Genomic DNA, 57,671 nt, shown 5'->3' with positions numbered 1-57,671 from the left:
GATTTTGAGCATCGCGTCATGGAGCAGCTCATCCAAGGCGTCGCCGATTTTCTCCATCGTCGGCGTCGGCGCCCCGGTGAAGGAGTCCGTCTTGTAGACGCCGGGATTGCTCTCTACGATTTTCCACCCCTTCAGCTCCTGCGGCGTACGCAGGAGCTTGTTTTTGATGTCGTAAGACGTTAGGTCGGAGGTGCCGCTGTTAATCCGGGCGATCGATTCGCTGAGCAGATTCGGGACCGAAGGAAGCGACAGGCTCAGCAGATACTTTTGGGGATCGGCCAGGCCTCCCGGCACGTCGCTCTCCCGAAGCGTCGGCTTGCCGTCGACGTAGCCGTAGTCGTATCCCTCGGCGATGCCCCACCGGTACGGGGAGCCGGGAGGCGGATCCACGAAGTTGTCGTAGACGAAGTTCATGTAGTTGAAGAAAATCTCGGGATTCTCCATGTCCGCATTGATGGCGATAGCGCCGAATTCCGAAGGCGTGCCGCGCGTTCCGGACAAGCCTTCGGGCCCTACCGGAATCGGGTAAGCGTCGAAGCTCGCGTCCGGCACGTTCTTGGTCACGTTCCCGAGCGGCCAGCCGGCCGCCCACAGCGGCGCCACGATCATGCCGATCTTGCCTTGCGCCCACGCTTCCGCCGCCTGGATCTCGCCTACGATCTCGGCGTCCTTCGGCACGTAGCCCAGCTCCATCCAGCGCTTCAGCGTCGTCAGCCCCTCCCATATGCTCGGCTGCACCGAGCCGTACGACAGCTTCCCGTCCGCGCCCTCGTTCCAAATGTCCGGCAGGGCCCCGTAAGCCCCGAACACGAAGCCCGCATCCGACATCCATGAGAAGAACGAATTCTTCAGACTGATGCTGAGCCCGTAAGTATCGTCTATTCCGTTGCCGTCCGGGTCCTCGCGGACGAACGCCTCCATGATGCGTTCCATCTCCTCGAGGGTGGAGGGCGCCTTCAGGCCAAGCTTGTCGAGCCAATCCTGGCGAATGTACAGCACCTCGTTCGAGTTCATCTTGCCGTCGAGAATCGGCACGGCCATCCTTTTGCCGTTGACGGTATATCGGTCCCATGCTTCGGGCGCCTGCGCCATGGCCGCCTTCCACTTCGGCGAAGCATACAGCTCGAACAGCGGGCCGACGTCGCGGAAGGCTCCAGAGCGCAGCAACGGGTACAGGTTCTGGCCTCCCTTGAACGAGACGATGTCGGGTAACGGCTGCCCGGTCGCGATCGAGGTATTCAGCTTGTTGATGTAGACGTCCTCGTCCCCGGTCGTGGTCCACAGGTAATTCACGCGAATGCCGAGCTTATCCTCCAGGATCCGGCTCAGCACGTTGTTCTGCAAGTCCTCGCCGTTCTTGAACTCGATGTCCGGGTAGAGATGCCCGACGGTCGTCAGGACGGCAGCCGGCTCATACTTCCCATCGACGAAGGCAGGAGGCTGTCCGACGGGCTCGGGCGTCTCCTGCGGGGCGGACGAATGGTCCGACTGGTCTTGCCAGTAGATGAAGGAGAAAGTCATGACGACGATAAAAAAGAGGACCGCGAGGCCGAACATCCCCGTCTGCTTCAGCCATTTCCAGCCTTTCATGCTCCCGTTCCCTCCCGTTCGGCGGCGATGTTCCAACGCAGCGTTACCTTAAGTCCGCCAAGCTCTCCGTTCCCCAGTTCCATCTCGGCGTCCGGACCGAGCAGCGCGTTCAGCCGCTCGTAGACGTTGTGCAACGCCCAGGCGGTATTCTCGTCGGCGCCGTAGTAAATGGCGTTGCGGAGCGGGGCGAGCCTTCCGGGCTCGATGCCGCTGCCGTTGTCCGACACGCTGACCTCGCAATAATCCCCGTCGACATGGCCGGAGATCCGGATGTCCCCGACCTTCCGCAGCGGCTCGATGCCGTGCAGGATGGCGTTCTCGGCGAGCGGCTGCAGCAGCAGCCGAGGCACCTGCAGGTCGAGCAGCCGCTCTTCCACGTCGACGGAGAAGACGAAGCGGTCCATCTGAAGGCTCTGGATCGTCAGGTACAGCCGAACGAGCTCGAGCTCCTCCCGCAGCGTCGTGAACGTATTCTCGAACTTGATGGACTGCCGGAAGTAGCGGCTCAGGCTCATCGACATGTCGATGACGGCCTGCTTCTCGTCGAGCTCGGCCATGCTCTTGATGAACGCGAGCGAGTTGTACAGGAAGTGCGGCTGGATCTGGGAGTGCAGTTGCCTGAGCTTCGCCTCCTTGGAACGGATCTGCTCCATGTACACCTTCTCGATCAATTCCTTGATCTCCCTAGACATCTCGTTGAAGCGGTCGAACAGGTAGGCGAACTCGTCGTTGCTCTCCTGGCGCAGCGTGATCGTATAATGGCCGGACGTGATCTTCTTGACGCCCCAGATCAGCTTGCGGATCGGAATCTGCACGTCCCGGTAGAGCAGCAGGGCGAGCAGGATGCTGAACAGAAGCAGGAAGACGCTGGAAAAGTAATAGAGGCGCTGATTGGCGTAGATCGGATTCAGCACTTCGTCGATCGGCGTGTAGTCCGCGACGTACCAGTCCTTGAAGTTGCCCAGCGCGGAGAAGTTGACCAGGTATTGCTCCCCGTCGAGCTTGATAAGCCGGTTACCGCTCCCCTGATCCCCGACCTCTAGCCGAGGGGGCAATTCGCGAAGGAAAGGGAGCTTGGCCGTGTCGCTCGCCAGCACGTCGCCGGCCGAGGAGAACAGGAAAGGACCGTTCTCGTTCGTGCCTTTGGCGCGGTCCAAGTAGTCGAGCACGTTCTTGATGTCGATCCGGGCCTTGACGACATAGGAGACCTCTTCCGGATCGAAGCGGAAGGTGTACGGGTGCGCCAGATAATACGTCATAGACACGCCGTCTCCGTTCGCCTCGTACTGCCAGAACGGGCGGAAGTGGGCTTCCAGATCAAGATCGCTCAGCTTGGAGGCCGAGGACGGCGAGGAGAAGGCGGCGCCGTCATCCGCGTAGATCACCGTGAATTCGGCGTTCCAATTGTTCAGGGCATGCAGCAGGTTCAGCTTGTCCGACACCCGCAGCTTCAGCTTGTTAAGCTCGAAGTCCCCTTCCAGAAAGGAAGGGGTCGCCAGCAGCCTCACGTCCTTGTCGAGCACGAGAAAATCGCTGAAGGACGATATTTTGGATAGGTTATTGTCGATGTCGCCGGCCAGGAAGGTCAGCTCGTTCAGCTTCACGCGCTGAATCTCCTGCTTGATGAGCCGCACGCTGGAGCGATTGGTCAAGGAATACAGCAGCAGCGTGGAGACGAGCAGAAGGCAGATGACGAGCACGATTTTCGTAAATATCGTTAGCTTCATGCGAAGGCCCCGTTCGGTCAGAAGGATTTGTGGCGGTAATCTTGAGGCGTCAGGCCGTAATGTTCTTTGAACAGCTTAATAAAGTACTGCGGCTTGTGGTAGCCGATCGCCGACGCGACGTCGCTGACCTTGAGCTCCGGCCGCTCGAGGAGCAATTCGCGGGCTCGCTGCATGCGCGTCCGGTACAGGTAATCGCTGAGGTTCTCGCCCGTCTTGCTCTTGAACAGGGAGGACAGGTACGCCGGATGCAGGCCGACATGGTCCGCCGCCGATTGGAGCGTAGCGTCCGCCAGCCGGTCCGCGATAAACTGCTGAACCTTGCGGATGATCGCCGCCTGCTCGTTGTTCCATTCGCTCTTGGTCAGCTCCTGAAGCTGCTCGAGCGCGTGCTGAACCCAGTCCTGGAGCTGGCGCATATGGCGGAACCGGTTGGCATCGCCGAGCTTGTCCGGCTCGGAAGGGATGACGTCATGCAGGCTGAGCCCGTTCTTGTGGGCAAAGAAGCTGAACGCGCCCATCGCATGATGGTAAAGCTCGAGCAGCGTCTCCCGCGTCTCCATCCGTTTGTCCGCTACCTCCTGGAAGACGGCGTCCCACTTCGCGCGGATCGCTTCCCACTGGCCGATCTCGAACAGCTGGATGAACGTGGGCGACTCGTACAGGCTGTGGACGCGGTAGGGCATCTCGGCCGCGGCGGCGTCCTGCAGGCGGATGAACAGATCCGTGCCGCCTCCGAGCTGGCGGGCGAATACGGACAGCGAGTCCCGGTACATTCCGCGCAGGCCGTGCGACAGGTCCTGCCAATGGCTTACGACGACCGAGATGCTGCTCTTGAGAAAATGCCTGACGTGCTGCTGCAGCCTCGAGGCCAGAAGCTCGAGCGACTGCTGCCGGGCAAGCTCGGGCTGCTGCTCCTGCGCTAGCCACGTATCGTCCCGGGCCTTAAGCACGAACACCTCGTATTCGTAAGGATCGCGGCCGTGCCAGACGTGGAACAGATCCGAGAAGGTCTCCTCCGAGATATTCGCGACGGCGGAGGCGAGCAGCGACTGGTCCCGCCAGTTCAACTCCTCCGCGGACGATTCGATGCGAAGGAGGCACATCGCGACCGAGTCCCCCGGACGGAACGGCAGCTGGTAATAAGCCAGCTTCTCCTCGAGCAGTTCGGGAGACGGCTTGCGCCCCTGCAGCAGATCCATAAGCAGCTTCTCGCGGAACAGCGGCATGTGCTCGCGGATCACGTTCATGGCCCTCTGCTGCTTGCCGCGTTCGTCCCACTCGAGGCGGAGGGCTTCCGTCAACCGGCGCAGCATGCCGGCCAGCTCCTCATGGTCGACCGGCTTGAGCAGATAGCCGTCGACGTGCTGCCGGATCGCCTCCTGCGCGTAATCCCATTCCCCGAAGCCGGACAGCAGAATGCTTTTGAAGTGCTTGTCGTACTTCTTCAATTGGCGGATCAGCTCGAGGCCGGAGATGCCGGGCATGCGGATATCGGTGAGGAGGATATCGACGGGGTAGCTCTTGCAGAATTCGAGCGCCTCCTCGCCGGAGAACGCCTTGTGCACCTTGCCGATGCCCAGCTCCCGCCACGGCATGTTGCGGTCGAGACTGTCCACGAGATGAGAGTGGTCGTCGACGATTAGCAGCTCGTACATGCGGTTCCTCCCATCGGCATTCGACTTCCTGCGGAAGCGGCGGCTTTCCGTTGCCCGGATCGGCGCCGCTTCCGTTTCTTTCATTATCGGGCAAAGCCCGGCCTTGTCAATCGGCGGCGGAGTCCGCCAGCAGAGCGGCCTTATAGTCGCCCATATCGACGACCGCGCCCTTATTAAGCCTCGACTCCTCGGCGGCGAACGCCATCAGATGGCTCTCCAGCGAGGTTTGAGCGGAGGTAAGGGTCCGGCTGTGATTGCCTTCCCGCAGGTCGGACAGGAACCGGCGCATGATGCCCTCGTCGCCGCCCTGATGTCCGGATGCGCCGCTCGGCGTGGCGATGACGCTGCGGGTTCCTCCGGCGAACTCGAACAGATCGATTTCCTCCTTAAGCAGATCGCCCCGGATCTCTCCCTTGGTTCCCATGATCTGCACGATGCGGTTGATGTCGCGGGTAAAGCCGCACATGCTGAACATCGCCGTCGCGCCGCCGGCGAACTCCATATTGACGACCTGATGATCGACGACGTTGTTGTCCGTCCGGTAGACGCATCGCCCGTAGGGGCCGTGCAGAACGGCGTCCATCCGGTTCGCCTCCGTCGGCGGGGTGGCGATCAGCGCGGCGAAGCCGTTCTCTTCGAGCGTCTGCATGTAGAAGCGGGGCGCCGAGTAGGGACAGGTCGCCTCGACGGCGCAGCCGTCCGTGCACCGCTCGGTCGAGCCGGCCGGCGCCTCGCCGATATGAAAGTGCTTCAGGGAGCCGAACGAGCTGATCCGCGTGCATTCGGCATCGACCAGCCAGCGGATCAAGTCCATGTCGTGGCAGGACTTGGCCAGGATCATCGGGCTGGACAGCTTGTCGTTGCGCCAGTTGCCTCTAACGAAGCTGTGCGCGTAGTGAAGGTAACCGACGTTCTCGTTATGCTGGATCGACACGACCTCGCCGATCGCCCCGTCCGCCAGCAATCTCTTAAGGCGCTGCCAGAAGGCGGAATAGCGGGAGACGTGGCAGATGGAGAGCAAGAGACCCGCACGATCGGCCGCCTCCGCCATCCTTACGCATTCGAGAGGATCGTTCGACATCGGCTTTTCCAGCAGCACATGGTAGCCGCGCTCGAGGGCGGCCATCGTCGGCTCGAAGTGCATTCGGTCCTGGGTGCAGATAAGGACGGCGTCGCACAGCTTCGGCTGCCCGAGCAGATCCTCCCAGGAGTCGTACAGCTGCGATTCGGCCAAGCCTAATTGCGCCGCGGCCTCGGCCCGCCGCGCCGCGTCCGGCTCGGCGACCGCGACGAACTCGGCCTCGTGCGGATGCGAGCGCACGTAGGGCGCGTAGGCGAGCAGTCCGCGGGCGCCGGCGCCGATTAGGGCAAGCTTTATTTTTCTCATGGTCCGAGCTCCTTCTATTCGATTTTGCGATACCACGGAAGACGCGAGAGGGGGGCCTGAACGTCAAGCGCGACAGGCCCTTCGACGACGCTTCCGTCGTCGCCCCGCCATCTTCCCTCGGGGAAATGAACGAGTCTAGCCGTCTGCCCCTTGGCGACGACCGGCGCGACGAGCAGGTTCGAGCCGAGCAGGAACTGGTCCTGCACGAGCGAGTAGCCTTGGCCGGGATATTCGAACTCCAGGCTGCGCAGCATCGGCAGGCCATCGGTCGCCGCTTGGCGAGCGAGCTCCAGCAGCTCGGGGCCGAGCTCGGCGCGCAGCCTCACGGCGTCCAGGCACCAGGCCAGTTCGTCGCCGCTCAGTACGCGCCACGGGGCCATGGAGAACTGCATGACCGGGAACAGCGCGGCGCACTGGGCGAACCGGACGAACAGCTCGCTGTCGAAGCGGAAGTCCGGGGAGTTGATGTCGCCGTCCATGCCGCCGCCGATCATGTCCGGGCAGTTGAACGCGTACCCGAGCAGTCCTTGCGCGATGGCGTTCGGAATCAGGCCGCCGAGCCCCCCTGCGTCCCAGGTATGCGTCTTGTCCCGCTGGCGCTGGATGAGCGCTTGCCCGCCGAGCTTCCAGCACATGCGCAGCTCGACGAGCGGATAGCCGAGACCGAGGGAAGCGTAGGCCTCGCAGTCCTCGAGCAGCTTCAACGGGCGCGACCAGGCTACGGGCCGCGTCGTGTCCGGCGCGCCCGGCAGGATCGGCTCGCCGGCATCGAGCTTGAAGCCGTCGACGCCGTAGTCCGCCATCAGCCGGTCCATCTGCCGCCGGAACCACGCCGCGCCTTCTTCCTTCGTATAGTCCACGACGGCGCTGTAGCCGTTCCACCACTGGCGGAGCACCGGCGAGCCGTCCTCGCCTTTCATGAGCAGATCGCCCCCGCGCAGCTCCTTGAAGACCGTGCTGTCCGCGCTCGCGTAGGGACACATCCACAGCATCACCTTGAAGCCCATGCCGTGCAGCGTCTCGATCATCGCCCGGGGATCGGGGAACCGGTGCTTGTCGAAGTCCCACATCCCGTAGTCCTTCATCCAATTGTCGTCGATGATCAGAATGCCCGGCGGCAGCCCGTTCGCGAGAATCGATTCGGCGTAGCGGACGATCTTGTCCTGCGTAGGCTCGTAGAACATCTCGACCCAGGTGCAGTATTGCGGCGCCGTGAAGGCGAGCGGGTCGGGGATTAGGCCGGACGGCGGAAAATGTTCCCGGCTGGCATGAAGGTACGCGCCCCGCAGCGAGCCGTGTCCTTCCTCGAGGACGACTTCGCCGGCTCGGTCCGAGACGGACAGCCCTTCCTCGTCCGCGCGGAAGGCGAACGGTTCTTCGCTCCAGATATATCTTCCTTGGTTGGATAGCAGAAGCGGGGATGCCTGGTTGTCGTCCGTCACGCGCAGATCTCTCGAATGCGCTCTCTGGCCGAACGGCATGGCGCTGCCTTCGTTGATCGCGCCTCCCCACCAATATTCGCCGGGCAGCCGGGCGATGGACATGTCGGTCATGGCTGAATTCTCCTTTTCGTATCTTGATCCGGTTCTCATTATGAAGACAACGCCGGCGCCTGGAAAGAGGATCTTAAGAATGGGGTTTCAATCTTAAATTTGGGGCATTTCAACCCGCGAACGGCGTGATTTATGATGAGAGCGTCAAGAGCTCACGACGACCCACGGCGGAGAAATCGCGCAGTTTTTCCGTGCTACAGCCGCCCCGGCCAACGGGCGGAACGCTTCGTCATCGTCTTCATTTACAAGAATAGTCGAGGGGGATTTTACGATGATCATGAGAAAAAAATCGGCGACAACGGCAGTCGGAGCGCTGCTCGCCGCTTCGCTGGCTCTGACCGGCTGCGGCGGCAATTCGAACGACGGGAACGACGCGAACGGCGGCGCTTCAAGCCCGGAGGCCAGCAAGGCGGCAGGGGGCGATAGCCAGAAGAGCGTGACGATCTCCTACACGATCTGGGACAAGAACCAGCAGCCGGCCATGGAGGCGATCGCCGATGCTTTCACCAAGCAGAACCCGAACATCAAGGTGAAGGTCGACGTCATTCCTTGGGGCGACTACTGGACCAAGATGTCCGCGGCCGCGCCGGCAGGCACGCTGCCCGACGTCTTCTGGATGCACGGCGGCCAGTTCATCAAGTACGCGAGCGGCCAGTTCCTCGAGCCGATCACGGACAAGGTGCAGGCGGGCGAGATCGATCTGAACAACTACGCCGCCAACCTAGGCTCGATCTACACGCTCGACGGCCAGAACTACGGCATTCCGAAGGACTTCGACACGATCGGCCTGGCCTACAACAAGGAGCTGTTCGATCAGGCGGGCATTCCGTATCCGGACGACACGTGGGATTACGCCAAGCTGGCCGAAGTCGCGAAGCAGCTCAGCCAGCCGGATAAGGGCATCTACGGCTTCGGCGCCAAGCTGGATACCCAAGCCGGTTATTGGAACGATATCCTGGCGAACGGCGGCCACATCATCAGCGACGACATGACCAAGTCCGGCTACGATGAGCCGGCTACGATCGAGGCGCTCCAGGCCCGCTACCAGATGATTCTCGACAAGGCTTCTCCGACTCACCAGCAGATGACGGACACGGACGCGGTCGAGATGTTCAAGTCGGGCAAGCTCGCGATGATCTTCGACGGCTCGTGGGACAACGGCAACCTGGCCAGCAGCGAGATCATTCAAGGCAAGTACGACTGGGCTCCGCTGCCGAAGGGCAAGGTTAAGCGCGGCAACATCATCAACGGCCTCGGCAACGTGATGTCCGCCAAGGGCAAGCACAAGGAAGAGTCGTGGCAGTTCCTGAAGTTCCTCGGATCGAAGGAGGCGGCCGATATCACCGCTCAGATGGGCGCGGCGATTCCGGCGTTCAACGGCACGCAGGACGCTTGGGTGAAGTCCAAGCCGGAGCTGAACCTGCAGGTGTTCATCGACCAAGCGGCGGACGCGACGCCGTACCCGAGCGGCTCGAAGTCGTATCCGGTCTGGTTCGCGAAGGAGAGCGAGATCATGTCCCAGGCATGGGGCGGCGCGATCTCGGTCGAGGAAGGCGCCAAGAAAGTGGCGGAGATGATGAATCAGGCGATCGCGGACGCGAAGTAAGCGCCGCCCTCGAAGCCAAATCGTTGAAGGCGATCCCGTTAGCCGGGTCGCCTTCGGCAATTATGAGGTGAAAGCAATGAATTCGAAAAGCAGATACGCATGGGCCTATATGATGATCGCCCCGACCTTGATCGGGACGTTGGTGTTCTGGTTCTATCCGGCCGTTTACTCGATCTACCTAGGCTTCCTGAAATCCGAAAACTTCGGTCTCGTCAATCATTGGGTCGGCTGGGCCAACTACGAGAGATTGTTCAAGGACGCGGAGTTCTGGCAAAACCTTCGCAATACGATGCTGTACGTCGTGCTGTTCGTGCCGACGACGATCGTGCTTTCCACGTTTTTCGCGGTCCTTCTGAACGCGAAGATCAAGGGCCGGTCCGTCTACCGGGTCATCTACTTTCTGCCGCAGGTCACGATGGCGGCAGCAGCCGCCATGGTGTGGGTCATTATCTTCGCGCAGGATTACGGGCTGCTGAATTCCGTGCTCGGCACCCATGTCGCGTGGATCTCGGACAAGCGATTCGCCATGTACGCCCTCGTCGCGGTCGGCGTATGGGGGGCGATCGGCTTCAACATGCTGCTGATTCTCGCCGGACTCCAAGGGATTCCGCGTCCGCTGTACGAGGCGGCCGAGCTCGACGGCGCCGTCGGCTTCCGCAAGTTCCGCTCGATCACGCTGCCGCTGCTCACTCCGACGCTGTTTTTTACTTCCATCGTGCTGGTCATCGGCGCCACGCAAATTTTCGACAGCATCTACCTGATCATCGGCAAGACGAACGTCGCGCTGCCCTCCGTGCGCTCTCTCGTATACGCCTATTACCAGAATTCGTTTATCTACTACGATCAGAACTATGGCGCGGCGATCGTCAACGTTCTGCTGCTCATCAACCTGATCCTGACGGGCTTCCAGTTCCTGATGCAAAAAAAATGGGTGGTTTACGACTGAGGAGGTTACGAAAATGGGCGGCGCTGCCTCTGCAAAGCAAAGAAGCAACTTTATCATTCACTTGATTCTCATCGCGGGAGCCGTCATCATGGTTCTCCCGTTCATCTGGATGATCCTCACGTCCTTCAAGACGACGACGGAGGCGACCCAGATTCCGATTAAAATATTCCCCGCCGAGCCGAGCTTCCGGGCTTACGCGGACGCGATCAAGCAGTCTTCCTTCCTGCACTACTACGCGAACACGCTCATGGCGGCGTTCATGAAGACGGTGTTCCCCGTCATTTTCAGCGCGATGGCCGCCTTCGCGTTCGCTCGCATCCGATTTCCGGGGAGCGGACTGTGCTTCTTCCTGATCATCTCGGTCATGATGGTTCCTAACCCGGTGTTCTACACTCCGCAATACCTGATGATGAGCAATCTCGGACTCGTCAATACGGTGACCGCGCTCTGGATCGCCTCGCTCGTGAGCCCGTTCGCCACCTTCTTGCTGCGGCAGTTTTTCCTCGGCATCTCCAAGGAGCTGGAGGAGGCGGCCGTGCTGGACGGGTGCAATCCGTTCCAGATTTTCCGCCATATCATGCTGCCGCTCGTGAGCTCGGCGCTCGTCGCGGTCGTCATCATCCAACTGCTCTGGTCGTGGAACGAGCTGCAATGGCCTCTCATCATCAACAGCTCGCCCGAGAAGCTGACGCTGTCGGCGGGACTCGCGACGCTCGTGTCCATGTTCGGCACCGATTATCCGGTATTGATGGCCGGCGCGTTCATGGCCGTCGTTCCGATGCTCGTTCTGTTCTTTATTTTCCAACGGCGGTTTATCGAGGGCGTCGCCTTCAGCGCCAGCAAGGGCTGATCGGACGGCGCTCGTAGACGCGAATCGCGAATCAGGAGACGGAGGGATCTATGGTGAGGAAAAAAGGAAAGAGGTGGACGGCGGCGCTGCTATCGGCTGCGCTTGCGCTGTCCGCGGCTCCGGTGGTTAGCCAGCCGGACCGCGCGTACGCGGAGACGGGAGAGACCGTCTCCGCGGTCATCGACAGCTTCGACGGCTATGCGGACGATGCCGCCATGCAGGCAGCGTGGGCGCGATGGCAGGACGTGCCGGACGCTCAGCAGCAGACCGATTACGTGACGCGGACGCTGGACGCGCGCGGCGGCAGCGGCGGAAGCGCGGGCATGAAGATCGATACGGTCATGGACGGCGCGGGCTGGGCGAACTTGTCCCGAAGCATTCCGGAGGACAGCCGCGATTGGTCGGGCTATGACGGCGTGACCTTCTGGATTCGCCACGATTCCGGCAGCGCCGATCCGCTCGGCCTCGCGGTCGATCTGACGTCGGCCGGCGCTTATGGCATGTACAGCCTGAAGAGCGGCGGAACGGCGCTGCTGTCCGACGGACAGGGCGGCTGGACGGAGACGGCCTATTCGGGCAACGTGCTATCTATCCCCGACGGGTTTACGGGCGCGGTCCGCATCCCATTCGGCGAGTTCGCCCAGGCGGCGTGGCAGTGCGACTCCTGCAGCGCGCCGCTTGCGGATACGAGCGAGATGGTCGGCATCCAGTTCGGGTTCAATCCCGCAGACGATAATGAAAGCGCATTCACCGTAGACGACATCGGATTGTACCGCGCCGAACGGACGCTGGACGACTTCGGCGGCTACGCGGACGACGCGGCGCTGATCTCGACCTGGAACCGTTGGCAGGATGTGCCGGACGCGGAGCAGCAAAGCGACTACGTGAGGCGTTCGGTGGATCCGGAGGGCGGCAGAGGCGGCACTGCGGGCATGAAAATCGAGACGGTCAAGGCCGGCGCGGGCTGGGCGAACGTGTCCCGAAGCATCCCGGAGGGCAGCCGCGACTGGTCGGACTACGACGGCGTGACGTTCTGGATCCGTCACGAATCCGGCGACGCCAAGGCGCTCAGCCTCTCGATCGACTTGACGTCGGATGGCGCGTACGGCATGCACAGCTTGCGGAGCAGCGGTATCGCGCTGCTGTCCGACGGACAGGGCGGCTGGACGGAGACCGCCTATTCGGGCGGAATGCTGCAGGTCCCCGACGGGTTTGCGGGCGCGGTCCGCCTCCCGTTCGGCGAGTTCGCCCAGGCGGCGTGGCAATGCGACTCCTGCAGCGCGCCGCTTACGGATACGAGCGGGATGGTCGGCTTCCAGTTCGGTTTCAGTCCCGCCGACTATGGCGCGAGCGTATTCACGGTGGACGATATCGGACTCTACGCGATTCATTCGCGCGCGGGCGCCTCCGGCATGGGCGACGGCGGACGGGACTTTCGAGCTGAAGTACGAGCAGGCGCCGATCGACAATCCGCTTAAGGGCTTCCTGCCGTTCTTGGACGGAGGGGATCCGAACGACGGAGCGTGGCGCACCGAGCTGGACCAGATGCCGTACAGCATGGAATACTTCTATATCCCGCTGAACGACGTGATGACGGGAGAGAACCGGTTCGACTGGACGAAACTGGAGGACAATCTCGACGTCATCGCGTCGAGAGGACATCAGTCCGTCTTGCGGTTTTATCTGGATTATCCGAACCGGCCGACCGGCATTCCGCAATACTTGCTTGACGCGGGTCTGGCGACGCATTCCTACGCGGACTACGACAACGGAGCGAAGGCGACGAGCGTTTCGCCCGATTACGACGATCCGCGTCTCGTGAAGGCGCTGGACGATTTCATCGCCGCGTTCGGCGAGCGCTATGACGGCGATCCGCGGATCGGCTTCATCATGGTAGGTTTGATCGGGTTCTGGGGAGAGTGGCATACCTATCCTCACGCCGAAGGAGCGGACAACTGGATGCCGTCGGAAGCGAACCAGAAGCGGGTGCTGGAGGACATGGACGAAGCGTTCGACGAGACGAAGCTGGTCGTCCGCAATCCGATCTCGAGCGGCGAGCTGCAGACCAAGGCGTTCGACATCGGCTACCACGACGACTCCTTCGCTTACGAGACTCTGCCCGTCAGCGAAGGCGGGGAGAGCTGGCACTTCTGGGGGCGCGTGATCAACGCGAACGATACGGCGTTCTGGCAGACGAGGCCGATGGGCGGCGAGATGCGGCCGGAGATCCAGATCGCGATGTGGGATCGGGATCCGCCCGGGACGAGCGACGGAGAAGATTACTATAAGTCGCTCAAGTACACGCACGCCTCGTGGCTGATCGACCATGCCGTCTTCAAGACGCCGATGAGCGGACAGCCGCTCGAGCGGGCGCGGGAAGGCTCGCGCAGCCTCGGTTACGAATATTACGTGCCGGCCGCTTATCTGGACGGCTCGTCCGGCAAGGTGAAGGTTGGCGTCGAGATCGAGAATCGCGGGGTTGCTCCGTTCTATTACGATTGGAAGGTAGAGCTGGCCGTGCGCGACGGCGCGGGCATTCAGACCGTCTTGAGCCCGGACTGGAAGATCTCCGGAGTGCTTCCGAACGATCCGGACGCGGGCATCGTTAACAACAAGCTGCTCGAGGCCGAGGACGCGCCGACGCTGACGAACGGCGACTACGAGGTGCTGCTGCGGGTCGTCAATCCGCTGTCCGCCGCGCACGATAATGCCGTTCGCTTCCGCTTCGCGAACGAGGAACAGGGCGCTGACGGTTGGCTGTTGCTCGGGTCCGTCAAGGTGACGAACGGCAAGGAGCCCTCGCCCGGCGTCGTCACCGGACCGGATACGTCGTCCGGCGGATCGACGGGCGTCGTTCCCGGCGCTGACGGACGAGTAAGCGTCGCCGAAGACGGCACGGTCCCGTTGGCCGCGTTCAAGGCAGCCGTCGATGCCGGGGTTGGCGCGGCCGATGCGGAGCATCGCGTCATCCTGCAGGTCGCCGCGGGCGCGGACGCCGATGCGGTCGTTTTGTCCGCCGAGACGCTCGCCTATGCGAAGGAGTGGATGCCGGACGGCGTTCTCGACGTGAGGACGACGGAGGCGTCTTACGAGCTGCCGCTCGGCGCCATTGATCTGGCAGCGTTGGCGAAGAAACTGGATACGCGGACGGGCGACCTCTCTCTGGTCATTGAGGTTCGTGTCGAGCTGTCCAATGCACAGCTTGAAGCGGCAGCCGCCCGGCAAGGGTTGAAGCTTGTCGGCATCGTCGTCGACTTCAAGGTGCTGGCGCGAGCGGACGGCCGCGAGGCGGAGGTGACGGACTTCGGAGGTGCTTACGTCACCCGTACGATTCGCCTGCCGTCCGCCGTCGATGCTGCACGCGCGACGGGCGTGGCGCTTGATCCGGCGACAGGCGCGCTGGTATTCGTCCCGACCGTGTTCGAGGTCGAAGGGGAAGTGGTCAAGGCCGTGCTGAAGCGCATGGGCAACAGCCTATATGCCGTCGCGTCCGGCTCGAAGTCATTCGACGATGTGAACGGAAGCTCGGCTAAGGCGGACATCGAGTCGCTCGCCGCGAAGCAGATCGTTCAGGGCCGAACGGAGAGGCTGTATGCGCCGGAAGCGCCCGTGTCCCGCGCCGAGTTCGTCGCGCTGCTCGTTCGCTCGCTGGGACTTCCGGCTGCCGAGCCTGCGGGAGCGTTCGCGGACGTGCGGGAGGGCGCCTGGTACGCTTCGGCCGTCGAAGCCGCTGCGCGCGTAGGTCTAGTACGCGGCGCCGGCGACGGCAAGTTCAGGCCCGCGGATGTCGTTACGCGTGAGGAAGCGGCCGTCTTGCTGGCCGGCGCGGCCCGGATCGCCGGCATGAGTATTGGCGCAACGCAGGCGGGCTTGTCTGCTAATTCGGACGGGGACGACGTGCATTCGTGGGCGCGCGAGGCGCTGTCCGCCGCTCTGGTGTCCGGCCTGCTTAAGCCGAAGACCGCGAACCGGCTGTCTCCGGGCGAGGAGCTGACCCGGGAGCAAGCGGCCGTGTCGCTGACGGCGTTCCTCCGGCAGGCCGGCTTCATCGGTTAAGTCGAGGGAGAATCCGGCGCGGGTCGCGAGTCCGCGCCGGAGAGGGGGTGAGGAGCAAGAGCGGCGAGCAGGCTCGCCGAACGCATCCGTCATTTTATCCCACGCGAAGAGGAGTGAACGAGGTAATGTCGAACGCAAGACTCGCAAAACCCGGATTGGTCCTGACCGTCTTAGTCCTGATCGGAACGATGCTGCTCATCAACTTCAAGGTCCCGCCCGCCTCCGCCTCCGGCGAATGGCAGACCCAGACGTACGACCCGAACAAACCGGGGCTGGAGCTGAACCCGCTAAAGGGGTTTATGCCTTTCTCCAAGCTGCCCTCGGACTCGGTCGACCCCAACAACGATTTTCCTCACAGTCTGGAATGGTTCTATATCTCGCTTCGCGACCTGATGACCGGCTGGAACACGTATAATTGGGCTCCGCTGGACGCTTATCTGAACGATATCGCGAGCCGGGGCAACCAGGCGGTCTTCCGCGTTTATGTCGATTACCCCGGTCGCGCGACCGGCATTCCCCAGTTTCTGATCGACGGAGGCCTGACGACCCGGGACTACGATCAGAACGGCAACCACGACGGCTCGACGCACAGCCTGGCTCCCGACTGGAACGACGCTAATCTGAACCTGGCGCTGCGCCAGTTCGTCGCCGCGCTCGGCGCAAGGTACGACGGAGATCCGCGGATCGGCTTCGTGACGGCGGGCCTGTACGGCTTCTGGGGAGAGTGGCATACATGGCCGTACGACGCCGCTCCGAACGATTGGCAGATGAACCAGACGAATAGAGACGCGCTGTTGACGGCGTTCAAGGACGCGTTCGACACGACGCATGTGCTTGCCCGTTACCCCTATTCCGCCAGCACGTCGACGTTGAAGAACGCCTTCGGCTACCATGACGATTCCTTCTCGTACGCGACGCTGTTCGATACGGATTGGGACTTCTGGAATCTCGTCACGCAGAACGGCCTGCAGAACGTCTGGCAGACGCATCCCATCGGGGGCGAGTTCTATCCTCCGCTTCAGCAGGATACGAGCTTCTGGCAGCATTGGCCGAACCAGAACGGCCAAGACTTCCAAACCTCCGTCGAGACGACGCATGCTTCCTGGCTCATGTACGACCGGGTGTACAAGTCTTCGCTCCCGGACGACACCGCTTCGGCGAACGCGCTGCGGGCGCACAAGATGCTGGGTTATACCCTTTACAACTCCGCCGTGCAGCTGGCCGACTCGCCGGCTTCCTCGCTGCAGGTCAACGTCAAGCTGCAGAACAAGGGCGTGGCCCCGTTCTACTACAATTGGCCGGTCGAGTTCGGCGTACTGAGCTCTTCCGACACTTGGGTCAAGTCGCTCGGAACGGCAAGCTGGAATTTGAAAAGCGTGCAGCCCGGCGGTACGGATTACGATTTCTCATACAGCGCGAACCACAATCTACCCGCCGGCGACTATAAGTTGGTCATGCGAGTCGTTAACCCGCTCTCGGGGGGCAAAACGCTTCGTTTCGCGAACACTCGGCAGGATGCGAACCGCGACGGCTGGCTGACGCTGTCCGGATTCCATGTGTCCGCGACAGCGACGACGTCGACGACGCTCCCCGATCCGCCTTTAACGCCGGGGCCGGGCACGGAGCCGACCGGCACGACCTCTTATGAGGCGGAAGCGGCGGCCAACACGCTCGCGGGCTCGGCGGCCGTCGCGAGCTGCGCGACCTGCTCCGGAGGGAGCAAGGTCGGCTATATCGGCAACGGGAGCGGCACGTTGCGGTTCAACGGGATCGCGGCGCCTTCCGCAGGCGATTATACGGTGACGATCCATTACCTGAACGGAGAAGCTACCCGCTCGGCCGTGCTCAGCGCGAACGCCGGGGCGGGCGCTTCGGTCAGCTTCCCGAGCTCAGGCGGCTGGACGACGGTCGCTTCGCTGAATACGACGGTGCATCTGCAGGCGGGAGCCAACACGCTTCTGTTGTCCCAGCCGACCGGCTATGCGCCGGACATCGACCGCATCGTCGTGAGCGCAAGTCCCGTAGGCGCGGGGGATACGCAGGCTCCTACGGCGCCTGCGAGCTTAGCGGCGAGCTCCGTTACGAGCGCGAGCGTCACGCTTTCGTGGACGGCGTCCGCGGACAACGTCGGCGTCGTCGGGTACGACGTCTACCGCGGCTCGACGCTGGCCGCGAGCTCGACCGGCACGACCGCGACGGTGAGCGGACTGTCCGCCGGCACGGCGTACTCGTTCACCGTCAAAGCCCGCGACGCGGCCGGCAACGTGTCGGCGGCCAGCGCGCCGCTGTCCGTGACGACGAGCGGGAGCGGCGGAGTGACGCCTCTCGTCTTCGACAACTACGACAACCCTTCCCAGTACAACACGCTGCACACGAACGATATGGGAGGCAGCTACTGGGGAGACGGCAGCTCCTCGAGCGACGGATCAAGCGTGACGCTCAGCGGCGTCAGTTGGTGGGACGCCACGTTCAGCGCCTCCGAGACGAACGTCGACCTGTCCGCCTACACTCACCTTGTATACGTTGTAAAGAGCAGCACGAACGGCGCGTCGTTCAGCGTCACGATGTGGGATGCCGGGGGAGCGAAGGGGACGAAGACCGTCGCCGCGACGGCCGCCTATCAGACGATCCGCATCCCGCTAATCGACTTCGCGGGCTTCGACAAGGCGACGGCCAGAAAGTTCAAGCATAGCTCGTTCACGGGCAACTTTACGATCGACGAAATCCGGTTCGAGTAGAGGAGTTTCTATTAAATAATCCAGTATTTAATCAATAGCCACCGGCTTAGCCGGTGGCTTCGGGCCGTTAATACAGTATTCGTCGGACAATGCATGTCCACATAACATTGCGGAGATCGTCTCGAATGAGACTATCTGCGGATTAGCCTAGAAAATCTACATATCCCGTACGACTGAATGGCGAACGTAGAGACGAAATTGCATGCAAAAAAAAAGCCGACACCTGCCGAAAAATGCAGGTGCCGGCTTTTTCCTATGCCAACCGAATCTTGAAATCCTCATAGCCAAACTCGCGTACGACTCGGCAATCTCCGTCTTTGCCTTGAATCGCAATGGCGGGAAGAGCCATGCCGTTGAAGGTGTTGGTCTTCACCATGGAGTAGATCGCCATGTCGCCGAACACGAGACGGTCGCCGCACCGAAGCGGCCGATCGAACGAATAATCCCCGATCACGTCGCCCGTCAGGCACGTTTGGCCTGCCAGGCGATAAGTATGCGCCTTCTCACCCGGCTCGCCGCTCTCCATAACCGGAGGCCGATACGGCATTTCCAGCACGTCCGGCATATGGCAAGTCGCCGAGGTGTCCAGAATCGCGATGTCGATGCCGTTCTTATGAAGATCCAGCACGGAGGCGATCAAGTAGCCCGCGTTGAGCGCAACGGCTTCTCCAGGCTCTAAGTACACCTCAAGGCCGTATTTGTCCTGCATTCTCTTGATGCAGGCTTCGAGCCTCGGGATATCGTAATCGTCTCTCGTGATATGATGGCCGCCGCCGAAATTAATCCATTCCATCTGAGGCAGCCACTCCCCGAACCTCGCCTCCACGGCATTCAGCGTGGTCTCCAGGTCGTCGGAGTTCTGCTGGCAGAGGGTATGGAAGTGCAGGCCGGTTACGCCATCCAGCAATTCCGGACGGAAATCCCCTTGCTTGACCCCGAAGCGGGAGCCGGGAGAACAAGGATCGTAAATCTCATGCCCCACTTGCGTCGAGCATTCCGGATTGATGCGCAGGCCTACTTTTCTGCCGGCTTGGAGTGCCCGATCTTTATACCTCTCCAGTTGGGAGAAGGAATTAAAAATAACATGATCGCAGATGGAGAGAATCTCGTCGATCTCGTCTTCCCGATAGGCCGGGGCAAAGACGTGAGTCTCCTTGCCCATCTCTTCGTGGCCTAGCCTGGCTTCATATAATCCGCTTGCGGTCGTTCCGCTCAAGTATTCTCCAATAAGGGGGTATAGGGTTGTCATGGAGAATGCTTTCTGCGCCAAAACAATCTTGGCTCCCGTTCGCTGCATGACGCCGCTTAGGATCTTCAGATTCTTCTCGATGAGAGCCTCATCGACGACGTAGCAAGGCGTAGGCAGCTGGTCGAAGCGCATCTGCTTAGCGAACCAGAGCCGGTTGTTGCTTAGGAGCTTCTTCTCCGTCGTCAACCAGTACAGGATTGAAATTTTCTACCCATGGAAGTCCCCATTTGTTCAACTCTTCCATGAACGGATCCGGATCGAATTCTTCGACGTTGTAGACGCCCGGCTTGTTCCATTTGCCCGTCAGAACCATAGCCGCGCCGATCATGGCAGGAACGCCGGTCGTGTAGGAGATCGCTTGGGAGCCGACTTCCTTGTAGCACTCCTGGTGGTCGCAGACATTGTACACGTAGTACGAAACCGGCTTGCCGTCTTTCTTGCCTTGGAAAATGCATCCGATGTTCGTCTTGCCGACGGTGCGAGGTCCGAGCGAAGCCGGATCCGGCAGGACGGCCTTCAGGAATTGAAGCGGAATGATCTGCTTGCCTTCGAACTCGATCGGCTCGATGGAAGTCATTCCTACGTTCTCCAATGCCTTGAGGTGAGTCAGGTAGCTTTGGCCGAAGGTCATGAAGAAGCGGATGCGCTTGAGCCCCGGAATGTTCTGGGCAAGGGATTCCAGCTCCTCGTGGTACAGCAGGTACATATCCTTCTGGCCGACTTCGGCGAAGTCGTAAACGCGCTTGATCTCCATCGGCTTCGTTTCGATCCATTCGCCGTTCTCCCAGTATCGGCCGTTGGCGGATACTTCGCGGATGTTGATCTCCGGGTTGAAGTTCGTCGCGAACGGATAGCCGTGATCGCCGCCGTTGCAGTCCAGAATGTCGATGTATTCGATCTCGTCGAAGTAGTGCTTGAGGGCATAAGCCGAGAACACGCCCGTAACGCCCGGGTCGAAGCCGCTGCCGAGAAGGGCGGTGATGCCGGCTTTCTCGAAGCGCTCGCGGTATTCCCACTGCCACTTGTATTCGAACTTGGCGGTATCTTCCGGCTCATAGTTGGCGGTGTCCATGTAATGGGTCTTCGTCGCGAGGCAAGCGTCCATGATCGTCAGATCCTGGTACGGGAGAGCCAGGTTCATGACGATATCCGGCTTGAACTCATTGATCAGGGCAATAAGCTCGTCCACGTTGTCGGCATCGACCTGAGCGGTCGAAATCTTCGTTTTGCCCCCGTCGAGCTTCGCCTTCAGATCGTCGCACTTGGATTTGGTACGGCTCGCGATACAGATTTCCTCGAAGACCTCACTGTTTTGAACACATTTGTGGACGGCTACGGAAGCCACTCCACCGGCACCGATAATAAGCGCTTTTCCCATTTTCTCGCTCTCCCTTGCTCATGGATTGTTGTTGGGTTCGGATGCTCGCCATTCGCTTTATTCGCACAAAAAAACAAGCGTAAAAAACGCATCATCGCGTAATCACACTTGTTTAGATAATCAGGAATATTAAATGCCGCCGCAAAACGGGGCATAGCTCGCTAAGGAAGCCGCTTAATATTCAAAATATATCGGTGACGTATCAGAGTCTATATAGCAAATAATCGCCTTTAATACTCTTATTGATCGTTTCACAAGTTGATGTGCGATGCTATGCATCGGTCGAATAGCAACCAAACTTATAAAATTTGAGCTTTTAACTCAATCAATAAGGCAACTCGACGTTGCCAATCGGCATTTGACCCGGCTGTCCGTATGGCCTTAACTTCCTTGCGGATGTGGTCAAAAAATTATCTGCTTGGAAAGACTCCCGTATATTTTGAATAACTGCTTTCCAAATAACGCAATACTCATAATATCACAAACTCTAAATTTATCAACAAAAAGAATTTAACAGCTCGAAATATTTTTAGCCGGCCCCTCAGTTCCCGCTGCTTTCGTAACGACGGAGCCCGATCCGCAGCAGCAGCAGCGCGATTCCGAAGACGTATGCCGCCGCCAGCGGGCTTAGCCAGCCGTATGCCGCCCAGTCCTCCTTGCCGAACAGCACCGCCGCCGGAACGAAGCTGACGAACGCGAACGGGACGCCGAGCGCCAGGAACAATTGCAGCCCGAGCGAATAGATCGTGATCGGATATTTCGCGAATTCGCCCATGTTATGGACCATGATGGGAAAAGCGTTGCCGCTCGTGCGAATCCAGAAAGCGGAGCAGTTCGCGGCCAGGTTGATCCCTATCCGGACCGCAAGCGCGGACGCGAGCACGACGAGCGCAGATAGAACGGAAGTTATGCTCCAATCGATGTCCACATGATACAGCGACATGCCGATGATGGCGCCGCCGATCGCGATGTTGCCTATTCCGTTCATCCCGATGCCGGTGCAGAAGATCTGCAGCACGATCGGCATCGGCCGCACGAGGTAGCGGTCCAGCTCCCCCATGTTCACGAGCCGCAGCATGCGCCACGTCCCTTCGAAGAACAGCGAGCCGACCCCTTCCGAGAAGTAAATCATGGCGTACATAAAGGCCACCTCCCAGAAGCCCCAGCCCTGGATGACCGGAATTCGCGAGAAGACGACCCACAGGAACAGGAAGCCGACGATCTGCGTGAAGGCGGCCGCTCCTATCATGACGTAGAAATCCGACGAATATTCGAGAATCGCCTTGAGCTGCTGGCCGAACAATCTCCGATAGAGAAACAGAATGCGCCGAGGCGTGTTGCGAACCGATAGCGTAGTCCTTGTCATGGTTAACCCCCGTGTATCGTGATCTGACGGACCGCCCAGCCCCACATCGACCGGCCGAGCAGCCAGAGCGCCGCGATCCAGAACCATTGCACCGCGATGAGAAGGATGGCCTCCCGCGTGTCGCTCATGCCGAGGAAGATCGTCGTCGGCGTGTTCACGATGCCTTGGAAGGGGAGGGCCATAGCGACGTTCCTGAGCCAATCCGGGAAGAAGGCGAACGGGACGAGAGCGCCCGACAGCAGGTTGGTGACGGCCATTCGCGCCCAGATGACGCCGAAGCCGCTGGTCGTATAGAAGCAGATCAGCGCCGTGCAATAGACGATTCCGAACTTGACGAGAATGGAAGAGAGCATGCTGATCGCGAACAGGATTCCGCTAACGCCGTCCACCGGCATCGGGATCCCGAACGCCGCGATCGCCAGGACGCTGATCAGCACGGCGCTGAGCAGTCCCTCCAGCACGCAGGAGCCGAGCGATTCGGCCAGCCGGGCCTTCTGGAAGTTAAGCGGCTTCAGCAGGTCCATCGCGACGGTGCCGTCCATCACCTTGTTCGTGATGCCGGATTCCGAGTAATAGCTCAGCATCGAATTCGCGAAGAAGGTGACGAGCAGGTAGGATTTCATCTGGTTCCAATCGAACCCGGCGAGCTCGCTCTGGCCGTCGTAGATAGCTCTCCATAAGAAGTAGGTAGCGAGAAGCGCGATGAAGCTGCCGAGAAAATTAAGCACGAACGACAATCGGTAAGAGAGGGTGTTCTGCATGGAACAGACGGCGAGCGAGACGTATTTCTTCATGGCTCCCTACGCCTCCCGAGATGCGGCGACGGGCGACTCCGCCGCGAGCTCCAGGTCGAGGCTGCCCTCGTATACCCGCCGGATGATGCTCTCGATGTTCGGCTCGTCGATATGAAAATCCGCGACGTCGGCCTGCGAGATGATCCGCTTGACGATCTCGCTGGCGGTGATCCGGAAGCGGTCGAAGCGGATGGCCAATCGGTAGGGCCCGGTTCTATCCATTCCTACCTCCGGCAGATCGGAGAAGAGCAGCGAAGGCTCCGCGAGCTCGGAGCCGAGCTGCAGATGAATCGTGCGTTCCCGCGCGAAGGCGTCCTTGACCGCCTGAAGGCTGCCGTCGTAGATGATTCGGCCATGGTCGATGATGACGAGACGCTCGCACAGATCCTCGATGTCTCCCAGGTCGTGCGTCGTCAGAAGCAAGGTCGTCCCCTTGTCCCGGTTCATCTGCTTGATGAACGAGCGGATCTTCTGCTTGACGGAGACGTCGAGGCCGATCGTCGGCTCGTCCAGGTAGACGATCTTCGGATCGTGGAGCAGCGCCGCCGCGAGATCGGCCCGCATCCGTTGGCCGAGCGACAGCTTGCGCGCGGACAAGTGAATGAACTCCTCCATGCCGAGCAACTCGACGAAGGCGTCGAGGTTCCGCCGGAAGGCGTCCTCCGGAACCTGATAAATATCCTTCAGCAGGTTCAGCGATTCGCGAACCGGGATGTCCCACCAGAGCTGCGTGCGCTGGCCGAACACGGCGCCGATCCGCACGGCGTTCTCCATTCGCTGCTTGTGCGGCACGAAGCCGTCTACCCGCAGCTCGCCGGAGGTCGGCACGAGCACTCCGCTGAGCATCTTGATCGTCGTCGATTTGCCCGCGCCGTTCGGTCCGACGTAGGCGACCGTCTCTCCCTCGCGAATCGTCAAGTCGATGCCGTCCACCGCATGCTTGTCTACGTATCTCTGCGTGAACAGGTGCTTGACCGCTCCCCTCAGCCCCGGCTCCTTGACCGCCTGCCGGAAGACTTTGCGGAGCCCTTTTGCTTCAATCAAACTCATGCGTCAACGACCCCTTAGGATGTAATTTGTTGGAAAACAATGATATTAAGAAAATATTATAGGGGATTATTACCAAACGAACTACCGAAGAAAATCGATCACAATTCAGTGGAAAATCGATGGTAGCGGTTAGCGGCCGTGGAATTTGCAGAAAAGGGTTCGTTTCGCGGTTTACAACGTAACAGTGTTATGTTACATTGTTCTCATCAAGGAGCGTGATGACGATGTCGGAGAAGGAGCTCATCTCGAAGAAAGAGCTGCTGGAGATGACGGGAATCTCCTACGGTCAGCTGTATCGCTGGAAGCGCAAGCAGCTGATTCCCGAAGAGTGGTTCATTCGCAAGTCTACGTTTACCGGGCAAGAGACCTTTTTTCCGAAGGAGCTCATTCTGCCCCGCATCGATAAAATCGTCAACATGAAAGACGATCTGTCCCTCGACGAGCTGGCGGATAAATTGTCCCCGTTCGTGTTCGACCATCCGATGCGCAAAGACGAGTTAATGAAACGTAACATTGTTTCGAGAGTTGTGATGAATCGATTCGGCGAGAAGGATCCGGACAACACGGTGTATTCGTTCGAGCAGATCCTGGCGTTCTATACGGTCGATCAGCTTCTGCTCTCGGGAGCGATGAGCCTGGACGAAGGCGAGCTGCTGCTTCAGACGCTGAAGGAGCACGGGGAGAAGTTCGAGGGCAGGGCGTGCGAGCTCGTCTTCATCCGCAAGATGGGGGTTCCGGTGTTCGCTCTCGCGGCTTCCCCGGCGGAGATGTACTTCGAGAGCGGAACGAAGGTCGTCGCCAAGGCGGCGCTGACGGATTATATCGAGCAGCTTAAGCTAAAGCTGGCTTAATGGAGGGGAACGGACATGGAACGAAAGGCGACCTATCCGGATTTGAAGATCAACGGGGTCGGGCAGGCTTCGGGCGGAACCTATCGCGAGGTGCGCATCGACGGCGTCAGCCGGCTGAAGGGGGACATCGAATGCGAGAAGCTGAGGCTTAACGGGATGGCTACCGCGCAGGGAACGATTCGGGCCCGGGAGCTGGAATGCGACGGGAAGCTGAATGCGGTCCGCCTGCTGGAGGCAGGCAACGCGGTCTTGAACGGAATGATTAAAGTCAAGGGAGAGTTCCGCGGGGAGAAGGTCGAGCTGAACGGCTATATCGTCGTGCAAGGCGACCTGTCGGCGGAGAGCTTCCACGGCAGAGGCTGCGTCGAGGTCGGAGGGTTGCTGAACGCCGGCGAAGTGAACCTGACGGCCGAAGGCCGCTGCACGGCCAGGGAGATCGGCGGGGAGAGCATCCGGATCCGCAGGGGAACGGGCGGCAGCAGATGGAGGACGATGTGGAGCTGGGCGATCCCGAAGCTGACGGCGATCACGGAGGCGGACACGATCGAAGGAGACCGAATCGATCTCGAGCATACGACGGCTTCGGTGGTGAGAGGCTCCGTCGTCCATGTCGGCAAGGGCTGCAAGATCGGCCGGGTCGAGTATACGGGAGAGCTGAACGTGCACCCGGATGCCAGAGTCGAGAATCCGGTTAAAGTTTAAGGAAAGCGAGAGGAGAGGAGGAGATGGCAGTGTCGGTTCCGGCAAAACAAGGGAATTTGAGGCTGGTCGGAGAGTCGGTGATGAACGGAGGTTCGTTCGGCAGGGTCTCCATCGTCGGAGAGGGCAAGCTGATCGGCCGCACGGAGTGCGACAGCTTCGGCTGCACCGGGAACTCGGTCGTGGAAGGCGACCTGGTCGCGAAGAAGGTGCGGGTCATGGGAGAACTTAAGGTCGATGGCGATCTAAAGAGCCGCGAGGCCAAGGTGACCGGGGAAATCCAAGTGAAAGGGAGCGCTCAAGGCGATTCTTTGAACGTGCCCGGAGGTTCGTTCTCCGTCGAAGGCGATTGCGAATTCGAGGAGATGACCGTCAAAGGAATGATTCGGGCGGGAGGGCTGCTCAGCGCCGACCGGATGGAGCTTCGGCTGTTCGGAGGGTCTTCGGCATCGGAGATCGGCGGCGGCCATATTCTTATCAAGCAGAGCAAAGCGATGAAGCTCAAGAAGATGTTCGCCGCCCATCCCAATGAAGTGATTAAGGCGGGAACGATCGAGGGGGACGTCATCGAGCTGGAGAATACCATGGCGGACGTCGTGCGCGGCAATCGGGTATCGATCGGTCTCGGCTGCGAGATCGGAAGGGTGGAATATCGCGGCGAGCTGAAGCTGGACCGGAGAGCTAAGGTCGGAGAGCAAATCCGCATCCAATAAGTAAAATAAATCCATAGAAGAAACGGGAGTGGAGAGCAAGTGGCAACGGCCAACGGCAATCGAATCGGCTTTATCCTGGCGGGTCTCATGCTGGGGATCTTCGTGGCGGCCATCGACAACACGATCGTCGGCACTTCGATGGCGACGATCGTCTCGGACCTGGGAGGCTACGAGAAGATCGTCTGGGTCACGTCCGCGTATCTCGTCACGGAGATGGCGGGGATGCCGATCTTCGGCAAGCTGTCCGACATGTACGGGCGCAAACGGTTTTTTGTCTTCGGCATCGCGATGTTCCTGCTCGGCTCGATCCTGTGCGGAACGGCGCACAGCATCGTCGAGCTCAGCATTTATCGGGCGATTCAGGGAATCGGCGGCGGAGCGCTCATGCCGATCGCCTTCACGATTCTGTTCGACGTCGTCCCCTTGGAGAAGCGGGGCAGCATGTCGGGGATCTTCGGGGCGGTGTTCGGCACCTCCAGCCTGATCGGTCCGCTGCTCGGAGCTTATATCACGGATCACATCGATTGGCGCTGGATTTTCTACATCAACGTCCCGATCGGCATCGTCGCTTTGGCGTTTATCCTTATTTACTATAAAGAATCTCCGATTCATGAGAAGCAGCGGATCGATTGGTGGGGGGCTTCGACCCTCGTGGGCGCCGTCGTCTGCCTGATGTTCGCGCTTGAATTCGGCGGCCAGGAGTACGCTTGGAATTCCTCCGTCATCCTGTCGCTGTTCGCGGGAGCCGCGGTGCTCGTCGCCGTCTTCCTCTTCGCGGAGACGAAGGCCAGGGACCCGATCATCTCGTACGCCATGTTCCGCAAGCGGCTGTTCGCCTCGAGCACGCTGGCCGGCTTGTTCTACGGCGCCGCCTTCATAACGTTCGCCATGTACATTCCGATTTTTGTCCAAGGGGTAAACGGAGGCTCCGCGACGAATTCGGGCCTTATCCTGCTGCCTCTGACGCTTGGATCGGTCGTCTCGGCGCAGATCGGAGCGGTCTTGTCGATGAAGACCTCTTACCGCAATGTCATGATCGTCTCCGCTTTGATCCTGACGCTGGGAGCCTATCTGCTCTCCACGATCACGCCGGATACGACGCGCTTCATGCTCGTGCTGTACCTCGTCATCACCGGCGTCGGCGTCGGCTTCTCGTTCTCGGTGCTCGGCATGTCGAGCATGCACAGCTTCGACGAGAGGCAGCGCGGCTCGGCCAGTGCGACGATGTCGTTCGTCCGCTCGCTGGGCATGACCGTCGGTTTGACCGTGTTCGGCATTCTGCAGCGGAACACGCTCACGTCGAAGCTGAGCGAATCGTTCGCGGAAGGCGGCGGAGGCGCGCCGGCAGGCGAATCGCTCGGCGATCTTCGAGAGTCGCTGACTCCCGAGAAGCGGGCGCAGATTCCGCCGGACGTGCTGGATAAGATCATCGACGCGATGTCCTCTTCGATCACGCATATGTTCCTGTGGGCGCTCGTTCCGGCCGTGCTGGCTCTTGTCGTCGTCTGCTTCATGGGCAAGGCGAAGCTGGACATTCCGGCGAAAGCGAAATAACGGCCGTTCATATTCAGTTCATCTTTCGCTTTTAAGCTGGTTTCCGTTAGGAGATCGGTTTCCAATAAACGGGATTCGCCGGCATTCTCCTAAACGAAATGAGTTTGGGGTGTTCAACGACAATGGTTCTAGCCAAAAGCAATAACAAAGCTCTCGTGCTCGTCGGCCTGCTTATCGGGCTGATCTTCGCGGAGCTCGACGAGACCGTCGTCTCGACGGCGATGCCGACGATTATCCGCGACCTGCACGGCTTGTCGCTATATGGATGGGTGGCCGGCATCTACATGCTGGCGATGACGATGTTCATGCCGATTCTCGGCAAGCTGGCCGACTTGTACGGCCGCAAGAGGGTTTATCTAACTTCCATCGCTTTGTTCATCGGCGGCTCCATCATAGGAGGTCTTGCCGTTTCGATGCCGATGCTTCTCGTCGGCCGGGGAATCCAGGGGATCGGCGCCGGCGGCCTCATGCCGCTTGCCATGGTCATCCTGGGCGACACGTATCCGCTCGAGCAGCGCGCCAAGATTCAGGCGGCGATCGGCCCGGTCATGTTCCTGCCGCAGCTGCTCGGTCCGACCGTCGGCGGTTATATCGTCGACCATATCAGCTGGCATTGGGTGTTCCTGATCAATATTCCGGTCGGCCTGCTCGCCGCCTTGATCATCGGGATCGGCTTGCGGGAGACGAAAGGGGAAGAGAAGCGGTCGATCGACTGGGCCGGCGCGTTCGTAATGATGCTGGGCTTGCTCTCGCTTCTGCTTGCGCCGGTGCTGGTCGATACCCAAGGCCTTGCCTGGTCGTCTCCGTGGGTCATCGGATTATTCGTCCTGTCTGCGCTGCTGTTCGCCTTGCTCGTTCGAATCGAAAGAAGGGCGAAGGAGCCTCTTATTCCGCTCCATTTATTCAAGAATCGGACGGTCGTCGTGCTGTCGTTGTTCGTTCTCGTCTTGATGATGGGCCTCATGGGCGGCATCTCGTCGTTCCCGTTCTTCGCCCAGAACGTCATGGGGCTGACGCCGACCGGTTCGGGATACCTCAATCTGGCGTTCATGGCCGGGGCGATTCCGATCAGCATCCTGATCGGCTTCCTGATCACCCGGGTCCCTTACCGCACGCTGTTCATCGTCTCGTTTATCCTGCCGATCGTCGGCATGTATCTGCTGACGCAGATCGGCGTCGGGACGACCGTCCTGTACATTATCATTACCTTCGTCATCATGGGCGTCGGAATGGGCGCTCTGTTCGGAGGAGACAATCTGATCGTGCAGGAATCCGTCGACAAGAAGGATAGCGGGATCGCGCTCTCGACCGTCCAGCTGTTCCAGTCCATCGGAGTTACCATCGGCATGAGCGTGTTCGGCAGCCTGCTCGCGAAGAATATCAAGAGCGGCGTCATGGGGCTGAGCGACCAGCTTCCGGAAGGCGCGGCGGATACGATCGCGAAGGGAGACATTCCCCAGGGGCTGGCCCCGGACTTGATCGAGAAGGTGCAGGTCGCGTTCTCGGACGCCTTCCAGAACATCTTCACGATCGGTCTCGGCTTCGCGGTTGCGGCTTTCGTCATCGTCTGGTTCCTGAAGAAGGAAGTGCTGTCCAAGAAGGACGAGAACTCAGGCGGTGGCCAGGAAGCGGCGGCGGGAACGGCACCGCAATTGAATTCATAAGCGCCAAGCCCGAACGAACCGCCTAATCGCGGTTCGTTTTCCCTTTCCTGCGGGACATTGTGCTATAATGAAAATTGCCATTTTTCTAGGGAAGGGAACTTCAGACGATGAGCCAAACGTTGCGCGAAGAATTGAAACAAGAGGTGGCCAAGCGCCGCACCTTCGCGATTATTTCTCACCCCGACGCGGGGAAAACGACTTTGACCGAGAAGCTGCTCCTGTACGGAGGAGCCATCCATATCGCCGGATCCGTCAAGGCGCGCAAAGCGGCCCGCCACGCGACGAGCGACTGGATGGAGATCGAGAAGCAGCGCGGTATCTCGGTTACGTCTTCGGTCATGCAATTCGAATATGCCGGCAAGCACGTGAACATCCTCGATACGCCGGGTCACCAAGACTTCTCGGAGGACACGTACCGGACGCTGACGGCCGCGGACAGCGCCGTGATGCTGATCGACGTCGCCAAGGGCGTCGAGGCGCAGACGATCAAGCTGTTCCAGGTGTGCGCGAAGCGCGGCATTCCGATCTTTACCTTCATTAATAAGCTGGACCGCGAAGGCCAGAACCCGTTCGACCTGCTCGAGGAGATCGAGCGCGTGCTCGGCATCCGTTCGGTGCCGATGAACTGGCCGATCGGCATGGGACGCGAGCTCTCCGGCGTGTACGACCGGATGAAGAACCAGGTCGAGCTGTTCCAAGGCAACGATCATTCGTCGATCGAGGTTCGTAAGGTCGAAGGCTACGACGATCCGCGTATCCGCGAGATGGCGGGCGACTACCTGGCCGATCAGCTGGCGCAGGATCTCGAGCTGCTCGACGTCGCGGGCGATCCGTTCGACTACGAGAAAGTGCTGCAAGGCCAGCTCACGCCGGTATTCTTCGGCAGCGCGGTCAACAACTTCGGCGTGCAGACGTTCCTCGAGAACTTCCTGCAGCTCGCTCCGGAGCCGACCTCCCGCAAGAGCACGAACGGTCCGGTGGATCCGGATCAGGAGAAGTTCTCCGGCTACATCTTCAAGATCCAAGCGAACATGAATCCGGCGCACCGCGACCGCCTGGCGTTCCTGCGCATCTGCTCCGGCAAGTTCCAGCGCGGCATGAGCGTCCGCCACGTTCGCGCGGGCAAGGAGATCAAGCTGGCGCAGCCGCAGCAGTTCCTCGCGCAGGACCGCGAGATCATCGACACCGCCTATCCGGGCGACATTATCGGCTTGTTCGACCCGGGGATTTTCCGCATCGGCGACTCCTTGAGCGAGGGCAGCAACATCGTGTTCGACGAGCTGCCGACGTTCTCTCCCGAGATTTTCTCCAAGGTGTCGGTCAAGAACGCGCTGAAGCAGAAGCAGTACCTCAAGGGGCTGGATCAGCTGACGGAAGAAGGCATGGTCCAGGTATTCCGCTCGGCAGGCATTTTCGAAGATACGTATCTCGGCGTCGTAGGCCAGCTGCAGTTCGACGTGTTCGAGTACCGGATGAAGAACGAATACGGCGTCGACATCCAGCTAGCGCGCACGACGTTCCAGTTCGCCCGTTGGATCGTGGCCGACAAGGTCGACCCGGCAAAGTTCCGCATTAACTCGACGCTCGTCAAGGACAAGAACGACAACTACGTCGCGCTGTTCGAGAACGAGTACGCGATGCGCACGGCGATGGAGAGAATGCCGGAGGTTCAGTTCCTGGAGACGGCTCCTTAAGGGCTAAGGATCAAGCGCTCCCGTTCGTCTGAGGGATCAGGCGGCGGGAGTTTTTTTTGCATTGTAAAGCTAGGTTTGGGCTATGTAAAATAGGAGGATATGGAAAGGGGAGAGGCGAGATGAACAAACGGTTGATCGTTCGCGGCGGCAGCGTCGTACTGCCCGGGGAAGTACTGGAAGCGGATATTATTCTCTCAGACGGACGAATAAACGAGATTGCGGCTTCGGGCAGCGCGGCGGCGTTATCCCCGGAAGACGAGGTCGTCGATGCCGAGGGAGCCTGGGTGCTTCCCGGGCTGATCGACCTGCATTGCGATGCGATCGAGAAGGAGGTCGAGCCTCGTCCGAACACGCTTTTCCCGTTCGATATGGCGTTTGTCCAGTATGAGCGCAAGCTGGCGCTGCACGGAATCACGACGATGTACCACTCTCTGTCTCTCGGAGTCGGCCTAAGCCTGAGAGGGGAGCATCTGACTTCCGAGCTGATCGCGCATATCCTGCGAAGCAGGCGGGAGCGGGCAATGATTCGCCATCGCGTTCACCTCCGTTATGAGGTGTCCCATCTGACCGGTATGCCGCTGGCCCGAAGGCTGATCGAGGACGGGAGCATCGACTATTTATCGTTTATGGACCATGCGCCGGGCATCGGCCAGTATCATCGTCCCGGTGCGTTCGAGCGGTATGTGATGAAAAATCAGGGCGTCGACATCCACGAGGCCGCCGCGATCGTCGAGGAGCTGCAGGAGAGACGAAGCCGGATCGATTGGGAGGAGCTTCGGGCGCTTGCCGGGCATGCTAGGGAGAGGGGAATCGCGATCGCTTCGCATGACGACGATTCGGCGGGGCAGGTGGACCATTCCCGTTCCTTCCATGCGGGCGTCGTCGAGTTCCCGCTTAATCTGGAGACGGCTCAATACGCGACGAAGCAAGGCTTGCAGGTGTGCGTAGGGGCGCCGAACATCGTACGCGGAGGCTCGCACGACAAGAACATGTCCGCGCTGGACGCGATCCGGGCGGAGGCGGCGGGCATCATCTGCTCCGACTACCACCCGGCTTCGCTTCTGCAGTCTATCTTTATCCTGGAGCAAGAGGGCATCCCGCTGCCGCAAGCCGCGGCGATGGCTTCGCTGAATCCGGCACGCGCGATGGGAATCGATGCGAAGGTCGGCTCGATCGAAGCCGGCAAACTGGCGGATCTGCTGATCGTGCGCAAGGTGCAGGGCTGTCCGGTCGTGGAGCGAACGCTCGTCGGCGGCATGGTCGTTCAGCAGACGTTCGATTATCGGTAGGCGGATGGGGCGCGGCTGAACTGCTGTAAACCGAAAAATTCGGGTTACAGGGGTTGTGCGTTGCGGAGAAAAAGCTGTAACCCGAAAAATTCGGGTTACAGGGTCGTGCGTCGCAGAAAAAGAGCTGTAACCCGAAAAATTCGGGTTACAGGGGTCGTGCGCGGCGTAGAAAGAGCCGTAACCCGAAAAAATCGGGTTACAGGGCTCTCGAGACGCAAAAAAGGAGCTGAACTTTGCCGGGGGCAGAGCCAGATTAGGAAGAAGACTTCTGAAGCTCGCCGTGCAGCGCTTCTACCATGCGCTGTTGATCTTCGGGAGCACTGTGCTGCCAAATAATTTCGAATAAAACGCCAAGTCCCGGCAAGGTTACCTCCGCGTTGCCGATCGAATCCTCGATGACGCCGCGAAGCTCATCCGGTCCATGACCTCGGACCCGATGCAGAATGGCTTCGCGCAAGCTCATGGTTACCGTCACGGGCGAACCTCCTTTGGAGATAAAGAGCCGCGGATAAACGCTTCGAATCGCGGCTTTCCGTAGAGTTCCCCCGTTTCGGGCCAGATATGCCGCGGACGAATGGGGAAGAATGTTATGCTATAATAGCAAAATAAGGAGCAAGGGATACGGTAATGGGGAGGAGCCAGTTCGCCAATGGCTAAGAGCAAGAAACAATTCGCAATAATCGGCTTGGGCCGCTTCGGCTCCAGCGTCGCGAAATTTCTGTCAGAGATGGGGTACGAGGTTCTCGCGATCGACTCCGACCCGGAAAGCGTGCAGGATCTCGCGAACATCGTCACGCACGCCGTCTCGGCCGATTCCACCGACGAGGAAGCGATGAAGGCGCTCGGCATCCGCAACTTCGACGTCGTCGTCGTCGCGATCGGGGAGAATATTCAGGCCAGCATTCTGACGACACTAATCCTGAAGGACTTGGGCGTACATAAAATCATCGTCAAGGCGCAGAACGAGCTGCACGGCAAGGTTCTGAACAAGATCGGCGCGGACAAGGTCGTGTTCCCGGAGCGGGACATGGGCTTAAGAGTCGCGCACCATCTCATCTCGCCGAACATCATGGAGCATATCGAGCTGTCGAGCGACTTCAGCATCGTGGAGATGAAGGCGCCCTCCGCCATGTGGGGCAAGGACTTAAGAAATCTGGATATCCGGGCCAAGTATCAATGCAACGTATTGGCAGTCAAGCGAAATGGCGAAATGAACATCTCGTTCCCGGCGGACGAGAAGCTGCTGGTGAACGACGTATTGGTCATCGTAGGCCGGAACGAGCAGCTCACGCGAATGGAGCAAGCGTATGCGGAACCTTGAACCGGCGTTGACCTCGCTTGCCAATCCGCGGGTAAAGGGTTGGGCGAAGCTGTCGGAGCGCAAGAATCGCGAGAAGGAAGGTCGCTTCAAGCTGGAGGGGGTTCACCTCGTCGCCGAAGCGCTGGCTTCCGGCTGGCCCTTGGAATGCGTCGTCTTCGAAGAGGGGATGGGGGTTCCGGAGGAGCTTCTAGCCTATGCGGATAATCAGCCTTCCTCGAGCTCCTCTCCGTCGTGGATTCCGGTCTCGCCCGACATTATCGCCAAGTGCGTCGAGACGGAAACTCCGCAGCCCGTGTTCGCGGTAGCATATCGGAAGCCGGTCGACCGCGAGGCGCTTTTCGCGGAAGGAGCGGGTCCGGTCGTCGTGTTGGACGGCGTGCAGGATCCCGGCAACGTCGGCACCATCGTCCGCAGCGCCGCGGCAAGCGGAGCGAGCGCGGTCGTGCTCGGCAAGGGAACGGCTGATCTATACAACGCGAAGACGCTTCGCTCCACGATGGGCACTCTTTTCTACCTGCCGGTTTTGGAAGCCGATCTGACGGAACTGCTGCCCGAGGCTCGCAGGCATGGGAAGACGCTATACGGGACAAGCCTTCAAGCGACGAAGAGCTGCTACGAGGTCGAGCTCGGCCGCGATGCTTGGCTGCTGTTCGGAAACGAAGGCAGCGGGCTATCCCCGAAGGTTGAAGAGCTGGTGGACCGGCCGATCATCATCCCGATGACCGGCAAGGCCGAGTCGCTGAACGTGGCTATGGCGGCGACGGTGCTTCTGTTCGAGGCTCAAAGGCAGCGGATGGCTTTGGAACGTTGATTTGCTGTGAGTTGTAATTCAGATTGTCACTCGTTGGAACGTTGAATTGTCACAGAGTGATCATTTCATAAGACCCTGAATCCTTGATTTTAATGAGAAAGAGTAAGCCTCATGGATCGAAAATTACGATCCAAAGTCAAGCTCATTGGAAGTAGGGCGAACGCACTTTCGCATATTTTAGAAGGAGATTTATTGGAACTATCTCTGTCAAACATAATTTAAGTCAAATCTCTTTCGCAGACGAAATAGGAATATCGCAAGGCAGGTTAAGCGAAATAGAGCAAGGAAAAACCAAGAAACTATTAAATATCAAAAAAAGCTACAAATCTGCAGGAAAGCGCAATTTCATGTTTGATACAAAATGCTAACATAAGAAGAGAACGGTTACAACGTTTGACGCAAAGGAAGCTCTGGCTAAGCAGGGCGGGTTCTACATCTTGATTACGCGTGGGCTGGACAACGGAGAGTTTGTTCAGCGCAAGAAGACGATATCAGTCTTCTCCGAGGTTGTCGATCCCGTATGACCTATCAGATAGCGGCCCGTGTGGCAGACAATACGGTCAATGTACGTACGCTCAGCACAAAACTTTTGGAAAAAACTCTGCATCACAACATAATGGAACTGACCGGACTCGAATCGTGACGATAGAGTCCTTTTTGAGTATGACACTCGCAAAAGTCATTGATTTGGATTTGAAGAATGGGAAGAGTGGAAGCGTTCCGAAGGGAGGGGGCCAATGAGTAAAACATGGCTTCGGAGGATGATGTGGTCGCATATCCCGCTCTTTCTGATCGTTTTTTCGTTTTTGATTTTTATATTTCTTCAGGCAATCGTAGAACAGAATCGACAGAACGCGAAGGCTTCCGGCAAAGTATTTACCGCCCAATTGCTGCAGTCTGTCCATGTATCGTTGAAGACCGTCGATCACCTTGTCATCCGGGAGCTTCTGAACAATAAGCTGCTATCCGACTACTTCGAGGAAGTTGATTCCCGCAATATTTATTTGAATTATGAGGTGCTCGAGCGGCTTAACGAACTGAAGCAAGAAGTGCCGTTGATCGATTCTTTTTATTTGTATAGGTACAGCGACGGTACTGTCCTTTCCGGCAATTTACGCAAAAATATCGACGCCTTTGAAGATCGGGTGTTTGCGAGGTCTTTCTCCGGTCTAAGATTAGGGACGTATTGGAGCGACGTCCGCGATTACCGGGAGCTTGCGTCCCGCAGCGCCAAGCGCGTCATCAGCGTCGTCCACGAAGTTCCGGTCAATTCCGGCTCGCAAGGAATCCTTGTGATGAATATAGACGTTTCCGCCATACAGGCAAGCGTGTCTTTGTTATACGACGAATCCACCACCTTCGTGAACATTTTCAGCCGGAACGGGCAGCCGATTTATAGCGACAATCTCGAGCCGAACCGCAAAGTAATGACCCGCCTTACGTCGGATTACACCGGCTGGACGGTGGAGAGCGGGATGAACAGCGGACTTCTGGCCAGATCCACGTCCGCATTCTCGAGCGTATGGTTCGGCGTCGGCGTCCTCGTATTTGCCATCGGACTCTTGCTCACCATATATGTCGCGCGCGCAAACTACAAACCGCTCGAACAGCTGGTAGTCAAGCTGCATCATTCGCTGCTTGACGGGAACGGCTCGGCCGGCAGCGTGGCGGCGGACGAATTTGCTTTTATTGAATCCGCTATCAACAATTTTGTCGCCCAGTCGAAGCTTGCCGAGAGAGAATTCAGCGAAGCGGCGGTGCTGAAGCGCAAGCATGCTTTCAGCGTTCTGATCTACGGCGATTATGAGAAGGGGGAATTGTCCGATAGGCCTTTTGAGGGCCTGGATATCCCGGACTTCGATACGCTGAAGGCGATCGTGATCGAGGTCGACAACGCGGAACAGGCTTTTTTTACTTACAACAGCCGGGACCGCTCGCTGTTCAAGTTCGTCGTCAGCAGCGTCGTCAACGAAATGATGCAGCAGCCAGGCACAGGCGTATGGCTGGAATGGACGTCTCCCATCCAGCTGTCCGTCGTTATATTTCAGAATGGGGCCAAAGAGCAATCTCCCGTCTATGAACCGATTGTCGACTGGATCGCCAAAAATCTCAAGTTCACCGTAACGGTTGGCGTCGGCCGCACGACAAACTCGCTTGAAGATATACGCTCCTCCTATAAAGAGGCCTGCTCGCTTCTGCACTTCAAGGCCGTGCTTGGCACGAACAGGGTGATCCGGTACTCGGACGCCGAGCATCAGCGGCAAAAAAGCGAGCATGAGCATCTTCGCACGATTCACGAGATCTCGACCGCTTTTCGGCTCGGTGAAGAAAAATGGCGCGAGCTGTACGGGAAGTTCTTTAACGATATTCGCTTGGACAAGCCTGCAAAATCCGAAATCGTCAAACTCGTCCAATATATGTTCGCCAATCTGGAGCTTCACCATTCGAGCGGATCCAAGGAGGAATACCAGATCGTCCGGCAGGCGCTTGAGGACATGCGCGTCAAGATGGAGTCGTTCGATACTTTGGACGACTTGAGCCGGGCGCTGTACGAGATGCTGGATCATAGCGGCAAGCGGCTGCAGGACATGCGTTCGCCGCGGTCTCACTATCCTCTACTGCAGGACATCAAGGATTGCATCGAGAAGGAGTACGCCAATCCGGACTTATCGCTCGATTACCTGAGCGATAAATTCGACGTCAGTTCCAAATACCTGAGCAGATTGTTCAAAGAAACGTTCGGCGAGAACTTTCTTGAATTTCTGGCATCCGTGAGGATCGGCAAAGCCAAGGAGCTGCTCGTCCGCACCGAGAATTCCGTTCAGGAGGTGGGAGAGAAGGTGGGGTATCCGAATTCCGCGACCTTTCGTCGCGTGTTCCGCAAGACGGAGGGATTGCCGCCCCAGGATTATCGGAGTCGAATGCGACAGTGAGCGCGCCTGCCGACCGATGCGGCACCAATCCGACCAGGAGGTGGAGGATGAATAAAGGGCGAACGATCGTATTCGCCGCAATCGCTGCGGTTATCGTCGCGTTGATCGGCATCGCGGCATGGAGAGCTTGGGGATTGCCGGACGGCCATTCCCTCAATCGCGGCGTGGAGCCGTTCATTCGCAAGCCGGGCGAATTCCCGATTGCGGATCGGCGTGTGGAGCTTGAAGTATTGGTCGGGTCGGATCTTAAGAAAGAGGAATTGGATACGAATCTGTTCACGGAATATATCGAGCAAAAGCTCGGCATCGAGCTCAAGTTCGTCATAGCAAAGTCGGGCGAGCTGGACGAGACGGAGGACCTGTTGTTCGCGAGCGGGGACTATCCGCCGATCATTCTGAGCGGCAGTCTGACGACGGACGAGCAGGTGCGATACGGGCAGCGGGGCATCCTTCTTCCGTTGAACGGCTTGATCGACCGGTACGGCGATCGATTGAAGGATATTTTTAGCTCCAATCCGGCCGTCCGGCAGTCGATCGCGGCGCCCGACGGCAATATTTACGCACTGCCGTCTATCAATGAATGCTTCCATTGCTGGTACGCGCAGAAGCTATGGATCAATCAATCGTGGCTGGACAAGCTTGATCTGAAAATGCCCGAGACGACGGAGGAACTGTACGAGGTGCTGCACGCTTTCAAAACGAAGGATCCTAACGGCAACGGCCTCCCGGACGAAATTCCGCTCAGCGGTGCCATGAACAGCTGGCATACGGGCATTACGGGCTTTCTTATGAGCCCTTTTATTTATAATACGGACACGGATTACTTCTACATCGAGAACGGCCGTGTCGGAATGGCCGCCATCCAGCCGCAATGGCGGGAAGGGCTCGAATATATGAGAAAGCTGTTCCGCGAAGGATTAATCGACCCGGACGTGTTCACCCAATCGCTCGACGGGCTCATGGAGACGGCGTCACGCCAGGAAAATGTGCTAGGCGCGGTCACGTCCGGACATATTCGGATGGTGTTCGACGGCAATGCCGGCAGCAGGGACGGCGATTACGAGGCGGTTCCGCCCTTGATCGGTCCATCCGGCTATGCGGCGGCAGGCTACTTCGGCTCCTACGACCGCGCGGCCTTTGCCGTCACCGACAAAGCGACGGCTGCCGAAGCGGCTGCCGCCACACGTCTGGCCGACTTCCTGATGACCGAAGAGGCGACGATCCGCAACGAGTGGGGACCTGAAAACAAGTGGTGGCGAAAAGGAGAGCCCGGCGAGTACGACGAGCATTGGAAACCCGCCAAATATTGGCTCGACCCCGAATTCTCCAAGTCGTCCACCCAAAACGCCGTCTGGGCCCAGATGGGCGTGCTATATCGGGACCGGGACCTGCGAGAGTCCTGGGCCGTGTCCGAGGATCCCGATTCATTCAAAGGCTACGAGCATCGGCTCTATGTGGAGACGCAAAAGTATGCGGACAAGGAGCCGCGTGAGGTGTACCCTTCCTATATTTTTATGGATACGGCCGCAGCCGAGGAAGCCGCCCGATTAAAAGCGCCGATCAACGATTATATCCGAAGAAATCTGGTTCAATTTATTACGGGCGTGAAGGATACGGCCGCCGACTGGGACGATTACGTGAGCGGCCTGAAGCAGTTGAAGCTTGACCGGTACATCGAGATTCATCAGCACGCATATGACACCTACAAACAACAACAATGAAAAAGCCTTGTTCCGGAAATGCCTTCCGGTCAGGCTTTTTTTCTTGCAATAGAATATTGATCGGTCCGCGAAAGATAAGCGCTGGCCAAAACGCACGGTTTTGAAAGCGTTTGTAGAATGATGTCCGTCCGTAGATTTCTGTTCGTTGACGGTCCGGTCCGGCGTTCGATATGGTTAGGCCATTCAGAGCAAGGCGAATACGAGCTTCTGGAAAGGGCGTGAACGGGCAGATGAAAAATACCGGCGTTATGGGCGTGCGCGGCAATACCATGCGCAGTGGCCGCAAGAGAAGCGGAGGGCTCGATGCCGGACGCATATGGAGGGGGATCAAACGGCATTGGCAGCTATACCTGCTCATAGCGGCCCCGATGGCCTACATCGTCATCTTTAAGTACATCCCGATGTACGGCGCCCAGATCGCGTTTCGGGATTACAGCGTCGTGAAGGGATTTACGGGAAGCGAGTTCGTCGGGCTCAAGCACTTTCAATCTTTTTTTCAGTCGCCGAACTTCTGGCTGCTCATCAAGAATACGCTAGGGATCAGCTTGTACTCGCTTGTTATCGGCTTTCCCGCCCCGATCGTTCTCGCACTCGCTCTTAATGAGATCAGGAGGGTGAAGTTCAAGAAGACCGTACAGATGGTGACGTTCGCTCCGTTTTTCATCTCGACCGTCGTCATGGTTTCCATGATTATGATTTTCCTCTCGCCGCGTCTTGGATTCGTGGATCATATTGTCCGGGGTCTGGGCTTCGAATCGATTAATTTCATGGGCTCGCCGGGTTATTTCAAGAGCATCTTCGTATGGTCCAACGTATGGCAAGGAATCGGCTACGGCGCGGTGATCTACCTGGCTGCCTTAGCCGGCATTAATCCCGAACTGTACGAGGCGGCTAAAGTGGATGGCGCATCAAGGCTTCAGAAGATGCGGCACGTCGATATTCCGGGCATTGCGCCCGCGGCCATCATTCTGCTGATCCTCAGCGTCGGGCAAATCATGAACGTCGGCTTCGAGAAAGTATATCTGATGCAAAATCCGCTCAACGTGAGCACCTCGGAAGTCATATCGACTTATGTGTACAAGATCGGTCTGCTCGGCGCGAATTTCAGCTTTTCTTCCGCGGTCGATCTGTTCAATTCCTTGATCAATCTGGTCTTGCTGTTAAGTGTCAATGCCGTTGCCAAACGAATCTCGGACAACAGTCTGTGGTAAAGGGGGGACGTACATGAACCGGGCAACCGCGATCCGCGAATCGGTCGGCGACAGGGTTTTCCTTGCGCTGATTTATATCTTTCTCTGCTGCGTGCTTGTCGCCGTCCTCTATCCGCTCATTTATATTGTCAGTTCTTCGTTCAGTTCGGCGCAGGCGGTCGTCAGCGGGGAGGTATGGCTGTGGCCGGTCGACTTCAGCCTGATGGGCTATAAGGTCATTTTCTCCAATCCGGCGATTTTGACAGGCTATATGAACTCCATTATTTATACCTTGCTGGGCGTGTCCATTAATGTCGTCATGACCGTGGCTATTGCCTATCCTTTGTCCAGATCGACGTTTGTCGGGCGCAACCTCATCATGATGCTGCTGGTGTTCACGATATTGTTCAGCGGCGGACTGATCCCGACGTACCTCACGGTCAAGGCGGTCGGCATTCTGGATACAAGATGGGCGATGGTATTGCCCGGAGCGCTGTCGGTCTTTCAGGTTATCGTGGCGCGCACCTTTTTTCAGTCGACCATTCCGAAGGAGCTTGGCGAAGCGGCGGAGCTGGACGGATGCTCGGACATCGGTTTTTTGTGGCGGATCGTTCTGCCGCTCTCGAAGGCGATTATCGCCGTCCTGATCCTGTTCTACGCGGTGGGCATATGGAATGCATACTTCGACGCGCTCATTTATCTCAAGTCGCCCGAGTTGTATCCGCTGCAGATCATTTTGCGGAATATTTTGATTCTCAACACCATAGACGCAACGGCCCTTGTCGATGCGAATCAGATGGCGGCGAGGCAGGGATTGCGCGATTTGTTGAAGTATTCGCTGATTGTGGTCGCGACGGTTCCGATTCTTTGCATTTATCCGTTCGTCCAGAAATATTTCGTTCAGGGCATTATGATCGGATCGGTGAAGGGATAGGCGGCGGAAGGACGAAAGGGAGGTGAGGCCGGGAGGGAGCACGCAAGGGCAACGCGCAAAAGCATTGTCGGGAAGCAGCAGCGTTACTGGCACGTTTGGAGCGAAAAAAAAAGGAGGCGTCATCTTGAAAAAGAATCGGATCACCGGAACGGTTGTCATCCTCACGCTCGTATTCGCGCTCATCCTGGGCGCATGCAGCGGCGGCGACAAAGAGACGGGCAATCAAGGAAACGGCGGCGCCGCCGGCACGGTAGGCGATCAGGCGCAGGCAAGCGGAAAGCCGGTGACGCTGGACGTGTTCTTGTCCTTGTCCCCGCGCATCGAAGATATCAACAAAAACGCCATTACCCAATATATCGAAAACAAGCTGAACATTAAATTCAAATTCGACGCTACGCCCAATGCGAACGCGGCCGACAAGAAAAAGTTGATTATGGCGAGCGGCGATTATCCCTCCGTCTTCCTCTCCGGCGACTTTACGCAGTCCGAACAGATCGATTACGGCCAGCAGGGCGTGCTGCTGCCGCTCAACGATCTGATCGACCAGTACGGCGACGAGATCAAGAGGGCGTTCCAGGACGATCCCGATCTCAAAGCGGCCATCACGGCCCCGGACGGCAATATTTATGCGCTTCCGCACGTGAACGACTGCTTTCATTGCTGGTACTCCCAAAAGGCATGGATCAACAAGACCTGGCTGGACAGTCTGGGACTGGAAATGCCGAAAACGACCGAAGACTTTTACAACGTGCTGAAGGCGTTCAAGGAGAAGGACCCGAACGGCAACGGCAAAGCCGACGAAATTCCGTTTGCCGGCGCGATCGGCACCTGGCACGGCGTCCCTTCCAATTTTCTTATGAACGCGTTTATTTACGACAACGACGAAGACTTCTTCACGATGAAGGACGGCAAGGTCGATCTGGCCGCGAACAAGACGGAATGGAGACAAGGTCTCGAATATTTGAACAAGCTGTACGGCGAAGGTCTCATCGACAAGGAATCGTTCACGCAAAACGGCGACGCGCTTACCCAGGTCGCCAACAAGGAAGGCGATAACGTGCTCGGCGCCATCGCGGGCGGCATTCCAAGCTTGTACTTCAGCCTGGCGGCCGATCAGACGCGGCACAAGGACTATGTGTCCATCCCGCCGCTGACCGGTCCGAACGGCGTCGCCTATACGGGGTATTACAAGTCGTACGGCAACGGGCAGTTCGCCATCACGAACAAGGCATCCAAAGAGCAGCAGATCGCGGCGATCAAGATGGCGGATTACATGTGGTCGGAGGAGCACGCGATTACGAACGAGTACGGCCTGGAAGGAAAGTACTGGGAGAAGGCGCCGGACGGGACGGTGGATGTGCGGGGCAGACAGGCGAGATATATGCTGAAGCCCGAATTTTTCGATATGGCTTCCGCCGCGACCAACAATGAGACGTGGGAACAGATGGGCATCACGAGGCGGACGCGCGATATCCGCGAATCGTGGGTCGCTCCCAAAGATCCGATGACCCAGGAAGGATACGAATACAGGCTGTTCCTCGAGACGCAAAACAACTACGAGAACAAGCAGCCGAAAGAAACGTTTCCGCTTAGCATCTTTATGGATACGGCGGACGCCAAGGAAGTCAACCAGCTGCGGCCGCAAATCAACGATTATATTCGTTCGTACATGGCGCAGTTTATTACCGGCTCGAAGAAGCTCACCGACAACGAGTGGAACGCGTACGTAAAGGGCTTCGACGGCTTGAAGCTGAAGCGCTATCTGGAAATCTACCAGAACGCTTACGATAAAATGGCGAAATAGGCGAAATCAAGATAACGGCAAAGAGAGGTTTTGACATGCTTCAGACACCGATTTCTAAAGGTCCGTTCGAACCGACCTTCGAATCGCTAAGAACGTTCGAGTGCCCGGATTGGTTCCGGGACGCCAAGCTGGGCATCTGGTCTCACTGGGGCGCGCAGTCCGTCCCGATGTACGGAGACTGGTACGCGCGCAATATGTATGTCGAAGGCTCCGAGCAGTACCGGTACCATATCAGGCATTACGGACATCCGTCGCAATTCGGCTATAAGGACATCGTGCAGCTTTGGAAAGCCGAGAAGTTCGATCCCGAGGCGCTGATGGACCTGTACGTGGCTGCGGGCGCCAAATACTTCGTCGCGCAAGCCATGCACCACGACAACTTTTTTAACTACGGCTCCAAGATCCACCGGTGGAATTCGGTGAACATGGGGCCTAACAAGGATATCGTCGGGCTCTGGAAGCAGGCAGCGGTCAAGAGAGGGCTGCCCTTCGGCCTGACCGAGCATCTGGGCGCCACGTTCAGCTGGTTCCATTGGAACAAAGGCCGGGATAAAGAAGGGCCATTTAAAGGCGTACCCTATGACGGCAACGATCCCGCGTACGAGGATTTGTACCTGCCGAACCTCGAGCACCACGATCCGGGCAAAAAAATGTACGATCTGGATCCATGGTATACGCCGAACCGATGGTGGCACCAGCGATGGTTCGACATCGTCAAGGAGGTGATCGATCTTTACCAGCCGGACCTCCTGTACTCGGACGGCGTACTGCCGTTCGTCAATACGTGGGATAAGCCGGACTTCGATCCCGGTCATCCCGATTATCTGGCGGGATTGCATGCGGTCGCGCACCTGTACAACACGAGCGCCGCGCTGAACGGCGGCGTGAACAAGGCGGTTTACAATCAGAAGGACCGCAAAAAAGAGATATACAGCCTCGGCGTGATGGATATCGAGCGCAGCCAGGAGCCCGACATCAAGCCGGAACCGTGGCAGACGGACACTTGCGTCGGCGACTGGTTCTACCATGTCAAGACGGTCTACAAAAAGCCGGGGCATGTCATCGAGATGTTCGTAGATATCATATCCAAAAACGGCAATATGTTGTTGAACATTCCGCAGAAGCCGGACGGCACGATCGATGACGAATGTACGTTCATTTTGAAGGAAATGGCAAGCTGGATCCAGGTTTGCGGGGAAGGGGTATACGGGACCCGTCCGTTCCGCGTGTCGGGCGAAGGCGGCACCCGCGTCGTGATCGACCATTTTAAGGAAGACAAAGCGGAATGGAGCGCGTCGGATTTTCGTTTCACGCAAAAAGGCAGCACGATCTATGCATTCCAGATGCGCGCGCCCGAAGATCGTCTTGCCGTCATCCGTTCGATCGGACCGGATGAAAAAGTGAGAAACGTGCGCCTGCTCGGGGTCGGCGAAGTGCCGTTCGAGCAATCGTACGGGGTGCTCGTCGTATCGCTGCCGGAACGGCTGCCGACGGAATACCTCAATTGCCTTGCCATTGAAGTATAATCGCATGATGCAACAAGGGGCTGTTCCCTAAAGGAACGGCCCCTCGCTTTTAACGCATAGAATCCGTTCCCGTCGGGAGGCGATTATTCTCGAGCGGAGGCACGATCCTCGGCGGCGAAGCGTCACCAATCGAAGACTATCCGGGTGTTGGACAGAGGAAGTACCACGGGAACTTCCCGACCGCAATTTAGTTATATTTTGGCGCAACGCCCGGTCACTTCTATCCAGGTGGGCTGTGATACGATTGGAACTACAAAGGTTTGGCAAAAAGTCTGGCGAAAAGGGAGGTACGGTCATTTGTAAGCGCATGCATTATATGTCGCTTCTATTAAATATAACAGTAAAATCGGCAATATCGCATCGTCATTGACTCGACTTCTGGGTGGATTCAAACAATTGTAACCATTTTTTGCGGTATTGATGGGGCGAGAGGCCAAACTTTTTCTTGAAGATCTTACAGAAATAAGAACAGTTTTCAAGTCCTATTATTTCGCCGATCTGAGCGACCGTATGATTGGTCGTGGTCAAGAGTTTAACCGATTCCTGCAAACGACGCTCATTCAAATATTCTGATAAGGTCATTCCGACCCATTCCTTGAACCGATGCGAGATGAGATAGGGGGAAAGATGTAATTCGTTTGCCATGTTATTTAGACTCAGCGGCTCGGTGTATCGAGCTTCCAACCATGCGAGAATGCGTTCGATTTGACTGGGCGTACGGACGGCGCTTAGCTCAACCTGATTTTGATAGCGCTCCCACACCGACTTAAGCTGATAGAAAAATGCAACGAGAAACAATGAAAATTCTTCCTCATTCGTCCGTTTCCGATTTTCCCAGATTTGAAACACGGAATGGAATTGATCCGCTTCATCGAGGTTGTAAAGGCACGGAGAAGGGAGTTTGCTGGTCAAAAGTCTCTTATAGAATGCAAACAAACTTGGCCATTTCTCGAAGTAAGCTTCATACATCAAGGGCTCAAATTGAATGATCGAGCGGACGAAAGGGGTTTCCTCCGACATCTCCGCTTGTAAAAAATGCAATTGATAGGGTTGAAATACGCAAAGCGTGCCGGGAGTCAATTCGTAGCTTTTTTGATCGACGATGAGTTTGCCGTTGCCTTCATGGACGATAAGGACTTCCAATCCTCGATGCGCATGGAATGTTCCTTTGAACCAGTCTGACCCGGTGCTTTTGCGAAGATAGGCATAATGAAGAAAAAAATCGTGGTGATAGAAAGTCAGAAGAAAATTATTGGACACTGGATTCACATCCTCTCTATAACAAAGTTTACAGCAGTAAAGCAATACCGACAAGAAATCGACCAAATGGTGAGGATTCATCATACCTGGAGGTCATTGACAACGGAGGTTGCAGTTAATGGTGAAAAAAGGGATCTTTTACTACATTAAACGTGATTATCTTCTCTATTTGATGTTGGTTATCCCTGTTGTTTATTTATTGATTTTTAAATACGCCCCCATATACGGCATACAGATCGCTTTTAAGGATTACAACATTTTTCAGGGCATCAACAATAGTCCCTGGAATCATTTTGCAACCTTTGAACACATTTTTTCCTCGAAGCAATTCTATCAAGTGGTAAGGAACACGTTGGTGTTGAACGGTTTGGATCTGATCGTAGGATTTCCGGCGCCGATTATTTTGGCTATTTTGATCAATGAACTGGTATGGACGAAGTTTAAGAAGGTAAGCCAGACCATCTTGTACCTGCCCCATTTCCTTTCTTGGGTCATTATTGGCGGAATCGTTGCCCAATTGTTTTCTCCCACAGGCATGCTCAACTCCTTGATTGTCGATATGGGAGGTCAGACCTTTCCGTTCCTTACGGATAAATACGCGTGGGTTGCAACTTATATTTTTGTCGGCATCTGGCAGAATGCGGGGTGGGGAACGATTTTGTATCTAGCAGCGATGACGGGAATTGACAACCAATTATATGAAGCTGCTGAAGCAGATGGAGCAGGAAGGTTTAGGAAAATGTGGCATATTACGTTGCCGGGTATTCGGCCGACCATCGTCATACTTTTGATTCTCCAAATCGGCAATATTATGGCGATTAACTTCGATCGTCCCTTCAACATCCAAAACAACCTTGTTATGGATTTCGGCGATGTGATCAGCACTTATGTTTATCGAGTCGGCATTCAAACCGCGGACTTTTCGTTAGGTACGGCAGTCGGCTTGTTCCAGTCCGTTATTTGTTTGATATTTTTGTTAAGTTCCAATTATATTAGCCGCAAACTGGGCGAAAACGGAATTTGGTAAGGAGATGGCGACCATGCTGCTTAAAAAAATGAGAATGTCTGACTATATCATTGCATTCGTTATTTTAATTGCGGTTTTCTTATGCCTGGTACCTTTTCTCTATATTTTATCGCAGTCATTCAGTTCTAACAGAGCCATAGTATCTCAATCCGTGACCATATATCCCATAGATTTCAATGTCGAAGCTTATAAAGTTGTCTTTGCGGATGCCAGCATGTTGTATTCCTTATTCTACTCGGTCATTCTGACGGTTGGTTTTGTGCTGCTGGCATTGATTACGACCATCTTGGCCGCCTACCCGCTGACGAAAAAAAGACTCCGCGGCAGAGAGATTTTTCTCCTGATGATGTTGTTTACCATGTATTTTAGCGGCGGTTTGATTCCGGACTATCTGAACATAAAGAATCTGGAATTATTAAACACTCCATGGGCGCTGGTTCTTCCGGGGCTGATGAGCGTGTATTACATGATCATTATGAAAACGTTCTTTCAGAGTTTGCCTGATAGCCTGGAGGAGGCCGCCCACCTGGACGGATGCAACGACCTTCAGATTCTGCTGAAGATCGTCTTACCTCTTTCCAAGCCGGCACTTGCCACCATGAGTTTGCTGTACGCCGTCTTCCGGTGGAACTATTTCCAGGATGCTCTTTTCTACATCTCAGACGAGAAGTATTATCCGATCCAGCTTAAGCTATATAACGTGATCAATATTTCACAGAGTTTCGCTGGCGAAAACGCCGTCGTCAATTTGCCGTCGGAAGCGTTGAAGGCAGCAGCCATTATGTTTGGCACGATACCGATTCTGCTGGTGTATCCATGGCTTCAGAAATACTTTGTATCCGGCATTATGATCGGTGCCGTCAAAGGTTGATATAGATGGCGTGGAATGAAGGGTCCTTCATTTCGCACATTTATATAAATAATAAATCTAAAGGAGAGGTTTCTATGAAGGCGGGGGCACGTAAATTTATCTCTATTGCTTTTGCGACGCTAATGCTTGGGTCGTCATTGTCAGCCTGTTCGTCAAATGGCAACCAAACGTCAGGTAACACCGAACCATCAAGCAGTACGCAAAATACGGCAAGCGAAAGCACCTCAAAAAAACATCGAACATTGACGGTCGAAGTTTTCGACAGAGGCAAACCTGGACAACCGGACTTGAACAATAACTACTGGACAAAGTACATCAACGATAATTTCGGCAAGCAGTATAATGCCACCGTTAATTTCGTTACCGTCCCCAGATCCCAGGAAGTAGAAAAGCTGAACGTATTGATGGCATCCAGCGATGCTCCTGACATTGTATTCACGTACGACTCAGCAACCGTTTATAAATATGTGCAGCAAGGCGGGTTGACGGATCTGGGTCCCGTTCTCGAACAACATGGATCTGCTCTCACAGACTACCTTGGAGACGATATTCTAAAGTATGGTCAATTTAACGGCAAGCAATATGCCATACCGGCAAAAAGGACGTTTCTCGCGGGATTTAATACCTTTATTCGCAAAGACTGGCTCGATAAACTGGGGCTCCCTGTCCCCACGACAGCGGAACAGTTCTATGAAACCATGGTAGCATTTAAGGAGAAGAATCCTGGAAACGTATCCGGAGTTATTCCTTATGCATATACCTTGAGTTCTACCAATCCGGGGGTGGGCAATATTTTTGAAGCCTTTAAACCATCCAACCTCTCGGAAAAAGAATTTGCTACGCTTCAAGCCTCAAACTTGTCTGTACCGCCGTGGAATTTGCCGGGGTATGATAAAGCCGTCCAATATCTGAACAAGATGTATCACGAGGGGTTGATAAGCCCGTACTTCGCGACCGACAAGGATGGTAAACAGAGCGACGCCGATATTTCCAACGGCAAAGTCGGAGCGTTTCACACGAACTGGGACGGCCCGTACAGAACCGCTCCCGGCATCTACACCAACCTCAAAGCAAACGTCCCGGACGCAGAGCTTATTCCGATCGGTCCGTGGCAGAATGATGCGGGTAAACATCCTAAGCAAGGGTACAGCCCGAATGGCATATATATCTTTGTGCCCAAATTCAGCAAGAACGCTGACCTCGCGATCCAGTACCTGAACTGGATGGCCGACCCTAAAAATACCCTCTTCCTCCAGAATGGTAAGGAAGGCGAGGACTACAACATGGTGAATGGCGTTCCGGTCCAGACGGGAACGACGACATCAGGCGATAAGATGATGACGGTGGCGAACAACCTCGACTACGATATCCTCTCGAATGGTATCGAGCTCGGAGATCCGGAGAAGAATGCGGCAGCCGTTTCTGCCGGATATCCGGGTTTTGAGAAAGAGGTGGAGAACGCGTTAAAGGTATCGATGGAAGACTATTACGCACCTTACTACTATTCGATGCCGAATGAAGCTGAATCGAAATACCGCACACAGCTCACGAATCTGTCGGCTCAATTGCTCGCCAAACTCATTGTTGCTAAGCCGGCCGAATTCGACAGTCTGTACAAATCCTCGGTTCAACAGTACATGGATCAGGGTGGGAAGGCCTTACTGGACGAATACATCAAGAATTACGATGCGCAGAACGGTCAATGATTCGCAGGCTTAATTGTCCTTTATCGTAAATGGATAACTGCAAGATTGAGATAACCAGCACATCCAACTCTCAAGGGTCGGTCAAGGCGCTTGGGAGTTGGTTATCTGATTGCGGATTTGCTGGCAATCTATGAAGAAACTCGTTCGTAGTAATCGAAAGATGGTTGGAGGCTTTCATGGAACTCATTTTCTCGGCTAGAAGCAGAACCCAAGAACAGACGGAATATCTCGGTCTGGAACAACATGGATTGAGAGCCTTAGTAGAACTATCGGGCGGCGATGGCGGTTCGAACGATCCGGTTCAAGCATGCGTAAGGATCTGCAATGAGGGAAGAAATGCTTGGGCGGGCGTCATTCACGTCGAATTGCCTTTTCCGAAAAGGAATCCGAGATTTTTCCTGCCGGCATTCATGTACGGGAGAAACCGGGGGGAAGCTCCTCAAAATGTTACGAACGAATTTCCCCGACTGAGAGAGGGTAATCCGTCTCGTCCTTCTTCGCCCTGGTGGATGGTGAGAAGCGACCGGCTCTCCCACCCCGTCGCGCTCGTCTATGACAGCCGGAAAGTATACGGACTTAGCGCGAGTCCATATTTTATTCGTAAGGATGGCGTTAAGCGGCAGTGGAAGCCAGGCGCCGAAGGAGAGTTCTATCAGTATGGCGGTTATACTTGCTCGCTCTCTAGTGGAAGAGTGGGTTATACGCTTGGTTACGAAAATGCGCCGCTCCTGTTTATCAAATCAAAACAGGTCGAGGAGCGGGCGCCTCTCGCGAACAACTGCTTCGAATTGGCGCCGGGGGAGTCGGTGGAATTATCATTCGACCTATTCGACTATGATGCCGATTCGGAATTAGGCATCAATGCAGCAATCGAGGCGGTTTATTATCAATACCATCAGAGCCCCAGGCAAGCAAGCGATGTAAGGACAACGGTTACCGATTTGGCGACGGCCATTTATCAATATGCATGGCTCCCGGAGGAACGGCAATATTCCGGGTTTGTCATCGAGGATGATGACACGGGGGGCTACCGATATAACAAGCTTTTATCGATCAGTTGGACCAATGGATTGTCTGTGGCGACGCCTGTCTTGATGGCCGCTCTGCGATTGGGAGACGAGTCCATGCGCGGACAGGCGATCGATTGTATCACGAACATCGTCGAGAATTCTATGAATCCGGCCACGGGTCTGCCCTACGAATCTTATCAGAATGGGAAATGGTGCATCAACGGTTGGTGGTTTGACGGGATGCGAAATTCGGGACATTCCTCCTATCTGGCGGGGCAGGCTCTGTATTATATCTTGAAGGCATTCGATTATGAGCAACGGTATAGGAATTGTATCCATGACGATTGGCTGGATTTCGTCAAGCGTGCGCTCCTGAAGTTGGAAAGGACGAAAAATGAGGATCATGAGTATCCTTATGTCATTTCCGAAAAGACCGGAGTTGGCATAGAGTACGATGCGTTCGCAGGAACGTGGTGCATGGCCGCGTTGGCCTATTATTGCTGGTTGACTGACGACAGAGCGCATTTAGACAGCTTGAAGAAGAGCGAAAACCATTATTATGAGACGTTCGTCAAACGCATGGAATGTTATGGAACACCTCTCGATACAGATAAGGCAACCGACTCCGAGGGCATCCTCGCTTATATAAAAGCTCTGCGATACATTCATGCGCTGACAGGCGATCCTCTATATCTGCAGCATTTGAAGGATGCGTTCAACTACGAATTTACATTCAAGTTCTGCTACAATTCGCCTGTGAAGGTGCCGCCGCTCAGCCGGATCGGCTGGTCTAGCTGCGGAGGGAGCGTCACTTCAATCGCGAACCCGCACATCCATCCCATGTCCAGTAATGTCGTAGACGAAATGCTCTATTACTTGGAGAACGGTGACGACCCGTATGTTCACGATCGCTTGTTAGATACGATCGGCTGGGGCTGCCAGACCTATAATCGATATGATCGTGAATTCGATTATGGGAAGAAAGGCTGGATGTCCGAGAGATTTTGTCATTCGGAAGGGTTGCTCACTCAGAAGTACCGGGACGGTTCGTTAGCCAGTACATGGTTCTGCCTGATGCCTTGGGCGAGCGGATGCATTATTGAAGGACTGGCCGGTGACTATTGGGGAAAATGAATGCCATAATGCCCTCCGCTTAGGAAAGGAGGTGGCGTTCTGGTACACCGGGCTTGCAAGTAATCGCCTAAAAATAGAGGAGCGGCCACTCGGTCATGAGATGACTGTCGGGGCCGCTCCTATTTGATTAATCAGCTTTTCGGGCTCAGGTACACCTCGAACGCGGCCAGGGTTGGACACCAGCGGGACGCTTCGATCGCCAGGCGGATCCGCTTGGCCGTCATCTCCGGAAACCGGCAAATGCGTTTGTAGCCTACGACCGTATGGCGGTAAAGCGGCTGCCAGCGACCGTCCTGCTCGTATTCGATGCTGAACATCTCGATGCGCTGGCCGGACTGGATATGCTCCTGGAGCACGATCGTGTCGAACGTCGTCTCCTGCGGGAGCTCGACGACGATCGAAGCCTGCTCCGTGCCTTCCCGCGGACACCAGAACGAGTCGACGCTGCCGTCGAGGATGCGTCCGGCATGGTGGAGGTCGTCCGCCTCTTCGGAAGCGTTCGCTACGGCGCCGGATGCGAGATTGCGGCTGAAGGTGGCGGACAGCACCTGTCCGAGTGCCGCCATGGCCGCTGCGTCGTTCTCGTGAATAAGGCCGCGCCGATCGGGCGGGAGATTCAAGAGGAACGTGGAGTTGCCTCCGACGGATTTGTAATAGATGTCCAGCAGCTTGTCGACGTTCCTGACCTGGTCGTCCTCCGCTTCGTGATAGAACCAGCCCGGACGGATCGAGGTATTGACCTCGGCCGGATACCAGACGAGCTGCCCGGCGTCCCGGATCGCATCCCTGCCGCCCAGATTGTCGTCCTGGGAACGAACGAGACGGGAAAAGGCGCCGTCGTCGACATGCTGCGATTTTTCCTGAATTTTCTCGATATCCTGAAGATGAGCCGGCACGACGCTCCATTCGGATTCCCGCGTATGGCCCGCTTCATTGCCGCACCAGCGTACGTCGGGTCCGCACACGGAGATTGCCGCCTCCGGCTGCAGCTCGCGAATGACCTCGTAATAGCCGTCCCAGTCGTAAACCTGCTTCAGACCGTTCGGACCTTCGCCGCAAGCGCCGTCGAACCAGACGCAAAAGACGTCTCCGTACTGCGTCAGCAGCTCGCGCAGTTGATTTTTGAAGTATTCGTTATATTCGTCGGTTCCGTACCGCGGGTCGTGCCTGTCCCAGGGGGACAGGTAAACGCCGAACCGGATCCCGCCTTCGCGGCAAGCCTCCGCGACCTCGCGGACGAGGTCGCCCTTGCCTTCGCGCCAAGGGCTATTTTTGACGGAATGCTCGGTATAAGCGCTGGGCCACAGGCAGAAGCCGTCATGGTGCTTGCAGGTCAGAATAAGTCCCCGCATGCCTGCCGACTTGCAGACGTCGACCCACTGCTTGGCGCTGAATGCCGTCGGGTTGAACAAGGCGGGATCCTCGTCGCCGAGTCCCCATTCCTTGTCGGTGAACGTATTGATGCCAAAATGGATGAAGGAATAAAACTCAAGCCGCTGCCAGGCCAGCTGCCGGGATGAAGGCGTGACGAACGCCGCCTTCCGAATCGTTTCGTTCATTAGGATTGCACTCCTTTAAGTGTGGATGAGGATGGCGATACCAGTTCGACTTCGTAGGCGGCGAGCGTCATAGAGCCGTCATAACGCATGCCTGACAGCAGTCCCTTGCCCGGACGCGCAAGCGCAACGGTACGGGATTCGCCGGTCGTATTCACATAAAGCGTCGATCCGTCGTCCAGCGTGCGCGCCGCGACGCCAAGCGGAGTAGCCGGTCCCGGCTTGATGCCAAGCGCAGGGAACAGTGATTCCAGAAGCGGTTTGAGGATGGCTGTGCTGGCAGGGACGGCGACATAGATCGCCTCGCCCTTGCCGTAGCGGTTCCGCGTGATCGCGGGCGAGCGCTCCAGCGTGTTGACGAAGCTGGCCGCGGTCTCGGCCGTTTTCGTTTCTACGATCTCGTAATAGTCGATGGGAGGCTCGTACTGCCGTTCCCCAAAGACGACGATCGGCCGTTCGCGTTCCAGACGCAGCTCGGTTTTCTCCAGCCCGCCTGCGTTCTCGCTCGGCGTATGGCTTCGCGTCCGCACGAACGCACCGACGCGGATGCCGAATACGTCGCTGAGCGCGCCCGGCAGCGTCGTATCGAACACCTGATTGTGGGCGTTGACTTTGGCGGAGTAGGCCGTCATGACCACCGTACCGCCGCGCTCGACGAACGCGCGAATCGTCGCGGCAGATGCGTCGTCTATCAAGGCGTGTCCGGGAACGACGAGCAATTTGTAGTCCAGGCACAGCTTGCGCAGGTTCACGATATTGCAATCCAGGTTGGCAAGCTCGAGCGTCTCGTAGGCTTGAAGCACCTGATCGGTGTAATCCGACTTGTAGTAGCTCCTGTTGCCGGCGGCAACCTTGAGACTCTCGAAGGAGTAAGCGATGGCGACGTCGGGCGAGACGTTGCGAGGAAGGCCGCGCTCCTGCAGCAGGTTGAATTCATTGGCAATCTGCTTGAACTCATCGTACTTCCAGCCGGGCTCCCCGTCGTGGTCGACCAGACCGAACAAGTACTGCTCCTCTCCGCCGAGCATAGAGCGCCAAGTCCAGGCGCAGACCGCTTGCGCCCGGTGAAGGAGCGACAAATAAGCATACATGCGCATGGCCTTGCGCGGCGAGCCGTACCCTCCGAAGTCGCCGGTCTGGAATTCAAGACACCAGATCGGTCTTCCGAGTTCGCCGGTCCGATGATCCATGAAGAAGCAGGCCGCCGTCAGCGCTCTCCTGTCTTCGGGATTGGTGCCCGGATAGAAGCCGATGCCGGGCAGGTCGACGATCTCGTCGTATTGCTTTAAATAGTCGAAGCCGTATCCGGGGTTCTCCGACCAGTGATTCGTCGTCTCCCTGGCGGACGGCGCGAGCCGTTTGACGAGACGGCTCAGGCCATGCATAAAGGCCAATGTCTCGTCGGAATAAAATCGCCACATGTCCAGCAGCCGCTCCGGCGCCCCCTTGACCGAGCCAGAGATCGGGAGCGCGACATCGCGGAAGCTGTTCAGCTTGCGGGACCAGCGCTGCGTCGCCCAAGCTCGATTGAGAGCGTCGATCGTGCCGTACTTGTTCGACAGCCAAGTTTGAAAGCGATCTCTTGCCGAAGCGGAATACGAAGGCGATCCCGAACCGAATTCGTTGCACAGCCCGAACGCGTAAAGCGCCGGATGCTCGCGATAGCGGCAAACGAGCTTTTCGGCGAATCTGTAGGCGTATTCCTGGAAGACCGGATGCCCGACGTCTTCCATATAACGGGTTTGCGCTTCCAGCCGAAGCCCGTTGGTATCGGCAAGATCGATCTCCGGATATTTCTTATGCAGCCATGTCGGCGCCGGCCTCGTCGCGATGTCGAGTACGACCCGAATGCCTGCCGCCGAGAATAGCGCCATCACCTCGTCGAACCATTCGAAGGTATAATTCCCTTCGGAAGGCTCAAAGCTGTCCCAACACAAATGCCCCAGCCGAACCACATTAAAAGAAGCCTGCTTCATCAGGTCGATGTCGCGCTTCCACCGTTCCCGAGGCCAGTCGTGCGGATGGTAATTCGTTCCTGCATACAACAACTTTTATCACCGCCATATAAGAATAATAAAGTATGTGAGTAATATTAATCGCAATCCAAACGGCGCGAAATATAATATATAACAACTGAATATAAAAAAATGAAGATGATTCACATTGACCAACAAAGTGTTATAAATCTCTTTTTTTTGATATATATCCACTTTGAGCGTTGGCGATATACTACATCATGAATCATCTAAAGGGAGGCCGTTGCATGAAAAAGAGATTCAAGAAACAGTCGTGGGCCGCGCTTGCCATCGCAGTCGCGATGCTGTCGGCCGCAGGCTGCAGCGCCAAATCGAATACGCCGTCCGATTCGGCGGCAAGCGAAGCGCCGCAGGCATCGGGGGCGAGCGGCGAGAGCGCGCCGCAGGACGTCACGATCTCGCTCGGTCGCGTGGTCGGATCCGACAACAAATTCAAAAACGGCGAGACGATCGAGGATAATGTGCATACCCGATGGGCCAAAGAAAAGTTCGGTATCGACTTCAAGGTGGACTGGTCGGTTGGCACGGGCGAAGCCTACACGACGAAGCTGCGCCTGCTGCTGAATTCGAACGGCAAGCTGCCCGACGTATTCACGCTAAGCGATCCGACGCTGGAAAATCAGGTCGTCGATTCTGGCAAAGTCATGGATATCACGGAAGCGTTCGATCAATACGCTTCGCCGAGACTTAAGGAGCTGTACGCCCAATACCCCGAAATCTGGAATACGGTCTCCTATGACGGTAAGCATTACGGTCTTCCTACGTTTAATGCCAACAGCTCGTTCAGCGTGCTGTGGATCCGTCAGGACTGGCTGGACAAGCTGGGCTTGCAGGCGCCCAAGACGATCGAGGATATGGACAAGGTCATGGACGCGTTCGTCAATCAGGATCCCGACGGCAACGGCAAGAAGGACACGATCGGCTTGTCGCTGTCGTTGAAAAAGGGCGTCAGCGCAGTCAAGGATACGTTCATGGTGTCCAGCGACTTCTTGTTCGGACATACCGCCGTGCCGACGTACTGGACGGAAGGCGCGGACGGCAAGCTGCAGTACGGCTCGGTTCAGCCGAGCGTCAAGCAGGGTCTGGTCAAACTGAGCGAATGGATGAAAAAAGGATATCTCGACAAGGATGCGGGCGCGATGGACGAGGCCAAGGCGGCGGAAAGCTTCGTCCAGGGCAAGTCGGGCATGGTGTTTGGGCCGACCTGGATGGCCACCTATCCATTCAACGCGGATATGAAGTTCGACTATAAAGCGGTGCCGATCCCGGCGGGCATCGATGGGCAGATGGGCTTCGGCAGCGAACCGCAATCTTCCGTGCGCTTTTACTTCAACAAGGACTTCAAGCATATGGACGCGTTGTTCAAGTATCTCGACGCGATCATGGGACCCGGCTTCTACGATCCTTCTTCGGAATTCGCCAACGGCTGGGCGGAAGGCTACGACTACGTCATGGTCGACGGCCAGCCGGTGTACGATTCGGACAAAATTCCGGGCGGCTTCGTCGACGTGAAGAAGTATACGATATACGGCAACGATATTCAGACGCCGAAAAAGGAGCTGGAAGTCATGGCCAAGCTCGGCCGAGGCGAAGCCCCCGAGACGCCTTACGAAAAATACTTCGCCGCCAGGCCGAAGAAGTGGGCGGAGGCTGCGGCCGTGCTGGAAACCTATCTGGACAAGGCTGCCGTGTACGATCAGTTTACAGGTCCGCCGACGCCGACGATGGCCGAGAAGGGCGAACTGCTGCGCAAAATGGAAAACGAAACCTTCCTGAAAATCATCTACGGGCAGGAGTCTCCGGATTCGTTCGACAGCTTCGTGAGCAAGTGGAATTCGTCGGGCGGCGAACAGATGACCAAAGAAGTGAACGAGTGGTACGAATCGGTTAAAAAATAACGGGCTTTTCCAGGGACAGGCCTTACGGTTCGTGTGACGCGTAAGGCCTGTCGCCATTGGCAAAATGAAGAAAGAGGCGATTCGGGATGTACGAAGGGAGAAAAAGCAGATTAAGGCTGACGCGGCAGCTGCCGCTTCATCTGCTCATATTGCCGTCGGTCGTTTGTTTGCTTGTATTCAACTACGCGCCGATGACGGGGTTGCTGATGGCTTTTAAGGACTACAAGGCGCGGCTTGGCTTCTGGCAATCGCCCTGGGTCGGCATGAAGCATCTTCATTATATGTTTACCTATCCGGACAGCACCCAGGTCATTTGGAACACGTTTTTGATCGCATCGCTCAAGATTGCGGCCAATACCGTGGTTCCGATTTTGTTTGCGCTGCTGCTGAACGAGGTGCGCGCGCTATTTTTTAAACGGTCGGTCCAAACGCTCGTCTATCTCCCCCATTTTCTATCGTGGGTCATTTTAGGCGGCATTCTGACGGACATTCTCGGCAATAAAGGGATCGTCAATCAGCTTCTG

At 57.1% G+C, this 57,671-nt stretch carries 42 protein-coding genes (2 of these 42 running past the window's edge); 28 read left to right on the top strand and 14 right to left on the bottom strand.

The window, feature by feature from the left end:
• The 5 genes from H7B67_RS02100 to H7B67_RS02080 all read right to left on the bottom strand — a co-directional run.
• A protein-coding gene (locus H7B67_RS02100) for an extracellular solute-binding protein (RefSeq protein WP_185118134.1) crosses the window boundary here: on the bottom strand, window positions 1-1,590 show its 5' portion. The gene continues 123 nt to the left of window position 1, outside the view; 1,590 of the gene's 1,713 nt are visible here — the first part of the coding sequence; the start codon lies at window positions 1,588-1,590; its stop codon lies beyond the left edge, outside the window.
• Window positions 1,587-3,317, bottom strand: coding sequence for a sensor histidine kinase (locus tag H7B67_RS02095; RefSeq protein ID WP_185118133.1), 1,731 nt, complete (start codon window positions 3,315-3,317; stop codon window positions 1,587-1,589). The genes H7B67_RS02100 and H7B67_RS02095 overlap by 4 nt, the downstream gene beginning before the upstream one ends.
• 17 nt (window positions 3,318-3,334) lie before the next feature.
• Window positions 3,335-4,972, bottom strand: a complete 1,638-nt coding sequence (locus H7B67_RS02090; protein WP_185118132.1) for a response regulator — start codon at window positions 4,970-4,972, stop codon at window positions 3,335-3,337.
• A 106-nt stretch (window positions 4,973-5,078) separates the two neighbouring features.
• Complete coding sequence (locus H7B67_RS02085) at window positions 5,079-6,359, bottom strand: Gfo/Idh/MocA family protein (protein ID WP_185118131.1); 1,281 nt, start codon at window positions 6,357-6,359, stop codon at window positions 5,079-5,081.
• A 14-nt stretch (window positions 6,360-6,373) separates the two neighbouring features.
• Window positions 6,374-7,912 carry a glycoside hydrolase family 31 protein gene (locus H7B67_RS02080; protein WP_185118130.1) on the bottom strand — a complete coding sequence of 513 codons (1,539 nt, stop codon included), beginning with the start codon at window positions 7,910-7,912 and terminating at the stop codon, window positions 6,374-6,376.
• A 271-nt stretch (window positions 7,913-8,183) separates the two neighbouring features.
• Here H7B67_RS02080 and H7B67_RS02075 point away from each other — a divergent pair, with 271 nt between their 5' ends.
• From H7B67_RS02075 to H7B67_RS31410, 6 genes are all read left to right on the top strand, one after another.
• Window positions 8,184-9,518, top strand: a complete 1,335-nt coding sequence (locus H7B67_RS02075) for an ABC transporter substrate-binding protein (RefSeq protein ID WP_245363761.1) — start codon at window positions 8,184-8,186, stop codon at window positions 9,516-9,518.
• A gap of 76 nt (window positions 9,519-9,594) precedes the next feature.
• Window positions 9,595-10,464, top strand: coding sequence for a carbohydrate ABC transporter permease (locus H7B67_RS02070; protein ID WP_185118129.1), 870 nt, complete (start codon window positions 9,595-9,597; stop codon window positions 10,462-10,464).
• 13 nt (window positions 10,465-10,477) lie between these two features.
• Window positions 10,478-11,314 carry a carbohydrate ABC transporter permease gene (locus H7B67_RS02065; RefSeq protein ID WP_185118128.1) on the top strand — a complete coding sequence of 279 codons (837 nt, stop codon included), beginning with the start codon at window positions 10,478-10,480 and terminating at the stop codon, window positions 11,312-11,314.
• 53 nt (window positions 11,315-11,367) lie between these two features.
• Window positions 11,368-12,792, top strand: a complete 1,425-nt coding sequence (locus tag H7B67_RS30730) for a CIA30 family protein (RefSeq protein WP_185118127.1) — start codon at window positions 11,368-11,370, stop codon at window positions 12,790-12,792.
• 67 nt (window positions 12,793-12,859) lie between these two features.
• Window positions 12,860-15,370 (top strand): S-layer homology domain-containing protein, encoded by a 2,511-nt coding sequence (locus H7B67_RS30725; RefSeq protein ID WP_343069195.1) that lies wholly within the window; start codon window positions 12,860-12,862, stop codon window positions 15,368-15,370.
• A gap of 125 nt (window positions 15,371-15,495) precedes the next feature.
• Window positions 15,496-18,108, top strand: a complete 2,613-nt coding sequence (locus H7B67_RS31410; RefSeq protein ID WP_425353904.1) for a fibronectin type III domain-containing protein — start codon at window positions 15,496-15,498, stop codon at window positions 18,106-18,108.
• 253 nt (window positions 18,109-18,361) lie between these two features.
• Here the strand turns inward: H7B67_RS31410 and nspC are convergent, their stop codons facing one another.
• The 5 genes from nspC to H7B67_RS02015 form a co-directional block, all read right to left on the bottom strand.
• On the bottom strand, window positions 18,362-19,489 hold the full coding sequence (gene nspC / locus H7B67_RS02035) for a carboxynorspermidine decarboxylase (RefSeq protein WP_185118126.1): 1,128 nt from the start codon (window positions 19,487-19,489) through the stop codon (window positions 18,362-18,364).
• Between the two features lie 4 nt (window positions 19,490-19,493).
• Window positions 19,494-20,735, bottom strand: coding sequence for a saccharopine dehydrogenase family protein (locus H7B67_RS02030; RefSeq protein ID WP_185118125.1), 1,242 nt, complete (start codon window positions 20,733-20,735; stop codon window positions 19,494-19,496).
• A 541-nt stretch (window positions 20,736-21,276) separates the two neighbouring features.
• Window positions 21,277-22,101, bottom strand: a complete 825-nt coding sequence (locus H7B67_RS02025) for an ABC transporter permease (protein ID WP_185118124.1) — start codon at window positions 22,099-22,101, stop codon at window positions 21,277-21,279.
• A 2-nt stretch (window positions 22,102-22,103) separates the two neighbouring features.
• The gene (locus H7B67_RS02020; protein WP_185118123.1) at window positions 22,104-22,895 is read right to left on the bottom strand and encodes an ABC transporter permease; all 792 of its coding nucleotides are present in this window, start codon (window positions 22,893-22,895) and stop codon (window positions 22,104-22,106) included.
• A gap of 6 nt (window positions 22,896-22,901) precedes the next feature.
• Window positions 22,902-23,945, bottom strand: coding sequence for an ABC transporter ATP-binding protein (locus H7B67_RS02015; protein ID WP_185118122.1), 1,044 nt, complete (start codon window positions 23,943-23,945; stop codon window positions 22,902-22,904).
• Between the two features lie 224 nt (window positions 23,946-24,169).
• On the opposite strand from H7B67_RS02015, the gene H7B67_RS02010 reads away from it, so the two are divergent.
• The 7 genes from H7B67_RS02010 (at window position 24,170) to H7B67_RS01980 (ending at window position 32,409) form a co-directional block, all read left to right on the top strand.
• Window positions 24,170-24,796: a YhbD family protein gene (locus H7B67_RS02010; protein ID WP_185118121.1), complete on the top strand. Its 627-nt coding sequence runs from the start codon at window positions 24,170-24,172 to the stop codon at window positions 24,794-24,796.
• A gap of 15 nt (window positions 24,797-24,811) precedes the next feature.
• A complete protein-coding gene (locus H7B67_RS02005; protein ID WP_185118120.1) occupies window positions 24,812-25,498 on the top strand; it encodes a bactofilin family protein in 687 nt (228 codons plus the stop codon).
• 23 nt (window positions 25,499-25,521) lie between these two features.
• Window positions 25,522-26,208 (top strand): bactofilin, encoded by a 687-nt coding sequence (locus tag H7B67_RS02000; protein WP_185118119.1) that lies wholly within the window; start codon window positions 25,522-25,524, stop codon window positions 26,206-26,208.
• Between the two features lie 87 nt (window positions 26,209-26,295).
• Window positions 26,296-27,762, top strand: coding sequence for an MDR family MFS transporter (locus tag H7B67_RS01995; protein ID WP_185118188.1), 1,467 nt, complete (start codon window positions 26,296-26,298; stop codon window positions 27,760-27,762).
• 122 nt (window positions 27,763-27,884) lie between these two features.
• A complete protein-coding gene (locus H7B67_RS01990; RefSeq protein WP_185118118.1) occupies window positions 27,885-29,426 on the top strand; it encodes an MDR family MFS transporter in 1,542 nt (513 codons plus the stop codon).
• A gap of 107 nt (window positions 29,427-29,533) precedes the next feature.
• On the top strand, window positions 29,534-31,120 hold the full coding sequence (locus H7B67_RS01985) for a peptide chain release factor 3 (protein ID WP_185118117.1): 1,587 nt from the start codon (window positions 29,534-29,536) through the stop codon (window positions 31,118-31,120).
• 119 nt (window positions 31,121-31,239) lie between these two features.
• Window positions 31,240-32,409: an alpha-D-ribose 1-methylphosphonate 5-triphosphate diphosphatase gene (locus tag H7B67_RS01980; RefSeq protein WP_185118116.1), complete on the top strand. Its 1,170-nt coding sequence runs from the start codon at window positions 31,240-31,242 to the stop codon at window positions 32,407-32,409.
• Between the two features lie 253 nt (window positions 32,410-32,662).
• Here H7B67_RS01980 and sspI read toward each other — a convergent pair whose 3' ends face one another.
• Window positions 32,663-32,884: a small acid-soluble spore protein SspI gene (sspI, locus tag H7B67_RS01975; protein WP_342592563.1), complete on the bottom strand. Its 222-nt coding sequence runs from the start codon at window positions 32,882-32,884 to the stop codon at window positions 32,663-32,665.
• A 174-nt stretch (window positions 32,885-33,058) separates the two neighbouring features.
• Between sspI and H7B67_RS01970 the strand changes: the two genes are divergently transcribed.
• The 9 genes from H7B67_RS01970 to H7B67_RS01930 all read left to right on the top strand — a co-directional run bounded on the left by H7B67_RS01970 (window position 33,059) and on the right by H7B67_RS01930 (window position 44,649).
• Window positions 33,059-33,730 carry a potassium channel family protein gene (locus H7B67_RS01970; protein WP_185118115.1) on the top strand — a complete coding sequence of 224 codons (672 nt, stop codon included), beginning with the start codon at window positions 33,059-33,061 and terminating at the stop codon, window positions 33,728-33,730.
• Window positions 33,717-34,541: a TrmH family RNA methyltransferase gene (locus tag H7B67_RS01965; RefSeq protein ID WP_185118114.1), complete on the top strand. Its 825-nt coding sequence runs from the start codon at window positions 33,717-33,719 to the stop codon at window positions 34,539-34,541. The genes H7B67_RS01970 and H7B67_RS01965 overlap by 14 nt, the downstream gene beginning before the upstream one ends.
• Before the next feature lie 191 nt (window positions 34,542-34,732).
• Window positions 34,733-34,909: a helix-turn-helix domain-containing protein gene (locus tag H7B67_RS31405; RefSeq protein ID WP_185118186.1), complete on the top strand. Its 177-nt coding sequence runs from the start codon at window positions 34,733-34,735 to the stop codon at window positions 34,907-34,909.
• A 369-nt stretch (window positions 34,910-35,278) separates the two neighbouring features.
• Window positions 35,279-37,474 carry a helix-turn-helix domain-containing protein gene (locus tag H7B67_RS01955; RefSeq protein ID WP_185118113.1) on the top strand — a complete coding sequence of 732 codons (2,196 nt, stop codon included), beginning with the start codon at window positions 35,279-35,281 and terminating at the stop codon, window positions 37,472-37,474.
• Between the two features lie 47 nt (window positions 37,475-37,521).
• Window positions 37,522-39,195, top strand: a complete 1,674-nt coding sequence (locus tag H7B67_RS01950; RefSeq protein ID WP_185118112.1) for a type 2 periplasmic-binding domain-containing protein — start codon at window positions 37,522-37,524, stop codon at window positions 39,193-39,195.
• A 269-nt stretch (window positions 39,196-39,464) separates the two neighbouring features.
• Window positions 39,465-40,406: an ABC transporter permease gene (locus tag H7B67_RS01945; RefSeq protein ID WP_245363786.1), complete on the top strand. Its 942-nt coding sequence runs from the start codon at window positions 39,465-39,467 to the stop codon at window positions 40,404-40,406.
• A 13-nt stretch (window positions 40,407-40,419) separates the two neighbouring features.
• Complete coding sequence (locus H7B67_RS01940; protein ID WP_185118111.1) at window positions 40,420-41,319, top strand: carbohydrate ABC transporter permease; 900 nt, start codon at window positions 40,420-40,422, stop codon at window positions 41,317-41,319.
• 124 nt (window positions 41,320-41,443) lie between these two features.
• Entirely contained in the window at window positions 41,444-43,123 is a 1,680-nt protein-coding gene (locus tag H7B67_RS01935; protein WP_185118110.1) for a type 2 periplasmic-binding domain-containing protein, read from the top strand.
• Window positions 43,124-43,158: 35 nt separating this feature from the next.
• Window positions 43,159-44,649: an alpha-L-fucosidase gene (locus H7B67_RS01930; protein ID WP_185118109.1), complete on the top strand. Its 1,491-nt coding sequence runs from the start codon at window positions 43,159-43,161 to the stop codon at window positions 44,647-44,649.
• Between the two features lie 363 nt (window positions 44,650-45,012).
• Here H7B67_RS01930 and H7B67_RS01925 read toward each other — a convergent pair whose 3' ends face one another.
• A complete protein-coding gene (locus H7B67_RS01925; protein ID WP_185118108.1) occupies window positions 45,013-45,909 on the bottom strand; it encodes a helix-turn-helix domain-containing protein in 897 nt (298 codons plus the stop codon).
• Window positions 45,910-46,027: 118 nt separating this feature from the next.
• Between H7B67_RS01925 and H7B67_RS01920 the strand changes: the two genes are divergently transcribed.
• The 4 genes from H7B67_RS01920 (at window position 46,028) to H7B67_RS01905 (ending at window position 51,657) form a co-directional block, all read left to right on the top strand.
• A complete protein-coding gene (locus H7B67_RS01920) occupies window positions 46,028-46,936 on the top strand; it encodes an ABC transporter permease (protein WP_185118107.1) in 909 nt (302 codons plus the stop codon).
• 13 nt (window positions 46,937-46,949) lie between these two features.
• Window positions 46,950-47,807, top strand: coding sequence for a carbohydrate ABC transporter permease (locus tag H7B67_RS01915; protein ID WP_185118106.1), 858 nt, complete (start codon window positions 46,950-46,952; stop codon window positions 47,805-47,807).
• Between the two features lie 74 nt (window positions 47,808-47,881).
• A complete protein-coding gene (locus H7B67_RS01910) occupies window positions 47,882-49,513 on the top strand; it encodes an extracellular solute-binding protein (RefSeq protein ID WP_185118105.1) in 1,632 nt (543 codons plus the stop codon).
• A 176-nt stretch (window positions 49,514-49,689) separates the two neighbouring features.
• Entirely contained in the window at window positions 49,690-51,657 is a 1,968-nt protein-coding gene (locus tag H7B67_RS01905; protein ID WP_185118104.1) for a hypothetical protein, read from the top strand.
• 131 nt (window positions 51,658-51,788) lie between these two features.
• Here H7B67_RS01905 and H7B67_RS01900 read toward each other — a convergent pair whose 3' ends face one another.
• Window positions 51,789-53,216, bottom strand: a complete 1,428-nt coding sequence (locus tag H7B67_RS01900; RefSeq protein WP_185118103.1) for an alpha-L-fucosidase — start codon at window positions 53,214-53,216, stop codon at window positions 51,789-51,791.
• Window positions 53,216-55,261 carry a beta-galactosidase gene (locus tag H7B67_RS01895; protein ID WP_185118102.1) on the bottom strand — a complete coding sequence of 682 codons (2,046 nt, stop codon included), beginning with the start codon at window positions 55,259-55,261 and terminating at the stop codon, window positions 53,216-53,218. Before H7B67_RS01895 ends, H7B67_RS01900 begins: the two co-directional genes overlap by 1 nt.
• A 215-nt stretch (window positions 55,262-55,476) precedes the next feature.
• Here H7B67_RS01895 and H7B67_RS01890 point away from each other — a divergent pair, with 215 nt between their 5' ends.
• Window positions 55,477-57,147: an extracellular solute-binding protein gene (locus tag H7B67_RS01890; RefSeq protein ID WP_185118101.1), complete on the top strand. Its 1,671-nt coding sequence runs from the start codon at window positions 55,477-55,479 to the stop codon at window positions 57,145-57,147.
• Window positions 57,148-57,233: 86 nt separating this feature from the next.
• Window positions 57,234-57,671, top strand: partial view of an ABC transporter permease gene (locus H7B67_RS01885; protein ID WP_185118100.1) — the 5' portion only. 474 nt of this gene lie beyond the right edge of the window; 438 of the gene's 912 nt are visible here — the first part of the coding sequence; its start codon is at window positions 57,234-57,236; its stop codon lies beyond the right edge, outside the window.

The organism is Cohnella thailandensis, from assembly GCF_014212135.1.
Classification (GTDB): domain Bacteria; phylum Bacillota; class Bacilli; order Paenibacillales; family Paenibacillaceae; genus Cohnella; species Cohnella thailandensis.
Note: the sequence above shows the minus strand (reverse complement) of the source record. Positions and strands in the feature narration are given on the sequence as shown.

Bases quoted from the DNA above. Each gene is read 5' to 3' on its own strand.
- H7B67_RS02025 (WP_185118124.1), bottom strand. From the start codon at position 22,101: ATGACAAGGACTACGCTATCGGTTCGCAACACGCCTCGGCGCATTCTG.
- H7B67_RS01980 (WP_185118116.1), top strand. From the start codon at position 31,240: ATGAACAAACGGTTGATCGTTCGCGGCGGCAGCGTCGTACTGCCCGGG.
- H7B67_RS01940 (WP_185118111.1), top strand. From the start codon at position 40,420: ATGAACCGGGCAACCGCGATCCGCGAATCGGTCGGCGACAGGGTTTTC.
- H7B67_RS01990 (WP_185118118.1), top strand. From the start codon at position 27,885: ATGGTTCTAGCCAAAAGCAATAACAAAGCTCTCGTGCTCGTCGGCCTG.
- H7B67_RS02010 (WP_185118121.1), top strand. From the start codon at position 24,170: ATGTCGGAGAAGGAGCTCATCTCGAAGAAAGAGCTGCTGGAGATGACG.
- H7B67_RS02070 (WP_185118129.1), top strand. From the start codon at position 9,595: ATGAATTCGAAAAGCAGATACGCATGGGCCTATATGATGATCGCCCCG.
- H7B67_RS02000 (WP_185118119.1), top strand. From the start codon at position 25,522: ATGGCAGTGTCGGTTCCGGCAAAACAAGGGAATTTGAGGCTGGTCGGA.
- H7B67_RS01985 (WP_185118117.1), top strand. From the start codon at position 29,534: ATGAGCCAAACGTTGCGCGAAGAATTGAAACAAGAGGTGGCCAAGCGC.
- H7B67_RS01950 (WP_185118112.1), top strand. From the start codon at position 37,522: ATGAATAAAGGGCGAACGATCGTATTCGCCGCAATCGCTGCGGTTATC.
- H7B67_RS02020 (WP_185118123.1), bottom strand. From the start codon at position 22,895: ATGAAGAAATACGTCTCGCTCGCCGTCTGTTCCATGCAGAACACCCTC.
- H7B67_RS31410 (WP_425353904.1), top strand. From the start codon at position 15,496: ATGTCGAACGCAAGACTCGCAAAACCCGGATTGGTCCTGACCGTCTTA.
- H7B67_RS01910 (WP_185118105.1), top strand. From the start codon at position 47,882: ATGAAGGCGGGGGCACGTAAATTTATCTCTATTGCTTTTGCGACGCTA.
- H7B67_RS30725 (WP_343069195.1), top strand. From the start codon at position 12,860: ATGCCGTACAGCATGGAATACTTCTATATCCCGCTGAACGACGTGATG.
- H7B67_RS01955 (WP_185118113.1), top strand. From the start codon at position 35,279: ATGAGTAAAACATGGCTTCGGAGGATGATGTGGTCGCATATCCCGCTC.
- H7B67_RS01995 (WP_185118188.1), top strand. From the start codon at position 26,296: ATGCTGGGGATCTTCGTGGCGGCCATCGACAACACGATCGTCGGCACT.
- H7B67_RS01970 (WP_185118115.1), top strand. From the start codon at position 33,059: ATGGCTAAGAGCAAGAAACAATTCGCAATAATCGGCTTGGGCCGCTTC.
- H7B67_RS02085 (WP_185118131.1), bottom strand. From the start codon at position 6,359: ATGAGAAAAATAAAGCTTGCCCTAATCGGCGCCGGCGCCCGCGGACTG.
- H7B67_RS01945 (WP_245363786.1), top strand. From the start codon at position 39,465: ATGCGCAGTGGCCGCAAGAGAAGCGGAGGGCTCGATGCCGGACGCATA.
- H7B67_RS01900 (WP_185118103.1), bottom strand. From the start codon at position 53,216: ATGAACGAAACGATTCGGAAGGCGGCGTTCGTCACGCCTTCATCCCGG.
- H7B67_RS02065 (WP_185118128.1), top strand. From the start codon at position 10,478: ATGGGCGGCGCTGCCTCTGCAAAGCAAAGAAGCAACTTTATCATTCAC.
- H7B67_RS02080 (WP_185118130.1), bottom strand. From the start codon at position 7,912: ATGACCGACATGTCCATCGCCCGGCTGCCCGGCGAATATTGGTGGGGA.
- H7B67_RS02030 (WP_185118125.1), bottom strand. From the start codon at position 20,735: ATGGGAAAAGCGCTTATTATCGGTGCCGGTGGAGTGGCTTCCGTAGCC.
- H7B67_RS01920 (WP_185118107.1), top strand. From the start codon at position 46,028: ATGGTGAAAAAAGGGATCTTTTACTACATTAAACGTGATTATCTTCTC.
- H7B67_RS01930 (WP_185118109.1), top strand. From the start codon at position 43,159: ATGCTTCAGACACCGATTTCTAAAGGTCCGTTCGAACCGACCTTCGAA.
- nspC (WP_185118126.1), bottom strand. From the start codon at position 19,489: ATGCGCTTCGACCAGCTGCCTACGCCTTGCTACGTCGTCGATGAGGCT.
- H7B67_RS02075 (WP_245363761.1), top strand. From the start codon at position 8,184: ATGATCATGAGAAAAAAATCGGCGACAACGGCAGTCGGAGCGCTGCTC.
- H7B67_RS01890 (WP_185118101.1), top strand. From the start codon at position 55,477: ATGAAAAAGAGATTCAAGAAACAGTCGTGGGCCGCGCTTGCCATCGCA.
- H7B67_RS01905 (WP_185118104.1), top strand. From the start codon at position 49,690: ATGGAACTCATTTTCTCGGCTAGAAGCAGAACCCAAGAACAGACGGAA.
- H7B67_RS02095 (WP_185118133.1), bottom strand. From the start codon at position 3,317: ATGAAGCTAACGATATTTACGAAAATCGTGCTCGTCATCTGCCTTCTG.
- H7B67_RS02090 (WP_185118132.1), bottom strand. From the start codon at position 4,972: ATGTACGAGCTGCTAATCGTCGACGACCACTCTCATCTCGTGGACAGT.
- H7B67_RS01915 (WP_185118106.1), top strand. From the start codon at position 46,950: ATGCTGCTTAAAAAAATGAGAATGTCTGACTATATCATTGCATTCGTT.
- H7B67_RS01965 (WP_185118114.1), top strand. From the start codon at position 33,717: ATGCGGAACCTTGAACCGGCGTTGACCTCGCTTGCCAATCCGCGGGTA.
- H7B67_RS02005 (WP_185118120.1), top strand. From the start codon at position 24,812: ATGGAACGAAAGGCGACCTATCCGGATTTGAAGATCAACGGGGTCGGG.
- H7B67_RS02015 (WP_185118122.1), bottom strand. From the start codon at position 23,945: ATGAGTTTGATTGAAGCAAAAGGGCTCCGCAAAGTCTTCCGGCAGGCG.